Genomic DNA, 54,883 nt, shown 5'->3' with positions numbered 1-54,883 from the left:
GTCTCGCTCACCGTCGACGACGTGGCCGCTTCCCAGGCCTTCTTCACCACCCACCTCGGCTACCAGGAGCAGGCCGCCGCCGACGGCTTCGCCTCCCTCACCCGGGCCGACGCCGCGGTCGACATCGTTCTGCTGCGGCGCGGTATCGAGGTCCTGCCCGCAGAGCAGCGCGACCAGCACGCCGGCGGACTCATCCTCGCCTTCACCCTCACGGGGCTGGAGGCCGAGGAGAAGCGGCTGCGCGCCGAAGGCGTCGAGATCACCATGCCGCTGCGCGAGGAGCCGTGGGGCGAGCGGCTCTTCCAGGTCACCGACCCCAACGGGGTGATCGTCCAGTTCGTCGAATGGGTCACTCCCGCCGCCGACAGCGCAGAGGAGAACGTATGAGAACACTGAGCACCGCGGCCCTGGTGGCCTCCACCGTGGCGACCGGGCTGATGGCCGGTCTGTTCGCCGCCTTCGCCTACGCGGTCATGCCGGGTCTGGCCCGCTCCGGCGACCAGGCGTTCGTCCAGACCATGCAGCACATCAACCGCGCCATCATCAACGGCTGGTTCCTGGTGCCCTTCCTGCTGCCGCTGCCCCTGCTCGTCCTCGCGGCGGTCCGCCCGGGCGGCGGGCACGGCGTCGGGGCCCGCTGGTGGATCGTGGCCGCGCTCGTCCTGTACGTGGTGGCGTTCCTTGTGACCGGCACGCAGAACGTGCCGCTCAACGACGCGCTCGACAAGGTGTCCCTCGCGCGCGACCCCGCTCAGCTCGAGGCCGCTCGGGCGGCTTTCGAGGATACATGGGTCAGATGGAACACCGTCCGGGCCGTCCTGCACACGGCGGCCTTCGGCTGCCTCGCGTGGGCCCTGTACGTCCAGGGCGCACAGGGTCTCAGCGCAGGTCGCTGACGAAGGCCGTCCAGGCGGCCGGTGCGAGCGTCAGCACCGGGCCGCCGGCAGTCTTGGAGTCCCGGACGTGGACGGCGGCGGGGTGCGCGGCGACCTCGACGCACTGTCCGCCTTCGCTGCCGCTGTGGGTCGACTTGCGCCAGTTGTAGGCCACTTCGAGGCACTGGCCGCCCTCATCGCCGCTGTAGCTGGACTTGAACCACTTCAGTGCGGTGCTCATCTCTCTCCCAGCAGCCGGTCCAACAGGCCCGTGCTGTCCTCGGGGTTGAGGGCCTGTGCCCGCAGCATCGCATACTTCTGCGCAAGGATGCTGACCTCGTCGGGGCCGATGAGCAGCTGGCTGCCGCGCTGACCTTCGGTGTAGCCAACGAGCTGATGATCCGGGGTCTCCAGCCAACGTGAACGGGCCGTTGAGCCCCGCGTGGCTGGTGCGGCCGAACGGCATCACTTGCAGCGATACGCCCGGCAATTCGGCGCACGCGCGTAAGTGACGGACCTGCTCCTCGTACACCTCGTTCCCGCCGATGCGGTCCATGAGAATGGCCTCCCACATCACGAAGCTGATCGTCGGCGGCCGGGTCCGCGCCAGGATCTCCTGGCGTGCGACGCGGGCGGCGACCTGTGCCTCGATCTCGTCGGCATTGAACGCGGGCACCCGGCTGCGGAAGACCCCGCGCGCGTAGCGCTCGGTCTGGAGCAGGCCCGGGACGACCTGGTTGTCGTACCAGGACAGCGCGATCGCCTCGCGCTCCAGGTCCATGTACTCCTCCGCCCACGCCGGAATCAGGTCCACCTCCGGCATGTGCTCGACCGCGACCGACAGCGCGCCCTTCGTGTCGAGGCGGTCGTCGAATCTCTGCGCGAGGTCCGGCTTCAGCGGACGATGGCCCTGTTCGATCGAGGCGACCGTCTCCTCCGCGAGGTTGAATTCCGTCGCGAGTTCACGTTGCGTGAGGCCCGCGGCCTCTCGGAAGCGGGCCAGTTGGCGGCCGACCATACGCACTGCGGTGGCGTTCTTCCGTTGGCGTCTCCTTGGGTGCATGTCTGACCAACTCCCCGGACACGGTCGTACGTTACGCCTCCGCCACCCGTACAAATGAAACGTACGGGTCGACGGAGTGCTGCCGGCCAGTCACCCGCCGCGACGCTCTTGCCCGTGGACAAGACGATGCAAGACGAGGACCTGCGCGAGATGTTCTGCCGCCGCGAGCGTCGATCGGTGGCCGCTGCAAGGGAGTTCGTCCGTGAAGCACTGGGCGCGTGGGGATGGGGCTCACAGGCCGACGACATCACGCTGTGCGTGAGCGAGCTCGCGACGAACGCGCTGGTGCACGGCGTACCGCCGGGGCGTGGTTATCTGCTGCGGCTGTGGCTGTACGAGCAAGGGACCGCCCTCCGGGTCGAGGTGCACGACAGCGGCGCCGGGCGGCCCTGCGTCCGCGCCCCGGCCGGTGAGTCGGGGCGCGGACTGCTGCTGGTGGACGCGCTGGCCGACACCTGGGGTGTCGGCCGGCGCGACCCGGGCAAGGTGGTGTGGTGCGCGTTCACCCTGCCGTGACGGGGCTACGGTGCGTCGGTCACCGCGCCGGTGAGGGCCGTGCCCTGCGGCCGGCCCTCGTCGTCGACGGGCTGGAGGCCCACGTACTCCGCCGGCTCTGCCACCCGGTCGCCGACCGTGGGCACGGTCACCTCCGCGGTGGTCCTGCCGGCTGGTACGGACGCCCACAGGTAGGCGTACTCCAGCCGGGACAGCGGGACCTCACCGGCGGGGACCTCGCCGATCATGTCCAGCAGCCACTGCCGGTCGACGTCCTTGGTGGACAGCTCCGGGCGGCCCGGGACGCCCACGAACCGGAGTGTCGACGACATCTCCACGTCGGCGGGCGCGGAGAGGGCGATCTGCCACTTCAGCGGCTGCCCCTCCGTCACCTTGTCGGCGACGGGCTTCACGGTGATCTTGGGCATCGGGTCGTCGTTCTCCGCGGTGACCCCGCCGGAGTACGTGCCGACGACGGTCCCGCGGACCGCTTTGACGAGCACGTCGTTGGCCACGTCCCAGGAGTACCGCGTGTTGCCCTTCACCTTCACCTGTATGTCGATGCCGCTGCCGCCCGGCCCTACCCTCACCAGCCGGTGCTTCGCCTGACCGGTGGCGGGGTCGAGGACGTACAGCCGGACCGTGCCGCCGCCCTTGCCGGACACGCGTACCGGCACCTGGTACGTGCGGACGCCCGAGTCGCCCTCCTTGACCTTCAGCCGGCCGATGTCGATGCGGGCCAGCGGGGCCTCGCGCACGGCAGGCGTGCCGGGGCCCCATGCCCAGGCGTCCATCAGCCACGCCTGGCCGGAGCGGCTGCGCGGGATCAGCTCCAGGGAGGCGATTCGGCGCAGGTCGAGTCCGGCGCGAGCGGCGGCGGAGAGCGGTACACGGACCTCGCGCGCCCAGTAGGAGGCGGTACGGTCGCTGCCCGGCAGGCCGTCCACCCGGACGCGGCCGAGGTTCGCCCGCTTGCCGGAGTCGTCGGTGACGGACACGTCCAGTTGCGTCCCGGTGGTGTTCGGCGGCACGAAGACGCGCAGCGCGAGGCCCTTGGCGCCGCGCACGGAGAGCGGCTTCTCCGGTCGGACCTTCACCGCAGAGCCCGGCGCGGACCAGCGCAGCGCCACGGCACGGCGGCCGGTCTCACGGTCCGGCTGCCAGTGTGCGAAGTGCGGCGAGGAGCCGCCGGCCTCCGGATTCAGGCAGGCAGTGCGCGGGTCGGGGTCCACGGCGGAACACAGCCGTCCGCCGGTCACCTTCACCGAGCCGTCGGGGAGGAAACCGGAGCCCCGGTTCGCGCCGACCCCGTGGGTCAGGACACGCGCCGGGTCGGCGGAGGGGGCACGGCGGCCGGTGCCGTCGAGCAGCTCACGCACCCGGTCGTCCCCGGCGACGAACAGCCGGGCGGCAGCGGCGATGTAGGTGGCGCCCGCCCGGTGCTGCTGGTCGGCGGTCAGCCGGGTCGCGGTGCCGGGTGAGCAGACCGGGTCGGGCTGCTCCGGGTCGTGCCAGAAATCGTCGTCGGCGGGTGCCTGCGCCTGGCCCGGCGTCCACTCGCTGTTGAAGTAGTTGTGGTTCGCGCCGACCATGTAGACCGCGCTGTGCAGCGCCTTGCCCCTGCTGACACCGCGGGTGCCGTCGGCGTACACCTGGCCCTGGAGGTCGGAGACGTCGCCGTCGCATCCCGGCAGGATCGTCAGCGACGGGACGTCCGGCACCGGGTTCTGGCCGAAGATCGTCGGGCCGATGAGCACGGTCCCGCGGATGTGCCAGCGCACCTTGCCGCGGTAGCCGTCCTGACCGGCCGGGGCCGGGTACAGGCTGTCCATGGCCGCACGGTTGACGCCCTCACCGCCGCGCGAGTGTCCGACGAGCAGCACGCGGGACAGGTCGGCCTTCGGCCCCTTGCGTACTGCCTCCGGTGCCGTGGCCGGGTTCGCGGCCCAGTCGGCCCAGCGGGCAAGGTGCTGCCGCACCAGCGAGGAGCGTGCCTGGGCGCCGCCGTCCTCGGCTTCCCCGTCCTGGCCGTTGATGCCGTTGGCGGAGATCGAGACGGTCACATAGCCCTGGGAGGCCAGCAGTTGCTGGTCGCGCAGATAGCCCCGGTGGCTCGGGATCGGCTCGGCACCCTTGGCGCAGGGCCAGTCGATGGTGACCTCGTCGTCCTTGCCGGGGACGTAGCAGGTGGCGTGCCGGCCGTGCAGGAACAGCGCGACCGGGCTCTTGCCGGTGGCGCCCTTCGGCGCGACGACGACGCCGCGCATCTCCACGGGTGCGGGGAAGCCGGGCAGGCGGACCGCGTCGAGCGCGTACTCGCCGGTGGTCGTGCGGTACTTGCCGGGCCTGCCGGGGTCGACGGAGCCCGCGGGGAGCTCGGCGGGAGGCTTGGCGGCGGGCGGCGGGGAACGCCGGTCGCGAGCGCCGTCCGCCTCCTGGTCGAGCCGCCGGCCCGCCGCCAGCACCTGGAGGTCAGCCAGGTCCGCTGTGCGCGCGTCGTCCAGGGGCAGCCGGAAGGTCCGGCCGTCGTTCTCGGGTTCGGGTACGCCGACCAGCTTGCCGTCGGCGTGGAACTCCACCCGGGCGTCGCCCGCGGGCACGGGCCGCGGTGAACGCCACTCCAGTGTGTTCTGCCCGGCGGTGTTCGTGATCCTCCAGCCGGACGGCAGACCCTCGTTGTCGTCGGCCACCGCGGCGGGCGGGCTGCCGGGTGGCTGCGGCGCGGCGTGCGCCACCGCGGGCGACACCACCGCCATCGTGAGTACCGCTGCCGCGGTGACCCATGTCTTCCGGGTACGTATCAACGTTCCCCCTCCTCGACCCCGTTTCTCGGGCACCCTGGTCTGCGGGCGCCTCTCGACCTCGGAGGACGGGGAGAGGATCCTGTGGGTTGCCTGGGGCCGGCGTGACATGGTGCGGCCGCGGCCGGGGGACGAAGTCTCCCCGGTCCGCGGCCCGTTCAGTGGCGGGGCGGCCTCAGCAGTAGAGGTTCCCGCCGGTCGGCACGCCCAGGATCTGCGCGAACTGCTGGTACTTGCCGACGCGGCTCTGGACCTGCGCCGGGTTCTTGCCGTCGCACTCCAGTGAGCCGTTGATCGAGCGGATGGTGTGGCCGAAGCCGGCCTGGTTGACCATGGCGTTGTGGCCGGTCATCGTGCCGGGGCCGGTCTGGGTGTTCCAGTACCAAAGGCCCGTCTTCCAGGCGACCGCGGCCTCGTTCTGGACCCGCCACGGGTTGTTCAGCAGGTCGATGCCGAGTGCGTCGCCCGCGGCCTTGTAGTTGAAGTTCCAGCTGAGCTGGATCGGCCCGCGGCCGTAGTACGCTGCCTGGCCGGCCGGGCAGCCGTAGGGCCGGCTCCAGTCGCAGTAGTGCGGGTAGTTGGCGGTGTTCTGCTCGACGACGTGGACCAGGCCGCCGGTCTCGTGACCGACGTTCGCGAGGAAGGCCGCGGCCTCCTGCTTCTTCACCGTGTCGCTGCCGGTGTTGGCGAAGCCGGGGTAGGCGCTCAGGGCCGCCGTGAGACCGCTGTAGGTGTAGAAGGAATTCCGGTTCGGGAACATCTGGTTGAACTGCGACTCGCTGACCACGAAGCCGGACGGGGAGGGGGTTCCGCCGCCGCCGCACGTGTACGGGTCCCAGTACCAGGTGCTGATCGTCGGGCTGTAGCCGGGGTTGTCGTGCTCGGCTATGTAGTACGAGCCGTCGTACCTGACAACGTTGCCAGTCGTGTACCAGGCGCCCTGCTGCCAGTTCGGAGCGGTGTCGCAGACGGTGGCCGCGGGGGCCGCGGACGCGGAGGGCATCAGGACCGCGGCGAGGCCGGTGGTGGCGAGGATCGCGACCAGCAGGGCCATGAGACGTGTTCTCAGCACTCGATCACTCCTTTGAGCGCAACGGCCTTACCCCGAGCGGTAGTTGCACTCCGGGCTCGGCCGCCGTGGGGGGCTGTGGGCACACTCAAGCGCGATTGGCATGATCGAGTCAAGGTATAGACCAATAATGACTCGCGGGTAAGTTCGCAGTCCTGGCGTCGGCCAGGGCGTGCCCATCGCCCTGCGCGGGCAAGGCGGCTGTCGGGAGCGAGACGGCCGGGGACGGTCTGCGACGGTGTGCTGCGGGAGAGCCGACCGCGCCGGAGTACACCGGGACATGGATGTCCGGTCGATCCTCGTCCGCGAAGACGCGCGAGCAGCGGGAGAGCGCGAGGCCCGAAGGAGCATCAGGTGACGGGTCGCGATCAGTGACCGCGCGGCGCACCCTTGAAGGGGTACCGCTGGAGGTGATCAGCCATGAAGACACTCGTCGGATGGCACATCGAGATGGAGTTCAAGGAAGACGGCGACCGGACGAGGGCGGCCGCCATGGTGAGGCTCGGTGACGGCACGGAGTACCGCGGTCACGGAAATGCGAACCGCCACCGGTCCGACGAACCGCAGCTGCTGGTCGGCGAGGAGATCGCGGGCGCACGCGCCCTGATGGACCTCGCCTCCCAGTTGCTGCAGAAGGCCCACACGGAGATCGACGATGCGGCCGGGCGGCCCTCGCGCGACATCGTCCGCTGACCGGTCGGCGGCTCGCTGCCGCCCGTCGGGTCAGTACATGAGGGCGTCGTCCATCGAGCTCTGCCAATAGCTGACGCTCGTGGTGGTGTCGGTGTACGTCCCGGCCGGCAGGTCGATCACGGCCGGTGCGGCGTTCGTCGAGCCCGAGCCGCTGCGCGGCGCGAAGCTCACCGCGAGCTTCGCCGCCGTGCGGCCGTTGTTCCCGCTGCCGTCGGCCGCCGACAGCATGACGGACGCGTAGGCGGAGTCCCCGGGGGCGAGGGTGACGACGGCCTGCGGCCTGCTGTGGACGTCGATAGCGGTGGCTGCTTGCGCCTCGTCGAAGCGCAGCAGGGGCGCATGGTAGGCGTTGCACGACTTGGAGCCGGTGTTCGTCATCGTGAGCAGCGCGTGGTTGAGGGGGCGGCGCACGGCGCTGTAGGTGACCTTCACGTTCGCACCGCAGGCGGTCATGACGGGGCCGGATTCCTCGGACCCACCACCTGAGCCGGAGCCGGGGGCCGCCGTGGAGCCCTTGTTTCCGCTTCCGTCTCCACTGCCACCGCCCTTGCTGCTCCCGCCGTTGCCGGCCGGCGCGTCCACCGAGGGACTCTTCCGCCCGGCCGGGTCCGATGTCGTGAGCGGTGACGGCTTCTGTGTGCCGGTGGCGCTCACGGAGGGCGCCGCTCCCTCGTCCCGGGCGCCTTCCTCGTTCTGGCAGGCCGTGAGCGAGAGGGCCGCGATCAGGGCGGTGGCGGCGAAGCCGGTGGAGCGGATGAGCCTGGTGCGCATGGTGGTCGTTCTCCCCGTTGGAAGGTCGTGCCTCTGTCGGTGCCTTGCGGCGTGATCACAGGTTGGGCGGGGGCCGATTCCGGCCGCAACGCCCCATGAACCATTGGGGATGCTGGAACGCCTGCGCTTACTCTGACCTGGGCGGAAAGCCCATCCCTGGAACGCCGTTCCGGGACGCGGCGGTGGCGAAGAGGCGGGGGAGAGCAGCGGTGGCGACGACGCCGGAGGCCGAGGAGCTCGCAGCCGTGCTGCGGCGGTTGAAGGACCGCTCGAAACTCAGCTACGGAGTGCTGGCCGGCAAGCTGCACGTGAGCACGTCGACCCTGCACCGCTACTGCAACGGTGACGCCGTTCCGGCCGAGTTCGCTCCCCTGGAACGACTTGCGCGGCTTTGCGGTGCGCAGCGCGAGGAGTTGGTCGATCTTCATCGGCGGTGGATCCTCGCCGACGAGGCGCGCCGGCGAGGACGGGCCGGGACGGACACGGCGGCTGCGGCGGCCGGCGGGACCGGTGCCGAAACGGCCGACCCGCCCGAGCCCCGGAGCGCCTCCGCTGCCCAACAGCCCGAACTCCCGCCCGCCGACGCGGTCGGCACCCGGCCCGGCGACGCGGTCGGCACCCCGCCCGGTGACGGCTCCCAGCCCGCCGACGCGGTCGGCACCCGGCCCGGTGACGGCTCCCGGCGCAAACGCCTCCTCGTGGCGCTCGCAGCATCCGCCGTTGTCGTCCTCGCCGTGCCGGTGGCCGTCGTCGCGAGCAACGGCAGCGGCTCCGGCGGCGCGGAGGGCAAGGACAGGGCACCCGCCGAAGCCGTGGACCCCACGGGGAGCGCTGCCCCCGGTTCCGCTTCCGGCGCGGCCTCCGCCCCGGCCTCCGCCCCGGTCTCGGCGAGCGCGTTACCGAGCAGCAGCAGCAGCCGCCGCCCGGCACCGAGCGCCTCCCGGGGGAGCACGAACCCGTCCGCGAAGACCGGCCGACAGGGCGACCCCCCGGACGGCGGCGTGCCGCTGCGCGTCGGGATCAGTTCGTACAACTGGGACTCGCCGTGCGGCCAGTACTACCTGCTCGACCGGAAGCCGGACGGAGTCCCGCCGCCGCCCGCCCCGCAGGACCACCGCAGCTGGGCCCGCGCGCTCGGCGGCATCGACGCGGGCCGGATGCATCTCCAACTGACCGCGACCGGCCGGACACAGGACTCGGTCGTCATCAGCGCCGTGCACGTACGGACCGTGGCGCGAGGCGCGGCCCTCGCCCGGCCGGCGTACTCGATGGGCGAGGGATGCGGCAGCGGAGTCACCCCGCGGACCTTCGACATCGACCTCGACGCCGGCCGTCCCGTCGCGAAGCCCGTCGCGGGGACGGACGGCGATCTGACCGTGCCCGCCAAGGACTTCCCCTACAAGGTGGCGTCGAACGACCCGCAGGTCCTCAACTTCGACGTCCACACCGAGGGCCACGACGTCAGCTGGTACCTGGAGGTCGCCTGGAGCAGTGGTGACCGCAGCGGCACCGTCCGCATCGACGACGGCGGCAGCCCGTTCCGTGTCAGCGCCATCGAGGGCCGCCCCCTGTACGACTACTGGCCGGACAAGAGCGAGTGGGTGGCTCGCTGACTCGTCCGGCCGGTGTGCGCAGTCGTGTGATCAGAGTCGCTCGGGCGTACGGATGCCGAGCAGCGCCATGCCCTGGTGGAGCGTGCGGCCGGTGAGGTCGACGAGGAAGAGGCGGTTCTCCACGACCTCGGGAGCGTTGTCGTCGCTGAGCACATGGCACTGGTCGTAGAACGTGGTCAGGTGCGACGCCAGCTGGTACAGGTACGCGGCCAGCTTGTGCGGCTCGTACGACGACGCGACCTCGGCCAGCACCTCGCCGAACTGGTCCAGGTGCAGACCGAGCGCCCGCTCCGCCGGGGCGAGCGGCAAGTCGGCGTGGGCGACGGGACGCCGCTCGCCGGCCTTGCGCTTGATCGACTGGACACGGGCGTACGCGTACTGGAGGTACACCGACGTGTCGCCGTTCAGCGACACCATCTGGTCCAGGTCGAACTTGTAGTCGCGCACCGCGGACGTCGACAGGTCGGCGTACTTCACCGCGCCGATGCCCACATAACGGCCGTTCTCGACGATCTCCTGCTCGGACAGGCCCACCTTCTCGGCCTTCTCGCGCACCACGGACGTCGCCCGGTCGATCGCCTCGTCGAGCAGGTCGACCAGCCGCACCGTCTCGCCCTCACGGGTCTTGAACGGCTTGCCGTCCTTGCCGAGGACCGTGCCGAAGGCGAGCTGGTGCGCCTTGACCTTGTCGTTCAGCCAGCCGGCCCGGCGCGCGGTCTCGAAGACCATCTTGAAGTGCAGGGACTGGCGGGCGTCCACGACGTACAGCAGGGTGTTCGCGTCCAGGCTCTGCACCCGGTTGCGGATCGCGGAGAGGTCGGTGGCGGCGTAGCCGTAGCCGTTGTTGGACTTCTTCACGATCAGCGGGACCGGGTTCCCGTCCGGGCCCTTCACATCGTCGAAGAAGACGCACAGCGCGCCCTCCGAGCGCACGGCCACACCCGACTCCTCGAGGATGCGGCAGGTCTCGTCGAGCATGTCGTTGTAACCGGATTCGCCGACGACGTCGGCGTCGCGGATCTCCATGTCGAGCTTCTCGAAGACCGAATTGAAGTAGATCTTCGACTCGTCGACGAACTTCTGCCACAGCGCGAGGGTCTCCTCGTCACCGGACTGGAGCTGCACCACGCGGTCGCGCGAGCGTGCCTTGAACTCCTCGTCGGTGTCGAAGACGGCGCGCGCGGCCTTGTAGAGCCGGTTGAGGTTGGACATCGCCTCCTCGCCGGAGACCCCGTCCTTGTGGTCCAGCTCGTGCGGGTGCTCGATCAGATACTGGATGAGCATGCCGAACTGGGTGCCCCAGTCGCCGATGTGATGGCGGCGGACCACCTTCTCGCCCGCGAACTCCAGGATCTGCACCATCGCGTCACCGATCACCGCGGACCGCAGATGACCGACGTGCATCTCCTTGGCCACGTTCGGCTGGGCGTAGTCGATGACCGTGGTGCCGGCGTCCGCCGCGTACGGTACGCCGAGGCGCTCGTCCGCGGCACGGGCGGCCAGCGTCTCGGTGATCGCCCTGTCGGTGATCGTGATGTTCAGGAAGCCGGGGCCGGAGACCTCGATGTCCTTGACCACGTCGCCGTCGCCGGTGCCCGCCGTGGAGCCGCTGTTGAGCGCAGTGACCACCTGGGTCGCCAGCTCCCGCGGGTTGCCCTTGAGCTTCTTCGCGAGCGCCAGGATGCCGTTGGCCTGGAAGTCGGCCCGGTCGCTTCGTCGCAGCAGCGGGTCGGCGGTTCCGGCCTCCGGCAGGGCTGCCGAGAGGGCGTCCGCGAGGCGCTGCTGCACGGTCGAAGCGAGGGAAGGGACCGAGGCCATGAGCTTCCGTTCCTGTCAGGGGGACTGTTGCGGCTGTCAAGTATCCCATGGAGAGGCAAGGCGTTTCCCGAAAGAATGGGCTACGTACGGGCAAGCCCGGAGGGACCCCCTCCGTCTGGGAGAATGGCAGGGGGCCAACCCCGGCTTTCGAGCTGAACCGAACTTTTGAGAAAGAAGGACGTGCCGACCGTGGCTCAGAGCAGCACCGAGACCGACTGGGTCTCCCGTTTCGCTGACGAGGTCATCGCCGAGTCGGAGCGACGTGCGCCTGGCAAACCGGTCGTCGTCGCCTCCGGGCTGTCCCCGTCCGGCCCCATCCACCTCGGCAACCTCCGCGAGGTCATGACCCCGCACCTGGTCGCCGACGAGATCCGGCGGCGCGGCCACGAGGTCCGCCATCTCATCTCGTGGGACGACTACGACCGCTACCGCAAGGTGCCGGCCGGCGTCGAGGGCATCGACGAGTCCTGGGCCGACCACATCGGCAAGCCGCTCACCTCGGTCCCCGCGCCCGCCGGCTCGGCGCACCCGAACTGGGCGGAGCACTTCAAGGCCGCGATGACGTCGGCGCTCGCCGAGCTCGGCGTCGCATACGACGGAATCAGCCAGACCGAGCAGTACACGGCGGGCGCCTACCGCGAGCAGATCCTGCACGCGATGAAGCACCGCGCCGACATCGACGCGATCCTCGACCAGTACCGCACCAAGAAGGCCCCCGCCAAGAAGTCGCAGAAGCCGGTCGACGAGGCCGAGCTCGAGGCGGCGGAGGGCTCCGGCGCGGCAGCTGAGGACGACGGCAGCGGCGGTGCGGGCGGTTACTACCCGTACAAGCCGTACTGCGGGCATTGCGAGAAGGACCTGACCACCGTCACCTCCTACGACGACGACACCACCGAGCTGTCGTACATCTGCACGTCCTGCGGCTTCGGCGAGACCGTCCGGCTGAGCGAGTTCAACCGCGGCAAGCTGGTCTGGAAGGTCGACTGGCCGATGCGCTGGGCCTACGAAGGCGTGATCTTCGAGCCGAGCGGAGTCGACCATTCCTCGCCGGGCTCCTCCTTCGTCGTCGGCGGTCAGATCGTGCGCGAGGTCTTCGGCGGCGTCCAGCCGATCGGCCCGATGTACGCCTTCGTCGGCATCAGCGGCATGGCCAAGATGTCCTCCTCGCGCGGCGGTGTGCCGACGCCGGCCGACGCGCTGAGGATCATGGAAGCGCCGCTGCTGCGCTGGCTCTACGCCCGCCGCAGGCCCAACCAGTCCTTCAAGATCGCCTTCGACCAGGAGATCCAGCGGCTCTACGACGAGTGGGACAAGCTCGCCGCCAAGGTCGAGGACGGGACGGTGCTGCCCGCCGACGCGGCCGCGTACTCCCGCGCCGTCGGCACCGCCGCCGGCGAACTGCCGCGCACACCGCGCCCGCTGCCGTACCGCACGCTCGCCTCGGTCGTCGACATCACCGCCGGCCACGACGAGCAGACCATCCGCATCCTCAGCGACCTCGACCCGGCCAACCCCCTCGACTCGCTGGACGAGGTCCGGCCGCGGCTCGACCGCGCCGAGAACTGGATCACCACCCAGGTCCCGGCCGACCAGCGCACCGTGGTCCGAGGCGAGCCGGACTCCGAACTGCTCGCCTCCCTGGACGACCAGGGCCGCGAGTCGCTGCGCCTGCTGCTGGACGGCCTCGACACCCACTGGTCGCTGGACGGCCTGACCACACTCGTCTACGGCGTGCCGAAGGTGATGGCCGGCCTGGAGCCGGACGCCAAGCCGACGCCGGAGCTGAAGGTCGCCCAGCGCTCCTTCTTCGCCCTGCTCTACCGGCTGCTGGTCAGCCGTGAGACGGGCCCGCGTCTGCCGACGCTGCTGCTGGCGGTCGGGGCGGACCGGGTGCGGAAGCTGCTGGCCGCCTGACGGTCGCCTCCTTCGGAGGGCTCTCGTCCCCACGGGGGCGAGGGCCCTTCGCGGTTTGCCCGTTCCGTGCATGTTCTGACCGGTGGTCGTCAGAGGTGGGGCGCCCTGCGGGAAACGCGGGGCGACGACGGACCGACGCCCCCTCGGTCGCCACCGTCCACCGCACCCACGGGCTCCTGTGGCACAAAAATCGTGCGAGCAGCGCGTGGCAACGTGTTTCCCGACACCACTCGGGTGAGCATGTCCGGACCCGGCCCTCTTCCCGCACCGAGGCGATGCGATGACCGACCGCGCCGACCGCGCCGACCACGTCCGCCCCGAGAGCGTCGCGCCGAGGCGGATCCTGCGGCACCGGCCGGCGGAGCAGTCGCTGTTCAGCGGCATCTACGGACTGGTGCTGGCCAGCGCCCTGGTCGCGGCACTGGACGCGACGGGCGAGAAGGCGGACCCCGGTCCGGATGCGCTGTGGCTACTGATGACCGCGCTGGCGTCGGGCGCCGCCCACGGGTACGCGCACGTCATCGCCCAGCGTGCGTCCGCCGACGGATCAGCCACCACCAGCGGACTGCGGCTGGTGCTGGCCGAGTGGCCGCTGCTCGCCGTCGTGCTGCCCACGGTGGGGATACTGCTCGCCGCCGTGGCCGGGTGGTGGGCGGAGGCCACGGCTGTGGACGTCGCCCTGCTGTTCAACGCCGTCGCACTGTTCGGCTGGGGTGCCTGGGCCGCCCGCACCGCCGGGCACGGATGGCCGTCCTCGTGCCGGGCTGGAGGCCTGGACATGCTGATCGGCCTGGTGATCATCGGCGCGAACGCCCTGATCAAGTAGGCGACGGGCGCCCGCGAAATCTGCTGCCGGTCACCCTGCGCCCGGTGTTGCGAGGCAGAACTCCGGGTGCCGGAACGGGCGGGAGCGGGGTGGGCCGGCTCACGGCAGCCGCGCGCCCGGCAGGCCCTCCGTTCTCGGCTCAGGCGATGTGCTCGGCCTCCAGCTCGGCCTGGTGCCGCTTCTGGAAACCGGGCAGCAGCTGGCGCAGCAGCGCCGCACTGCGCGGGTGGCGCACCCCGTGGCGGTCGGCGAGCAGTATGTCGAGGCGGTCGGCGCTCGGATAGTCCTGGTACTCGTCCACGTACTCCGTGAACACGGGGTACGCCGCCTCAGCGAACTCGGCGTCCTCGATGGCGGAATGAGGACCCGGCTGCGGCTCGTCGGCCACCAGGGGCCGGCCCTGCTCCTGGCGGTCCTCGGCGTACTGCTCGTACCTCTGCGGCTCAGGGCCTGGTCCGAGCGGCCGGGTACGGCCGCCGGGGCCCGCCGGAACCGGCACGGGGACGGGTTCGAAGCCCTCGACGAACGTGGGGTTGTACGACCCCTGGTACGCCTCCTGGGCAGCCTGCGAGGCCGCGAACCACGGGCTCTCGAAGAGGGCGGGGTCGGCCTGCCCGAGAGCCTGGTCCTGGGCGTGCTCCCGGACCTGGTCCAGCGCCTCGTCCGGGTCCGAGAAGGCGCCGCCTGCCCGGGGCTCGTGCTCATGGGCGCGCTCCGCGCCCGCCGACAGCTCCACGGCCCGCGGCAGTTCCGGCTGCGCCGGAGCCGGCGGCAGCAGCACCGGCTCGATGCCTGCGGCCGCCAGACCCGCCGGGGCCGTCTCCGCCAGCGGCACGCCGAACTTCGCGAGCCGCAGTGGCATCAGCGCCTCGATCGGGGCCTTGCGCCGCCACGACCGCCCGAAACGGGCCTGCAGCCGGGCCTGGTAGATCAGCCGGTCCTGCTCGAGCTTGATCACCTGCTCGTAGCTGCGCAGCTCCCACAGCTTCATCCGCCGCCACAGCTTGAACGTCGGGACCGGGGAGAGCAGCCAGCGGGTGAGGCGCACGCCCTCCATGTGCTTGTCGGCCGTGATGTCGGCTATCCGGCCCACCGCGTGCCTGGCCGCCTCGACCGCGACCACGAACAGGATCGGGATCACCGCGTGCATACCGACACCGAGCGGGTCCGGCCACGCCGCGGCGCCGTTGAACGCGATCGTCGCGAACGTCAGCAGCCAGGCCGTCTGGCGCAGCAGCGGGAACGGTATTCGCATCCACGTCAGCAGCAGGTCCAGTGCGAGCAGCACACAGATGCCCGCGTCGATGCCGATGGGGAAGACGAGCGAGAAGGTGCCGAAGCCCTTCTGCTCGGCGAGCTCGCGCACGGCGGCGTACGATCCCGCGAAGCCGATCGCGGCGATGATCAACGCACCCGCGACCACCACCCCGATGAGCACTCGGTGCGTACGTGTCAGCTGCATCGCGGCCACCCGCGACCCTCCCCAATTCCTGGACCCGATTCCGGACCGGATTCCCGAACCGGCGGGCACAGCCTGGCACATGCCACCGGAGCCGGACCGTCCGGGCTCCCGGCGTTACGCACTTGTGTACTTACTTGTTGGCGGTCGTGACCGAAGCCACGGCCTCCTTCGCGGCCTTGAGGGCGTCCTTCGTGATGTCGGACGTCGAGGGGTTCTTCGCGCCGGCGTAGCCCGTGCCGTTGTAGGTGAGGGTCACCACACCGTTCTCGGTGCGGGCCACGACCGTGGCGTACGTGAAGTCCTCGTCGGTCTTCCGCAGCCGGAAGTTGACCGTCGTCGCCTCGTCCCCGATGCCCGGGGCCGGTGACGTCTTCACGTCCTTGGCGCCCTCGGTCGCCTTGGCCTTCGCGATCTCCTTCTCGTACGACTCCTCGGCGCGCTGCTCGGCGCTCACCCCGAGGGATGCGTCGGAGTCGTAGCGGAGGAACGAGACATCGAGCCAGCGGTACTGCGAGCCCTTCACACCGTTGTCGTCCAGGCCGTTCCAGGAACAGCTGCCGCGACGTGAGACGTCCGACGACTTGCCGTCCGTGCCGCCCTTGGTCTTCGTGCCCGGCACCAGGTCCTCGATCGTCTTCTCACCGATCGAGTCGCACGGGTCCGGCAGCTTGGCGAACTTGGCGGGCGCGACGGTCGGGGACTTCTTCGCCTCGGGGATGGGGGAGGCGGAGGACGCCGAGTCCTCGGACTTGCCGTCGGAGTTCGACGAGCAGCCTGCGACGACGAGCATCACCGGGACGGCGGCGCAGGCGAGTATGCGGGTGAGTCGCGGGGCTGAACGGTGCATGGTTCCTTCAGTCGGTCGTTCGGTCAGGCAGCGGTCGTTCGGTCAGGCGGGCGGCCGGCCCGGCCCGGCGGCCGGCTCGGCGGCCGCTCAGCGGTCGGTTCGGCGAGGCCACCGTACGCGGACACGGCACGTCATTGGGCCGGACCCCCGAAGGCGGACGGATACGTGAGTGGCCGCGGAGCCGCTCACTCGTCGAACTGCTCCGCCAGCTTCCTTGCCAGACTCTGGGCCTTTTCCTGCAGTTCCTTGCTGTCGGGGACCCCGGTCGACAAGGCCGGCTGCTCGCCGTACACGACGGTGACGATCACGTTCGATGTGCGGAACACCACGCTCACGGTGCGGCGCTGCGCCGTGGAACCGGCACGGCCGAGCACATCGTCGATGAACGCCGCATCGCCGAGGCCGTCCAGCACCCGCGGCTCGAGGCCCGCAGTGGGGGCACCCGAGGACGGGACGCCGGCCGTGCCCGGTGTGGCGGAACCGGCCGCAGTGCCCGTCGACACGCCGGGCTGCGCAGCGCCGTCCGCCTCGCCGCCGCCCGCAGGAGCCGCGGTGGGCGACGGCGAGCCGTCGCCCACCGCGTCCGTCGCCGACGCCTCGCCGGAAGGCTCCTGCGGGGGCGCGGTCGCGATCGGGACAGAGGCGGACGCCAGCTTTGTCGCGAAGACCTCCTGCGCGCGGTCGTCGTCGCTGACGGCCGGGTCGTAGGAGACGACCCGCTCGAAGTCGACCCGTAGCTGGTGCGAGGCGTTCGGGGAGTCGCCCTGCCAGCTGCACGCGACCCGCCGGTCCGTGTCGTAGGTGACGCCTGCGGTGCCGCGCAGCGCCTGCCGCTGCTGGTCCTCGGGCAGCGTCGCCGTGCCGGGCAGCAGGTCCTTCAGGGCGGAAGGCTCGACGGCCCCGCACGGCTCGAGGAGCGTGCGGTACTTGCCGGGGGCCGCCACGGCGGGCGTGGCCCCGTTGGCCTTGGCGTCGATGTCGGAGCTCTTGGCGCCGGTCTCGGCGGTACAGCCGGTGACCAGCGCCGCGAGCAGCGCCGCCACGCCGGGCAGGTACGCCTTTCGTTGCACGCCCGGGCTCCTCTCTGTCTGCTCCGTGCCGGTGTCGGGGCGAAAACTGGTTGCCGCCCGTCGGAGGCCGATGGACACAATGTCTATCGCACACGCTGCCGTCGCCGCCGGTCTGTCGGGTCTTTCACGGTTGTTGGTCACGGCTTTTGCGTTTGAAGCCATTTCGGGGGAATCGAGTAGTTATGTCTTATGTGGAGATGCCGGGCGCCAAGGTCCCGATCCGTATGTGGGCCGACCCGACGACGGTCGAGGACGTCGCGATGCAGCAGCTGCGGAACGTGGCCACGCTGCCGTGGATCAAGGGCCTCGCCGTCATGCCGGACGTGCACTACGGCAAGGGCGCCACGGTCGGCTCTGTCATCGCGATGCACGGGGCGGTCTGCCCGGCCGCCGTCGGTGTGGACATCGGCTGCGGCATGTCGGCGGTGAAGACGTCGCTGACCGCGAACGACCTGCCGGGCGACCTCTCCCGGCTCCGCTCCAGGATCGAGCAGGCCATCCCGGTGGGCCGTGGCATGCACGGCGAGATGGTGGACCCCGGCCGGGTGTTCGGTCTTCAGGCGGCAGGCTGGGGCGACCTCTGGGACCGCTTCGACACGGTCGCGGACGCGGTCAAGTTCCGCCGGGAGCGTGCGACGAAGCAGATGGGCTCGCTGGGCTCCGGAAACCACTTCGTAGAGGTGTGTGTCGATACGTTCGACTCCGTCTGGCTGATGCTGCACTCCGGTTCGCGGAACATCGGCAAGGAACTGGCCGAGTACCACATCGGTGAGGCGCAGAAGCTGCCCCACAACCAGGGTCTCGTCGACCGTGACCTCGCGGTGTTCGTCTCCGACACCCCGCAGATGGCCGCCTACCGCAACGATCTCTTCTGGGCGCAGGAGTACGCGAAGTACAACCGCGCGGTCATGATGGGACTGCTCAAGGAAGTGGTCCGCAAGGAGTTCAGGAAGGCCAAGGTCACCTTCGAGCAGGAGATCAGCTGCCACCACAACTATGTGGCGGAGGAGCGGTACGAGGGCATGGATCTGCTGGTCACCCGCAAGGGTGCGATCCGTGCCGGCAGTGGCGACTTCGGGATCATCCCGGGCTCGATGGGCACCGGCTCGTACATCGTGAAGGGCCTCGGGAACGAGGCGTCCTTCAACTCCGCGTCGCACGGAGCCGGCCGCAAGATGAGCCGCAACGCGGCGAAGCGGCGCTTCACCGCGCGGGATCTGGAGGAGCAGACGCGGGGCGTCGAGTGCCGCAAGGATTCGGGTGTCGTGGACGAGATCCCCGGTGCCTACAAGCCGATCGAGAAGGTCATCGACCAGCAGCGGGATCTGGTCGAGGTGGTCGCGAAGCTGAAGCAGGTCGTCTGTGTGAAGGGCTGAGGAACGCATCGCGCCTCTCCCGGCACGCCCCGGACCGGATCGGTCCGGGGCGTGCTGCATTCCCCCGTTCCTAGGCGCTCGGGGTCGGCAGGGCCTTGTGGAAGAACGTGGTCGGGCGCAGTGTGCCGTACGGGTCGGCGGCGTAGTCGGAGACGGTGCCGAGCGCGGTCCAGCCTGCTGCGCGGTAGAGGTTCTCGGCGGCGCTGCCGGTCTGGGTGTCCAGCATCAGCAGGGTGCGGCCGCCGGTGCGGGCGAACTCCTCGGCCGTGGTGAGGAGTCGGCGGGCGGTGCCGCGGCCGCGGGCGGCGCGGTGGACCAGGAGCTTGGCGATCTCGGCGCGGTGGCGGCCGTTGGTGGAGGTCTCGCATCTGAGCTGGACGGTGCCTATGAGCCGGCCGCCGTCGTGGGCGGCCCAGAGGATCACGCGTTCGTCGGTGAGGTCGGGAGCGAGGGACGTCCACCAGTCGGCGGCCTGTTCGGCGCTGAGGGACGCGGTGAAGCCCACGGAGGCTCCGTCGTCCACGGCGTCGAGGAGGAGCGCGGTGAGACCGGCGGCTGCGGTGGGCAGGTCTTCGGCCGCGATGCGCTTGATGGTGGGGGCGTCGATCATCACAGCTCCCTGTGCACCTTCGAGTTGGAGGCCTGGGCCCGGGGGCGGACGACAAGCAGGTCGATGTTGACGTGGGGCGGCCGGGTGACTGCCCAGGTGATGGTGTCGGCCACGTCGTCCGCGGTGAGCGGCTCGGCCACGCCCGCGTAGACCTTGGCGGCCTTGTCGGTGTCGCCGCGGAAGCGGGTGGTGGCGAACTCGTCGGTCTTGACCATGCCGGGAGCGACCTCGATCACGCGGACCGGGGTGCCGACGATCTCCAGGCGAAGGGTCTCGGCGAGGACGTGTTCGCCGTGTTTGGCCGCGACATAGCCGCCGCCGCCTTCGTAGGTGCCGAGGCCGGCGGTGGAGGAGAGGATCACGACGGTCCCGTCGCCGCCCGCCGTGAGGGCGGGGAGCAGCGCCTGGGTGAGGTTGAGCGTGCCGATGACGTTGACCTCGTACATGCGGCGCCAGTCGGCGGGGTCGCCGGTGGCCACCGGGTCGGCGCCCAGGGCGCCGCCGGCGTTGTTCACGAGGACGTCGCAGCGGTCGAGGGCCGCGGCGAAGGAGTCGACGGCCGGGCGGTCGGTCACGTCGAGGGCGTGGGCGATGGCGTGGTGGCCGGCGTCGGTGAGCTCGGCGGCCAGGGCTTCGATGCGGTCCTTGCGGCGGGCGGTGAGAACGACGTGGTAACCGGCGGCGGCCAGTTGACGCCCGGTGGCCGCGCCGATGCCGCTGCTTGCTCCGGTGATGACGGCGACGGGGGGCCCAGCGGTGCTCATGCCTCAGCTCCTTGCGCGTGTGATCGAAGTTGATCGACGTGACGCCAGAATAGATCGGGCAGGACGCGCCGGAACTGACTGACAATCACACCTGATTCCGGGCGAATAGGTATCTTCTGGCTATGTCTGTGATGCGCAGGGCGTTGTCGGCGGGGGCGGCAGCGGTGTTCTTGATGACGGGGTCGGGAGCGGCGAGCGCCGGTGCCGACGGCGGGGCCGTCGCACCGGAGTCCGATGTGGCGCACCACGGCCATGTCTCGCTGGGCGACGGGCGGCTCAGGATCTCGCTGACGACAAGGAACCACGGGCCGTCCGATCTGGAGGACGTGACCGTACGGCTCTCCCTGTCAGTGGCACCGGCCGGTGTGCCGCTGCTGCCGCGCGGCTGTCTGCGCGCGGGTGAGCGGGACGTGCTCTGCGCGACGGGGCCGCTGAGAGCGGACGGGCTGGGCCGCAAGGTCGGCCTGGAGCTGCTGGTGGCCGGTCTTCCACAGGAGGTCGTCGTGCGGGTCGGCACGGCCTGGAACGGCGGCGCGAGCGACCGGGACCGGCACAACGACGAGCACGAGGTCCTGGTGCCGGCCACCGGCGACCGGTACGTCTTCTGACGCCCTGACCGGGGGCGGGGCGAGCCGGTCACCGCGGCGTCCCGTGGTCGCAGGCCCAGGCGATGTAACCGTCGGGGCGGATCAGCAGCGCGGTGCGCCGGGCCGTCGTCCAGTGGGCCTCTCGCACGGGCCCGGGGGCGGCCGGGGCGTCGGGTGCCCCGCCGGAGGGGCCCACGAGCACGAACCGGCCCTCGCGCAGCAGTTCGTACAGCCGTCCCTCCGCGAGTCGCAGGTCGGGTGCGCGCCGGCCGGTGAGGCGGTGGGAGCCGCGCGGCCGGCCGTACGAAATGCCGATGCCGGAGATCATGCCCAGCGCCTTGGCGGCGGCGGGGTGGACCGAGCTCAGGAGGCGGGCCGCGAGTGAGCGGCCCGCCCGCTGGAGCGGGGTGTGTGCCATGGCGAGGCGCACGATGGCGCCGCTGCTGCGCAGGACCGCCGCGCCGACCGGATGGCGTTCGGACTCGTAGGTGTCGAGCAGTGCTTCCGGATCGGCGGTGCGGCCCTGGACGGCCGAGGCGAGCTTCCAGGAGAGGTTGGCCGCGTCCTGCAGGCCGGTGTTCATGCCCTGGCCGCCGGCCGGGGAGTGGACATGCGCGGCGTCGCCGGCGAGGAAGACGCGGCCCTTGCGGTACGAGGGGGCCTGGCGCTCGTCGCTGTGGAAGCGGGAGATCCAGCGGGCGTCGTGCATGCCGAAGTCGGTGCCGAGGGCGCGGCGGGCGATCTCGCGCACCTCGTCGAGGTCGACGGGCTCGCTGTCGGCCACCTGGCGGCTGCGGTTCCAGCCCATGACCCGGTACCAGCCGTCGCCGAAGGGGGCGACGAACGCGAAGGCGTCCCCCGCGCCGTTGACCGTGAGGAGGTCCGCGGGCTCGTCGGTGAGCTTCACATCGGCGAGCACGATGGACTTGATCACGGAGACACCCGGGAACGGCAGGCCGATCGCCTTTCGCACGGTGCTGCGTACGCCGTCGGTCCCCACCGCGTAACGCGCGCGAAGGGTGGTGCGGGTGCCGGAGGCGTCCTGGAGTCGGACGGTGACCGAGTCGCCGGACTGGTCCAGGCCCGTGAGCTCCGTTCCGTGACGGAAGGTGGCACCGGCGGTCACGGCGCGGCGCTCCAGCAGCTTCTCCACCTCGTACTGCGGGGTGATGAGGAGGAACGGGAAGCGGGAGGGCAGCCGGGACAGGTCGAGGGACAGGCGGCGGAACAGCCGCAGGCCGGTGATCTCCGTGCCCTTCTTCACCAACTCGTCGGCCAGGCCCCGGGCGTCGAGCAGCTCCAGGGTGCGGGCATGCACTCCGAAGGCGCGGGTGATGTTGCTCGTCTCGTGGGGGCGGCGCTCCAGGACCGTGACGCCGACGCCCGCGGACGCGAGGTCGCCCGCGAGAAGCAGCCCGGTGGGACCGGCGCCGACGACGATGACGTCGGTGTCGAAGCCCGGCTGGATGGTCGGCCGGTGAGCAGGCGCGGCGGTGGTGCCGCGGTGGCGGGGGTCCGTGCTTCCGGTGCTCGGCGTGCCGGTCATGGCTGCCTCCTGGATCCGGGCGCTCGAAAGGCTGCGCCGTTGGTCAACGGACGTTGGTCAACGCTTGTTGGCAAATGTAGGCCCAGGCTCTCTGGCGTGTCAACAGTTGTTGGCCTACAGTTGTTGGTATGACGACCGAAGTGCCGACGGGCCCCCGCCGCTCCGATGCCACCAGGGCCGCGATCCTTGAAGCCGCCCGCGAGCGCTTCGCGGCCGACGGGTACGAGCGCGCCACCATCCGCGCGATCGCCCGCGACGCCGGTATCGACCCCTCGATGGTCATGCGCTACTACGGGAACAAGGAGGGGCTCTTCGCCGCCGCCTCCGAGTTCGACCTGCGCCTGCCGGAGCTGGGCGCGCTCCCCTCCCGCCACGCCGGTGCCGTCCTCGTCTCCCATTTCCTGGACCGTTGGGAGCAGGACGACGTGCTGATGGCGCTGCTGCGCGCGGCCGTCACCCACGATGCGGCCGCGGAGCGTGCCCGCTCGATCTTCCGCGACCAACTGGGCCCTGTTGCGGTTGCCCTGTGCCCCGACCCCGCGGAGGCGCCGCGGCGGGCCGCGCTCATCGCCTCACAGATACTCGGCATGGCGCTGGCCCGGTATGTGCTGCGCCTGCCGCCCGCAGTGGAGATGACGCGCGAGGAGATAGTCGGCTGGCTCGCCCCGACGGTGCAGCGCTATCTGACGGAGGAGCGGCCCTGACGGCCGACGGAAGCGGCCCTGACGGCCGACGGGAGGGGCCCTGGAACCGACGACGGGCGGCCCCGAGGCCCGGATCCTGCGTCCTACACTCTCTGCATGACGCAGAAGGACGCGCCACGACACAAGGCGGAGAGTGCCGGGCGGGCCGCTCTGATGGGTGAGCTGCGCACCGCGTCACGCCGTTACATGGCTTCCTACGCCCTGTTCAACCAGGCGGTCGCCGACCACCTGCGACTGCACCCCACCGACCTGCAGTGCCTGAACCTCCTCAGCCTGGAGCCGGGGCCCGTCACCACGGGCCGCATCGCCGAGCTGACGGGCCTGACCACGGGCTCTGCCACTCGCCTCGTCGACCGCCTGGAGCGCTCCGGCCATGTCACCCGCGAGCGCGACACCCATGACCGTCGACGGGTGCTGGTGCGGCTGGTGCCCGAGCGCATGGCGGAGTTCGGTGCACTGTGGCAGCGGTTGAACGGCCCCTGGACGGCCATGTTCGACGAGTACGACGACAAGGACATCGCCCTGCTCATCGGCCATATGCACCGCACGGTAGAACTGTCGGCGGCCCAGGTGGAGCGCCTGCGCGGCGGCGGAGTGGACCTCTGAGCACCGGACCTCCGACTGGCGTGCCCTCGGCTCCGGACCTCCAGCCGTCCGGTCCCCGGGCACTGGACCTCCAGCTGTCCGGCACCGGACCTTCAGCCGGCGGGTCTCTCGGCACCTGCCCTGCGGGCGCGGTCCCGCAGTCTCACGCCCTGCCGCTGCGCAGGGCGTCGGCGACGATGGCCTCGAGGCGGGCGTGGTGTGCGCCGCGCCAGTAGACGCGGCCGCACGCGGTGCACTGGGCGAAGACGTCGTAGCTGCGCTGCGTGCCCTGTTGCAGTTGCTCCTGGACTGCGTCCTTGTCGGCCTCCTTCAGCGGGCCGTTGCAGGCGGTACAACGGGTCCAGGGGGCGAGCGCAGGGGCGAAACGCTCCAGCACGTCGCGCAGTTGGTCGTCGGGGCGGTCGCTGTAGACGTACGCGCCTGCCCAGATCTCGCGGCGCCGCAGCAGCCCGCGATCCCGGGAGAGCAGCACCCTCTGCTCCTTCGCGGAGAGGGCGGCGAGGGCGGGGTCGCCGATGTCCTCGTTCTCGTACGCCGCGTCGACGCCGAGCAGGCGGAGCCGCCGGGCGAGCGTGCCGAGGTGGACGTCGAGCAGGAAGCGGAGCGGGGCGCCGGGGACCTGCTGGGGGCGGGCCACACCGAGCACCTCGACGTGCTCCCCATGGCCCGGGACGTGCGAGACCGGCACCTGACGGCCGTCGACGAGAAGCCGTCCCGCCTCCGTCAGCGGCACGCCCAGCGACTCCACGACGTGGCCGAGGGTCGAGGAGCCGTCGGTGGCCAGGGGCCGGTGCCCGGCGCGGTAGTCCGACGGGACGAAAAGCCGCAGCTCGGGGGCGACCTCGATGGTGATCTCCGGTCTGTTCACAGCGCCAGCATGTCACCGGCCGCGCCGGACCGGCCAGCTCTTTCTAGGCCGCCATCTCGGCCCGGAAGGCGTCGGCGTGTTCCTCCGCCCACTCGGCGAAGGTGCGGGCAGGGCGGCCGATCAGTTCCTCGACGGTCCGGGTCAGGACGGCGGGCGAACCCTCCGTCGAGGCCCAGTAGTCCAGCAGCGCCTGTGCGAACTCCCCCGGCAGGTAGTCGGACACGGACTTCTGCCACTCCTCACGCGTCACTCTGCGGATGTCGACGGGCGTCCTGCGGCCCGCGGCCCGCGCCACGGTCGCGATCTGCTCGGCGAAGGTGAGCGATTGCGGACCGGTCAGATGGTGCGTACCACCGCGCAGCCCCGGCCGGGTGAGCACTGCCGACGCGACCCGCGCGATGTCGTACTCGTGGATCGGATCCCCGTGGCTGTCCGGGTACGGGAGCTCGACCACGCCGGTCGAGCGCAGCGCTCCCGCCCACTGGAGGGCGTTGCCCGCGAAGGCTCCGGGGCGGAGCAGCGTCGCCTCGAGGGGACCGGCGGCCAGGCACTGCTCGACCGCGAGATGGGACGCGGCGATCGGATTGTCAGCTGCGTCCGGGGCCATGACCGAACTGGTCGACAGCAGCACGATGTGCTCGACACCGGCCGCGTGCGCCTCGGCGACGAAGGTGTCGATGTGCGCCGGTTCGGCGTAGAGGAAAACGGATGTGACGGAGTCGAGGGCTGCCCCAAAGGTCGAGGGGTCGTCCAGCGCGCACCGCACGGTCCCGACGCCCGCGGGCGCCGAGAGATCGCCGGGGCTCGCGGACGCGGCGCGTACGGGAAGGCCCTGCTGATGGAGGAGCGTGAGGAGGGCGGAGCCGACTTTGCCGCGGCTTCCGGTGACGAGGGTGGTCATGAACAAAGGTCCTTACAGAAGCGGAAAGGGTCACTTGCTGCATTAGACTGTGCCACACAGAAGCTGCGTCACGCAGATTAATTCGACGAGGAAGCATCGTCGGTTCCCCGGCTCCCACTCGCCCCCGGTTGGTGCTCCCTTCAGCCCTGCATCGGCCCCAGGTCCAGGCACCAGTCGTTGGAGCGCAGCAGATTGCCCGGCGGGTACTCGAAGTCGCACTCGCCGACGAGGACGAATCCCGCCTTCCGGCACACCGCGTTCGACGGCCCGTTGGAGACGGAGGGGAAGGCGTGCAGGAAGCGGTGTTTGCCCTCGGCCCTCGCCGCCTCGACCACCGCCAGCGTCCCGGCCGTCGCGACCCCGCGGCCCTGGAAACCGGGCAGCACGCTCCAACCCGTCTCGTAGACCTGCTCGTCCTCCCAGGTCTGCTCCCAGAAGCCGACGGTTCCGGCGGCCTCGCCGCCCGTCCCGTCGCCGCTGTCCACGACGATGCGGAACATCCGGCCCCGGCCGGTCCGGTCGGCGCTCAGATCGACGTACCGCCGATGGCGGGTGAGGAGCTGCTCCTCCGTCTCCGGGCCGCCGAGATGGTCCATCAGCGCCGGTGCGTTCGCCGCGCGGAGCAGGCCGAGGTCGTCCTCCGACCAGGGTTCGATTCGTACCGGAGTCGCATTGCCGTCCATGTCCGAACTGTAGGGCGCGGATCCGGCAGCGGCCCGGCGCTGCCTACCGCTCGGCCCGGGCGTACGCCGACGGGGGAACGCCCACCGTGGCGGTGAAGTCCCTTACGAGATGCGCCTGGTCGCTGTACCCCAGCTCGCCGGCCAGCCCCGCCCAGTCGACGTCCTCGGCCGGTCCGCCGGCATCCTCCGCGCGCTCCAGCGCCTCGTGGATGCGGTAGCGCAGGATGACCCACTTGGGACCCACGCCGACGTACGCCGCGAACAGACGCTGCAGGGAACGGGTCGACAGGCCCTCCGCATCCGCGAGTTCGGAGACACGCCGCACGGAGCGGTCGTCACGGATCCGGTCCACTAGCTCCATGGCGCGCACCGCCTGCGGGTCCGGCCGGGGATCGAGAGCCAGCAGAAAGGCGTCCAGGGCGGCGACCCGGGCGTCCTCCTCGTCCGGGCAGACGACCGCGCGAACAGCGGTGCGCCGTGCCGCGTCGTCCGCGTCCGGCAGCAGTACGTCCCCGATCGGCAGCCGCTCACCCGTCCAGTCGGACACCGGCCGCCGCGGGGCGAACGGCCGGAAGCCGCCTGGCCGGAACTTGATTCCGCACACCCGCCCCCGTCCGGCCAGCTTCTGTGTGAACAGCTCGAGGCCGATGCCCGCGACCTCGGCCCAGGCAGGCTCGTCACCGTACTGCTGGAAGACCACGTTCACCGACGGGTGCGGCACCACATGGGAGGCGTACGGCGCGGCCAGGTCCCAGTCGATCAGCCAGTAGTGCTCGAGATACGGGCGCAGGGCGGGCGCTGGTGCGCGGCGACGGAAGCGGACGCGGGCGAAGAGCTCACGGGCATCCACGATGCCCCTGGTGTCGCGCCGCGGGCCGGTCATGTGCCGATCCTAGGACGGGGCGGTGGCGCGTTTCTTCAATACGCGGCCCCGGTGGCCGTGCCTACGGTGGTCCCATGACGAAAAGCATCAGCGGCCTGCTGGAAGCAGCGGCGGAGCGCTCCGTCCCGGTGGTGCGGGGCATCACCGACGAGCAGCTCGGCCACCCCACTCCGTGCACTGCGTACGACGTGAAGGCACTGGCCGATCACCTCTTCCAGGTGGTGGTCAACTTCCAGGCAGTGGCGGCGAAGCAGGAGTCCGACTTCTCCTCGGAACCGGACTACGTCGGGCACGGCGACTGGCGCACCGCCTTCGCGGACGAGACGGCCGCGCTCGTCAGGGCGTGGGCGGCGCCCGGTGCCGAAGAGGGCACCTCGGGCGCGATGGGGCTCCCCGCCCGGGTCATCGGCCGGATGGCCCTCGGCGATCTGACCGTGCACGCCTGGGACCTCGCCCGCGCCACCGGACAGCAGTACACGCCCGACCAGGTCGTCGTCTCCGAGGTGCTCGACGCCTTCCGGGAGCTCGCCCCCACGGGCCGGAGGATGGGCGCCTTCGGCGAGGAGTTCCGGCTGCCGGACGGCGGCGCAGGAGCATCCGACTTCGAGCGCCTGCTGGCCCTGACCGGCCGCGACCCAGGATGGCGGCGCCCGTAGAACCGTCGAAGCCCGCCGTCGCCCGACAGGGACAGGACCACCGGCCTCGACGTCGTACGCACCACCCCACAAGCTCGCCTGCGTCCACCTCCCTGACGCATCCCGTTAAGCTCACGGCTCACTGACGGTGAGGGAACGACGGATGGAGACGTGGACGTGTCACGAGCGCGTGTGGGTGTGGCCGTACTGACCATGGGCACGCGCCCAGCCGAACTGCGGGCGCTGCTCGACTCGGTGGCTGCGCAGGATCTGCCCGCGACACGTGTGGTCGTCGTCTCCAACGGCGCGCCCCTGCCCGAACTCCCGACGGGCGTCACCGGTGTCGAACTCCCGGAGAACCTCGGGGTGTCCGGAGGGCGCAACGTGGCCATGGAACGGCTGCGGGAGTTCGGGGACGTCGACGTCCTCGTCGACCTCGACGACGACGGACTGCTGATCGAGCGGGACGTGTTCAGCCGTATCGCCGCCCTGTACGACGCCGACGACGCGCTGGGCATCGTCAGCTTCCGGATCGCCGACGAGACCGGTTTCACCCAGCGGCGGCACGTGCCGCGCATCGGCAGGACCGATCCGCTGCGAGGCGGGCAGGTGACCACCTTCCTCGGCGGCGGGCACGCCCTGTCGATGCGGATGCTGGAGCGGGTGGGCGGCTGGCCGGAGGACTTCTTCTTCACGCACGAGGAGACCGACCTCGCCTGGCGCGCCCTCGACGACGGCTGGAAGATCCTCTACGCCCCCGAGCTGGTGCTCCAGCATCCCCGGACCGCGCCCACCCGCCACGGCGTCTACTACCGGATGACCGCCCGCAACCGCGTCTGGCTGGCGAAGCGGAACCTGCCGGCACTCCTGGTGCCGCTCTACCTGGGCGCCTGGACGGCTCTCACCCTGGCCCGCACCAGGTCCGCGCCGGGGCTGCGGGCGTGGTTCGGGGGGTTCGCGGAAGGGGTGCGCAAGCCCTGCGGGAAGCGGCGTCCCATGCGCTGGAGCACGGTCTGGCTGATGGCCCGACTGGGCCGGCCCCCGGTGATCTGACCGGCGCGCCGCCGTAAGGGAACCGTCATGTCTTTCGGGGCCCACAGGCGCTCGCCGTCTCCTTGAATGGAGATCGGACAGTGGTTCTCTCCCGAGGAGGCGGCGATGGGACGCGTACGCAGGGCGCTGAGCAGACCGGTGGGTGTCGTGGCACTGGTGCTGACGGTGATGCTGGTGGGCGTGGGACTGTACTGGTTCCAGCCGTGGAAGCTATGGCAGAACGAGACCGTGGACGAAGCACTGCCGGGAGCGGTCGAGGCGCCTGCGGCGCCCACCGGGCCCGCCCCGAGCACGCCGCCGTCCCCGCGGCCGACGGGGCCGACGACCCTCGCGGACGGCAAGCTGATCAGCCACGAGCACACGACGTCGGGGTCCGTGCGGCTGCTGCGCCTGCCCGACGGCTCGCACACCGTGCGGCTGGAGAACCTCGACACGAGCAACGGTCCCGACCTGCACGTCTGGTTGACCGACGCGCCCGTCAAGGAGGGCAAGGCCGGCTGGCACGTCTTCGACGACGGCGAATACGTCAACCTCGGCAAGCTCAAGGGCAACAAGGGCGACCAGAACTACACGCTGCCGGCCGATGTCGACCCGGCCCGCTTCAGCAGCGTGAGCATCTGGTGTGACCGATTCGACGTGTCCTTCGGCGCGGCGGAGCTCGGCCGCACCTGAGCGGCGGCATCGGGAGGGCAGAAGAGAAGAGGCGGCGCCGGGTCAGGGCCAGACCAGGCAGTACGGCTGATGCCCCGCCTCGTGCAGACGTACCGAGAAATCCTGCCATTCGTGCAGCAATTGGTAGACGTTGAACGCGTCCCGCGGCCCCCCGCGATCCGGGACGGTCGACCAGATGAAGGCCGCCGCGCCCACCGACTCCTCGCCGATGCCGCGCAGCGGGTCGACCACGGTCATCGGCAGTTTCACCACCGCGTAGTCGGGGTGCAGCACCACGAGCTCCAGCGGCGGCACCTTGTTGAGCGGCATGCCCTGGATGCCGGTCAGCACCATCGCGGCTATGGTCTCCGGCTTGATCTTGGTGAACATTCCGCCCATGCCGAGCTCGTCGCCGCCGAGCTCTTCGGGGCGCATCGAGATCGGCACCCGGGCGGCAGTGGCTCCGTCGGGCGCGCCGAAGTACTTGTAGGTCACCCCCACTCGGCCGCTCCTGCCTCCCACGGGCTCATCCGCCTCGCCCCGACGGTGCTTTCCGCGTCGAGCAGGCTCAGGGCCCAGGTCGTCCGTCCCCTCGCCCAGTCCGCCACCGCGATGCATATCTCCACCCGACCACTCGCAGCCCCCGCCGCGCAACCCGATCATCGTGACAGTGACCTCCCCCACGAACGTGCGGTGAAACACCTGTCCGCAGATACGTCCGAGCCTCTGAGACCATGGATTCCGTGAGCTTTCCCTATGACGCCCCAGTTTCGCAGACGCTTTTCGACCGCGCGTCCCTCGTGACGCCCGGAGGCGTGAACTCTCCCGTCCGTGCTTTCCGTGCCGTGGGCGGTACGCCCCGGTTCATGGTGTCCGGCACCGGTCCGTACCTCACCGATGCCGACGGGCGCGAATACGTCGACCTCGTCTGCTCGTGGGGGCCGATGATCCTCGGACACTCCCACCCGGCCGTGATCGAGGCGGTACAGGCCGCCGTCGCGCGCGGCACCTCGTTCGGCACACCCGGCGAGGGAGAGGTCGCCCTGGCCGAGGAGATCGTGGCCCGCGTCGAGCCCGTCGAGCAGGTCCGGCTGGTTTCCAGCGGTACGGAAGCGACGATGTCCGCGATCCGGCTGGCCCGCGGTTTCACCGGCCGGTCCAAGATCATCAAGTTCGCCGGCTGCTACCACGGACACGTGGACGCCCTGCTGGCGGCGGCCGGATCCGGTGTCGCGACGTTCGGTCTGCCGGACACGCCCGGTGTCACGGGCGCGCAGGCCGGCGACACGATCGTGCTGCCGTACAACGACCTGGAGGCGGTGCACGCCGCATTCCACGCCAACGCCGGTGAGATCGCCTGTGTGATCAGCGAGGCGTCGCCCGGCAACATGGGTGTCGTCCCGCCCCGGCCCGGCTTCAACGAGGGCCTCAGGGCCGCCTGTGCGCAGAACGGCGCGCTGTACATCTCCGACGAGGTCATGACCGGTTTCCGTACCTCGAAGGCCGGCTGGTACGGGGTCGACGGTGTCACGCCCGACCTGATGACCTTCGGCAAGGTCATGGGCGGCGGCTTCCCCGCCGCCGCGTTCGGCGGGCGCAAGGACGTCATGGCGCATCTCGCCCCGGCCGGTCCGGTCTACCAGGCGGGCACGCTCTCCGGCAACCCGGTGGCCACCGCCGCGGGCCTCGCTCAGCTCAGGCTCCTCGACGACGCCGCGTACGAGAAGGTGAACGCCCTCTCCACGGAGATCCAGGCCCTGGTGACCGACGCGCTGGCCAAGGAGGGCGTCGCGCACCGGGTGCAGACGGCGAGCAACATGTTCTCCGTCTTCTTCACCGCGACCGAGGTCAGAAACTACGAGGACGCGAAGAAGCAGGAGGCGTTCCGCTTCAACGCGTTCTTCCACTCGATGCTCTCCCAGGGCGTCTACCTGCCGCCGTCGGCGTTCGAGTCGTGGTTCGTCTCCACGGCGCACGACGAGCGGGCGATCGAGCGGATCGCCGCCGCGCTTCCCGCAGCCGCCCGTGCAGCGGCGGAGGCCACCGCATGAGCGCCGAGCACAGCGGGGGCGCCGAGCACAGCGCACTGGACGACGTCCTGGACCGCGCCGCCGAGGAGAGCACCGACATCCGGCGCGTCGCCGGCGGAGGCGAGATCACCGTGGTGCACTTGGTGCGCCACGGCGAGGTGCACAATCCCGACGGCATCCTCTACGGGCGACGCGGCGGCTATCACCTCTCCGAGCTCGGACGGCAGATGGCCGACCGGGTCGCCGAGCACTTCTCGGGACGCGACGTCACCCATGTCGTCGCCTCCCCGCTGGAGCGGGCGCAGGAGACGGCCATGCCGATCGCCAAGGTGCACGGCCTCACCCTTGACACGGACGAGCGGCTCATCGAGGCGGGCAACGTCTTCGAGGGCAAGACGTTCGGCGTCGGTGACGGTGCGCTGCGCAAGCCGGGCAACTGGAAGCACCTGACCAACCCGTTCCGCCCGTCCTGGGGCGAGCCGTACGTGGACCAGGCCCGCCGGATGCTGGCAGCGCTTGACGCGGCACGGGACGCGGCGCGAGGTCACGAGGCGGTCTGTGTCAGCCATCAGCTGCCGATCTGGACCGTGCGCAGTTTCGTCGAGCGGCGCCGGCTGTGGCACGACCCGCGTCGTCGGCAGTGCACCCTCGCCTCGCTGACGACGTTCACGTATCAGGGCGACAGGATTGTGTCGGTGGGTTATACGGAACCGGCCCGCGATCTCGTTCCGCCGCATCTGCTCGCGGGCGCAAGGCCGGTGAAGGGCAAGAGCAAGGCATTCGGCGCCTGAGGCCTGTTCGGCGGATGCGTGATCGCCGCCCGAGTGATTCGTGATCGTTCAAAGCCGGTCACAGGCGTTCAAGAAAAATAAACAGAAGTCCCCGGAACCCTCATGTTCCGACTCGCATCTCAGCTTGTGCCGGTCTGATTGCCGGTGTGAGCAACGGCTCTCCCGACCGAGAGAGCGCGGATGGGGGACGATATGCGGGACATCAGCCGAAGGGGTTTGCTCGGAGCGGGGCTTGGGGCCGCGGCGGCGATCGGGGTGGCGGGCTGCGGCTCCAACGGGTCGGACAGAAGTGGACATACCGACACGGCCAAGGGGGGTGGGCCCGGCACCGGAACCGCCAAGCCCGCTCCGTCGAAGACCACCGGCCGGCCGATCGGCGACGGTTCCACCTCCGACACGGGCAAGCAGCCGCACCAGCCGCCGCAGCCCGTCCCGCTCGAACCGGGGCAGACGCCCCCGCAATTCGTGATCTTCTCGTGGGACGGGGCGGGTGAGGTCGGCAACGGCCTCTTCCCCCGTTTCCTCGAACTCGCCAGGAACCACGGGGCGGGGATGACCTTCTTCCTCTCCGGCAACTATCTGCTGCCCGAATCGAAGAAGTCGCTCTACCGGCCACCCAACAATCCGGTCGGTGCTTCCGACATCGGCTATCTCACCGATGACCACATCAAGGACACGCTGAAGTACATACGCCAGGCATGGCTCGACGGTCATGAGATAGGCACCCACTTCAACGGCCATTTCTGCGGCGGCAGTGGATCGGTGGCCAACTGGACCTCCGCGGACTGGCGCAGCGAAATAGAGCAGGCTGTGAAGTTCGTCACCGAATGGCGCACCCACAGCGGCTGGCACGACATCGATCCGCTGCCCTTCGACTACCGCAAGGAACTTGTCGGCGCACGCACCCCCTGCCTCCTCGGCCAGGAAAACCTGCTGCCGACGGCCAAGCAGCTCGGCTGGCGCTACGACGCCAGCTCGTCCGGTGGCCGCCAGACGTGGCCGGACAAGAAGCTCGGCATCTGGGACCTGCCGCTCCAGGCCGTCCCGTTCCCCGGCCACTCCTTCGAAGTCCTCTCCATGGACTACAACATCCTCGCCAACCAGTCGAAGAATTCGACCAATGGCATGCCTTCCCGTTATCCGGGCTGGAAGAAGCAGGCGACCGACGCCTATCTCGCCGGATTCAACAGGGCCTACGAGTCAAATCGCGCCCCCTTCTTCATAGGCAACCACTTCGAGCAGTGGAACGGCGGCATCTACATGGACGCCGTGGAGGAAGCGCTCAAGGGCATGGCCGTGAAGAAGGACGTACGGCTGGTGTCCTTCCGTCAGTTCTGCGACTGGCTCGACGTGCAGGACCCGCAGGTACTCGACAAGCTGCGTACGCTCGAAGTCGGCCAGGCACCGGCAGGCGGCTGGAACGCATTCTTTAAGGCGGCTTGACAACGGTCCCAAACGGGCATGCGGGGGGGTGCGGAAGATCCGCCGGAGCGCCATGCGAAACTTTTCACATGAGCCACAGCCGTGCCCCCCGTGCCGCCCTGCTGACCGCCCTGGTCGCCGCGGGCGCGCTCACCCTGTCGGCCTGCGGCGAGGGTGGAAAGTCCGGTGGCGGCGGTGACACCAACTTCGTCACCGGCACCGGCGGCATCGCCACGGTCGCCAAGGGGGAGCGTCAGTCTCCCGACAAGCTGGCGGGCGAGACCCTCGACGGCAAGCGGCTCGACGTCGCCGACCTCAAGGGCAAGATCGTCGTGCTGAACGTCTGGGGATCCTGGTGCGGACCGTGCCGCGCCGAGGCCCGCTATTTCTCCGAGGTCGCCAAGGAGACCAAGGAGCAGGGCGTCGAGTTCGTCGGGATCAATACCCGCGACCCCAAGAAGCAGAAGGCGCTCAACTTCGAGAAGGACTACGGCATCGAGTACCCGAGCCTCTACGACCCGATCGGGAAACTGATCGTCAACGGCTTTCCCAAGGGCACTTTGAACCCGCAGGCCATTCCCACCACGATCGTCCTCGACCGCGACGGCAAGATCGCGGCACGCTCCCTCAAGGCACTCGACGACAAGGAACTCCGCAAGATGATCGACCCGCTGATCGCGGAGAAGTGATCCTGTGGAGGTTCTGGCCGCAGCGTCCGGCGTGACCGAGACGATCAACGAGGGCGCACTGCTGCTCGCGCTGCCCATCGCCGTACTCGCCGGGCTCGTCTCCTTCTTCTCGCCCTGTGTCCTGCCCCTCGTGCCTGGCTACATCTCGTACGTCACCGGGGTCGGCGGCACCGACCTGGCGGAAGCCCGACGCGGCCGCATGGTCACCGGTGCGTCCCTCTTCGTCCTCGGCTTCACGGTCGTCTTCGTGTCCGGCGGCGCGCTGTTCGGCTACTTCGGCAGCACCCTCCAGGAGCAGCGCGACGTCCTGTCCAAGGTCCTCGGCGGCCTGATGGTCCTGCTCGGCGTGTTCTTCATGGGACTCATGCCCTGGCTCACCCAGCGAGAGTTCCGCTTCCACAAGCGCCCGGCGGCCGGTCTCGCCGGAGCTCCGCTGCTCGGCGCGCTGTTCGGCATCGGCTGGACGCCCTGCCTCGGCCCTACCATCGCGTCGGTGAACACCCTCGCGTTCCAGGAGGCGACCGCGGGTCGTGGCGCCATACTGATGGTCGCCTACTGCCTGGGGCTCGGCCTGCCGTTCATTGCCGCCGCGGTCGCCTTCCGGAAAGCACTCGGTGCGTTCGGCTGGGTCAAGCGGCACTACACCTGGGTGATGCGGATCGGCGGCGGAATGATGATCGTGACCGGTCTGCTGCTGCTCACAGGTGCATGGGACACCCTGGTTCAGGAGATGCAGGGATGGTCCGACGGCTTCACGGTGGGGATCTGAGTTCATGAGCAAGACCGAAGAGCGCGACCTCGGCGAGGCCGGAGCGCAGCTGTCCACCGCCCCTACGGAGAACCCCGCCGACCAGGCGATCGGTGGACCGACGCTCTCGGCAGTCGGCTGGCTGCGGTGGTTCTGGCGGCAGCTCACCTCCATGCGGGTCGCGCTGATCCTGCTGTTCCTGCTGTCGCTGGGATCCATCCCGGGCTCACTGATCCCGCAGAACAGCGTGGACGAGCTCAAGGTGCAGGCGTTCAAGGAGCAGCACGACGTCCTGACGCCGATCTACGAGAAGCTGCAGCTCTTCGACGTCTACAGCTCGGTGTGGTTCTCCGCGGTCTACATCCTGCTGTTCGTCTCGCTCATCGGCTGCATCGTGCCGCGCAGCTGGCAGTTCGTCGGCCAGCTCCGCAGCCGGCCACCGGGAGCGCCCGAGCGGCTCACCCGGCTTCCCGCGTACACCACCTGGCGCACGGAGACCGAGCCGGAACAGGTGCGTGAGGCGGCACTCGCGATGCTGAGGAAGCGCCGCTTCCGCGCCCACGACGCCGGTGACGCGGTCGCCGCCGAGAAGGGCTATCTGCGCGAGACGGGCAACCTCCTCTTCCATGTGTCGCTGATCGTCATGCTTCTGGCGTTCGCCGCGGGCACGCTGTTCAAGTCCGAGGGTGGCAAGCTGATCGTCGAGGGTGACGGCTTCTCCAACACCCTCACCCAGTACGACGACTTCAAGTCCGGGTCGCTGTTCAGCGTGGAAGAGCTTGCGCCGTTCAGCTTCGAGCTGGACGGTTTCACCGGAACGTACGAGAAGAGCGGTCCGCAGCGCGGCACCCCCCGTACCTACGAGGCGGCCGTGACCTGGTCGAAGGGGGACGGCCCCGAACACAGGTCGGTCATCGAGGTCAACAAGCCGCTCGAGATCGACGGCACCAAGATCTACCTCCTGTCCCACGGCTACGCACCCGTCGTCACCGTCCGCGACGGCAAGGGCAACGTGGTCACCAGCGAGCCGGTGCCCCTGCTGCCCATCGACTCCAACGTCACCTCCACCGGCGCGATCAAGGTGATGGACGGCTACCGGGACAAGGACGGCAAGAAGGACCAGCTCGGCTTCCAGGCCTTCTTCGTGCCGACGTTTGCGGGCGCAGGAGAGGGCGACATGTTCTCCCAGTTCCCCGGCCTGGAGTACCCGGTGCTCGCGCTCACCGGCTACCACGGCAGCCTCGGCGTCAACGCCGGTCTGCCGCAGAACGTCTACCAGCTCGACACCAGGAAGATGGAGCAGTTCAAGGGCCCCCACGGCGAGATCCTCAAGCAGCGTCTGCGGCCCGGCGAGACCATGAAGCTCCCCGACGGTGCCGGTTCCATCACCTTCGAGAACGAGGTGAAGGAGTGGGCGAGTTTCCAGATCTCCCAGCAGCCCGGCAACGGCTGGGCGCTGGCCGGCGCGATCGCCGCCATCACCGGCCTGGTCGGCTCGCTGTTCATCCAGCGCCGCCGCGTCTGGGTGCGGGCGGTACGCGGTGCGGACGGCGTGACGGTCGTCGAGATGGCCGGCCTCGGCCGCAGCGAGTCGGCGAAGCTCCCGGAAGAGCTCGCCGAGCTGGCCGCGACCCTCAATGCGCAGGCGCCGACGGCGCCTGAACCCGTAGAAGTTCCTGTCGAAGGGGCTGAGAAGTGACTCTCGCCGCCGCAACCAACGCGAACCTGGCGGAGATCAGCAACTACCTGATCTATTCGTCGATGGCCGTCTACACGCTGGCCTTCTTCGCGCACATCGCCGAGTGGACGCTCGGCAGCCGCAGCAAGGTGGCCCGTACGGCGGCCGCACTGACCGCGCCCGCCCGGGGCGCCGCGGGCGAGGGCCCGAAGATCCAGGTGAAGAAGGTCGGCGGCGGCACGACCGTCCTGGAGAAGCCCAAGGTCGTCACCCGCGCCGCGAACGGCGCCCGTGACGTCCCGGACGGCCCCGGCGCGCACGGCGGCACCGAGAGCGGCGACCTGTACGGCCGGATCGCGGTCTCCCTCACCGTCCTCGCCTTCCTGCTGGAGGCGGCCGGTGTGATCTCCCGCGCCCTGTCGGTGCAGCGCGCGCCGTGGGGCAATATGTACGAGTTCTCCACCACCTTCTCGACCGTCGTCGTCGGTGTGTACCTGGCGCTGCTCCTCGCCGGGAAGAACGTCCGCTGGGCCGGTCTGCCGCTGGTCACCACCGTCCTGCTCGACCTCGGCATCGCCGTCACCTGGCTCTACACGGAGAGCGACCAGCTCGTCCCGGCGCTGGACTCGTACTGGCTGTGGATCCACGTCTCCACCGCGATTTTCTGCGGCGCGGTCTTCTACCTCGGCGCCGTCGGCACGGTGCTCTACCTGTTCCGCGACTCCTACGAGAACAAGCTCGCGAACGGCGGCAGGCCCGGTCGCTTCGCCACCTCGGTCCTGGAACGGCTGCCCGCCTCGGCGTCCCTCGACAAGTTCGCCTACCGGGTCAACGCCGCGGTCTTCCCGCTGTGGACGTTCACGATCATCGCGGGCGCGATCTGGGCCGGCGACGCCTGGGGCCGCTACTGGGGCTGGGACGCCAAGGAGGTCTGGTCGTTCATCACCTGGGTCGCCTACGCCGCCTATCTGCACGCCCGGGCCACCGCGGGCTGGAAGGGCCGCAAGGCCGCGTACCTGGCGCTGATCGCCTTCGCCTGCTGGCTGTTCAACTACTACGGCGTCAACATGTTCGTGAACAGCCTGCACTCGTACGCGGGCGTGGAGTGAGGTAGCGCCCACGCCGAGGAGGGGTGACGCTGGAGGCATGAGTGAGGTGATCCCCCACGGCAGCACGGAGACCCGGGACGACGGCACTCGCCTGTTGCGGTACGAACTGCGTCTGCCGCATCCGGTGATCCGGGTATGGGCCGCGGTGGCCACCCCCGAAGGGCTGCCGACCTGGCTCTGTGCCGCCGACGTACTCGAACCGAGAGTCGGCGGCGCGGTCACGCTCCGCTGGCTCAACGCGGACGCGGAGGGCCACCACACCGTCGCGGAGGGCCGGGTCACCGCGTGGGACGTGGAACGGGTCGCCGAGTACACGGTCACCGTGCACGGCCGGATCCGCTTCCACCTCGAGCAGCACGGCGACAACGGGACCGTGCTCCGCTTCACCAACGAACTGCGCTGCGACGACGACGTGCTCCTGGACTGCCTGGCCGGCTGGCACAACCACTTCGAGCTGCTCGTGGAGGCACTGGAAGGCCGTCCCACGACCGACTGGGAGACCTGGACACCGACCCGCTGGCAGCAGTTGCGCGACTCCTACGCCGCGGCCTGAGCCCACGCATCGGGCTCAGGCGCCGATGTCCTCGTGCCACAGCTCGGGCCTGGCCGTGACGAAGTCGCGCATCATCGCCCGGCAGTCGGCGTCGTCGAGCAGCACGATCTCCACGCCGTTCGCGGCCAGCCAGTCGTGGCCGCCCCGGAAGGTCTCCGCCTCACCGATCACCACCCGCGAGATGCCGAACTGCCGCACCAGACCGCTGCAGTACCAGCACGGGGAGAGCGTCGTCACCATCGTCGTGCCGCGGTACGAGCGCTGCCGGCCGGCGGCGCGGAAGGCCGCCGTCTCGGCATGCGCCGACGGATCGGCGTCCTGGACGCGGCGGTTGCGGCCGCGGCCGAGGAGCGTGCCGTCAGCGCCGTACAGGGCGGCACCGATGGGGATGCCGCCTTCGGCGCGACCTGACCGCGCCTCCGCGACGGCCGTCGCCAGCCACGCCTCGTAGCCGCCGTGTGCCATGCCCGTCCTCCCGGTCAGGACTTCTCGTCCTCGTCGCCCTGCTCGCGCTTCTTCAGCTCCTCCTCGCGGCGGCGCAGGTCCGCCTCCCAGTCCTTGAGGACCGCTTCGTCCTTCTCGTTCTCGTCCTTGAGGGACTTCAGGAAGTCGGGGTTGTCGTCCGGGGCGACCCACTCCGTGCGGTGGTTGCGATGCCACTCCGCGGGGGTGCGGCCGCCGGCCGGGGCGTGCCGCATCTTGCCGGCGGCGAACCAGACGATCGGGCCCACGATCCAGAAAAGCAGGATGATGAACACCCAGGCCACCTTGGGGAGATGCTTGGCCTCGTCCTCGGGAGTGTTCAGGCAGTCGATGAACGCGTAGATCGTCAGCGCCAGCGGCAGGATGTACATCAGTGCCCTGAGCATGTGGGACAGCCCCCTGGAGACATAAGCGGGGCGGCGTTTCCCCGGCCCCGGTGACGGGGCCAGGGTAGCGGGTGACCGATACTTGACCCCATGGCTTACGACGATCTTCGCTCCCTGCTCCGGGCGCTGGAGCGCGAGGGCGACCTCAAGCGCATCAAGGCCGAAGTCGACCCGCACCTCGAGGTCGGGGAGATCGTCGACCGGGTGAACAAGGCAGGCGGCCCGGCCCTGCTCTTCGAGAACGTGCGCGGTTCCGCGATGCCGCTCGCCATGAACGTCTTCGGCACCGACCGCCGTCTCCTCAAGGCGCTCGGCCTGAAGTCGTACGCGGAGATCAGCGACAAGATCGGCGGGCTGCTCAAGCCGGAACTGCCGCACGGCTTCATCGGGGTGCGCGAGGCGTTCGGCAAGCTCGGCTCGATGATGCACGTGCCGCCGAGGAAGGTGAAGGACGCGCCGGTGCAGGAAGTGGTGCTGCGCGGCGACGACGTCGACCTCGACGTGCTGCCCGCCCTGTTCACCTGGCCCGAGGACGGCGGCTCCTTCTTCAACCTGGGGCTCACGCACACCAAGGACCCAAAGACCGGGGTACGGAACCTCGGCCTGTACCGGCTGCAGCGGCACGACCGGCGCACCATCGGCATGCACTGGCAGATCCACAAGGACAGCCGCAACCACTACGCGGTCGCCGCGCAGCGGGGCGAGCGGCTGCCGGTCGCCATCGCCTTCGGGTGCCCGCCGGCCGTGACGTACGCCTCGACCGCGCCCCTGCCCGGCGACATCGACGAGTACCTGTTCGCCGGCTTCGTCGCGGGCAAGCGGATCGAGATGGTCGACTGCAAGACCGTGCCGCTGCAGGTCCCGGCGAACGCGGAGGTCGTGCTGGAGGGCTGGCTGGAGCCGGGGGAGATGCTGCCGGAGGGCCCCTTCGGTGACCACACCGGTTTCTACACGCCCCAGGAGCCGTTCCCTGCGCTGACGATCGACTGCGTGACGATGCGCAAGCGGCCGTTGCTGCAGTCGATCGTCGTGGGCCGGCCGCCGACGGAGGACGGGCCGCTGGGCCGGGCGACGGAACGCTTCTTCCTCCCCCTCCTCAAGATCATCGTGCCGGACATCGTGGACTACCACCTGCCGGAGTCCGGCGGCTTCCACAACTGCGCGATCGTCTCGATCGACAAGAAGTACCCGAAGCACGCGCAGAAGGTCATGCACGCCATCTGGGGCGCACACATGATGTCGCTGACCAAGCTGATCGTGGTGGTCGACGCCGACTGCGACGTCCACGACCTGCACGAGGTCTCCTGGCGTGCGCTCGGCAACACCGACTACGCCCGTGACCTCACCGTGGTCGAGGGCCCCGTCGACCATCTCGACCACGCGTCCTACCAGCAGTTCTGGGGCGGCAAGGCGGGCATCGACGCGACGAAGAAGCTCCCGGAGGAGGGCTACACCAGGGACGGCGGCTGGCCGGACATGGTCGCGTCCGACCCCGCGACGGCGGCGCTCGTGGACCGCCGCTGGAAGGAGTACGGACTGTGAGCCCCATTGCCCCGGGCGGCCCGGCCCTCTTCATCGGCACCGACACCGACTACGTGGCCCTCGTGCGTCCCGAGCTCGACCCGGCCGACCCGGGCGTCCGGCTGGCCGCCGAAGGGGCGGGCGTCGCGCCCGAGGAGTTCGCGGGCGCCGGCGACACCTGGACGGTCCTCTTCGAGAACGACGGTGAGGGCGACGGCTTCGAGCTGCCCGGTGTGCGCGACGCGGAGCCCGCCGACTTCGCGGAGCGGCTGCGCGCCGAGCTCGCCGCGGCGTCCGGGCCGTTCACGGTCGACGGCGGCGCCGTGCTGCGTCTGGACGCCCGCCCGGCCGGCCCGGACGCGTACGCCTTCACGGCGCACCTCACCCCGCCCGGCGACGCCGGGACGCCGCCGACCGTGGAGACGGGCCCGCTGCCCGTCGCCGGACTGCTGGCCGACCTCGACGCGTTCCTCGGGAGCCTCGCATGATGACGACCGCCGACGGGGTCGTGGGCTCGGGCCCGGCGCCGCAGCCGACCGGGAAGGTGAAGGCCTTCCTGCGTCTCGTGATGATCGAGCACTCGGTCTTCGCCCTGCCCTTCGCCTACATCGCCGCGCTCACCGCGATGTTCCAGGTGGACAGGAGCGTCCACTGGACCGAGCTGCTGCTCGTCACCGTCGCGATGGTGGGGCTGCGGACGTTCGCCATGGCCTGCAACCGGATCATCGACCGCGAGATCGACGCACGCAATCCGCGTACGGCGGGACGTGAGCTGGTCACCGGCGCCGTGTCCGTCCGCTCGGCGTGGTCGGGGGCGCTGGTCGCCCTTGTCGCCTTCCTCGGTGCAGCGGCGCTGCTGAACCCGCTGTGTCTGGCGCTGGCGCCGGTCGCGGTGGTGCCGATGGTGGTCTACCCGTACGGCAAGCGGTTCACCGACTTCCCGCACGCGATCCTCGCTCTGGCGCAGGCGATGGGGCCGGTCGGAGCGTGGATCGCGGTCACCGGGGCGTGGTCGTGGGACGCGGTGATCCTGGGCCTGGCGGTCGGCGTGTGGATCGGCGGCTTCGACCTGATCTTCGCCTGCCAGGACGTCCGGGCCGACCGTGCCCATGGCGTGAAGTCGGTCCCGGCCCGCTTCGGCATCCCGGCGGCCCTCCACGGCGCCCGCGCCGCCCACGTCGTGACGACGGCCCTGCTCGTCCGGTACGCCCTGGCGACGGACGCGGGAGTGTTCTTCTGGGCGGGCCTGGTGATCGTCACGGCGGCGTTCCTCTACGAGCACACGATCGTCCGCCCGCACGATCTGTCGCGTCTGAACAGGGCGTTCTTCACGGTCAACGGCTTCATCGGCATCGCGCTTTTCGTGTGCGCTCTGCTTGATCTCCTGGTGCGTGGCCTGAACGTCTGACCGGCGTTCGGCCCACGATCAACGCCGCTGCGCCCCCGTGGACCTGTGCGCCCAAGCGGGAGCGGTGCGGCGGCGGAAGAGGAACGCCGCGGCGATGCCGGCCAGCAGGCCGAAGAGGTGGCCCTGCCAGCTCACGCCGGTGTCGGTCGGGATTATGCCGAGCCCGATCGAGCTGCCCCAGACCGCGCCGACCGCCAGGCCCACGGCAACCTGCCACACGTTGCGCTCCACGAACCCGCGCACCACCAGGTAGCCGAAGAGGCCGAAGACGAGGCCGGAGGCGCCCGCCGTGTTGGCCCCGGACGGCGAGAACAGCCAGACGCCCAGGCCGGAAACCAGAATGATCAACAGGGACAGGGCGAGGAAGCGCCGGATGCCGCCGAGCGCGGCGAGGAAGCCGAAGATGAGCAGCGGAACGCTGTTGGCCGCGATGTGGTCGAAGCCGAAGTGCATGAACGCGGCGGGTACCACGTCGGCCAGCTCACCGGGCTCCCGGGCCACCACGCCGTAGGCGTCCAGCGAGTGGCCCGAGGCCACGTCGATCGCTTCGAGCGTCCACAGCAGCGTCACCCAGGCCAGCATGAGCAGGGCCGCGGCCTTGGCCCGGCCCGATCCGGTCCACCCGGTGGATTCGGTGTGCGTCATCGCTGCCCCCTGCGCTGTGCGTACGCCTTGCTCCGGGAACGTGCCGCCCACCTTGCTCAGTTCCGCGTCGGTGCCGCCGGATAGGCTCAACGGTGTGGAGCAGCAAGAAGTGAAAAGTCGTCGGCCGTGGGTCGTGGGGGTGTCCGGTGCTTCCGGTACGCCGTACGCGGCCGCCGTGCTGCGTGGTCTGCTGGCCGCCGGCGAGAGTGTGGACCTGGTGGTCAGCCGGGCCTCGCGGCTGACGTTGCTCGACGAGACCGGTATCGCCTTCCGGGACGCGCACTGGCAGGACGACCTTCGGCAGTGGCTGGCGCGGGGGGCCGACGGGAAGCCGGACAGCTTCGACGTCGATGTGACGGATGTGCGGTACTGGGCGGCCGGGGACCTCGCCGCCGGGCCGTCGTCGGGGTCGTACCAGGTCAAGGGAATGCTGATCGTGCCGGCGTCGACGGCCTGTGTGGCAGGGGTGGCGCTCGGGCTCTCGAAGGACCTGTTGCAGCGCGCCGCGAGCGTGACGCTCAAGGAACGGCGTCGGCTGGTGGTCGCTGTGCGGGAGACCCCGCTGAACGGGCAGACGCTGAAGCATCTGGTGACGCTGGACGAGGCGGGCGCAGTGGTGCTGCCCGCCTCTCCGGCGTTCTACGCGGGGGCGACGCACATCCAGGATCTGGTGGACTTCGTCGCGGGGCGGGTGCTCGACGCGGCAGGTGTGCCGCACCGGCTGTACCGCCGCTGGGAGGGGGAGCTGGGTGGTGGCTCCGGAGGCGATTAGCGCTTTTTGCCGGTGCGCGGTGCGCGGGTCCGGTCGACCTTGTGCGCGGCAGCGGGCTGGTGGGCACGCGAGCGGTTGGCCAGCTCCTGCAGCTGTCGCATGTGGGCGTAGGCCATCTCGATCGTGTACACGGTGAGTGTCATCTCCTGTATGGATCGTGATCCTGTGGGACCGGTTGTGATCGTTTGAGTAAATCGCAGGGTGTCGACCCTGTGTACCTTAGATTCTAAACGTATACTCGCGGTATCGCTGAATAATGGAAGGCTCAGGCATATGGACGCCGTGGATAGGCAGCTCATCCAGGCCCTGCGCGAGAACGGCAGGGCTTCGTACGCCGAGCTCGGCCGACTCGTGGGGCTCTCCGGCCCCTCCGTGACCGACCGCATCAACCGCCTCGAGGCGGCGGGCGTCATCACCGGTTACCGTGCCACCGTCGACGCCGCCTCGCTCGGCCTCGGCGTCACCGCCCTGATCGGGATCTCGCTCTCCGACGCCGCCGACCACGAGGACGTGGCCCGCCGGCTGAAGGACCTCGCCGAGATCGAGGACTGCTGGTTCATCGCGGGCGACGACTCGTTCATGCTCAAGGTCAGGGCCGACAACGTGGACGGTCTGGAGAAGACGATCCGCCGGCTCTCGGGGACGCGAGGGGTCTCCCGTACTCGTACCACCATCGTGCTGTCCACCAAGTGGGAGAACCGGGTCGGCGACCTGCCCGAGGAGCGCTAGGGATACCGTTGGTGGAGCTCGATCGGTAGATGTATGGGAGGCGGCCCGAAGTGGACGCAGGACTCAAGCGCGAGCTCGAGGAGAAGGTCCGGGCCGGTGAGCGGCTGACGCGTGAGGACGGCATCGCCCTCTACGAGTCGGACGACCTGGCATGGCTCGGCGGGCTCGCGCACGAGGTGCGCACCCGCAAGAACGGCGACGTCGTCCACTTCAACGTCAATCGCCACCTCAACATGACCAACGTGTGCACCGCGTCGTGCGCGTACTGCTCGTTCCAGCGCAAGCCGGGCGAGAAGGACGCGTACACCATGCGCATCGAGGAGGCCGTCCGCCTCGCCAAGGCGATGGAGGGCGAGAACCTCACCGAACTGCACATCGTCAACGGGCTCCACCCCAACCTGCCCTGGCGCTACTACCCGCGCTCCCTCTCCGAGCTCAAGAAGGCCCTTCCGGGCGTGTCGTTGAAGGCCTTCACCGCCACGGAGATCCACCACTTCGAGACGATCTCAGGGATGTCGGCGTCCGACATCCTCGACGAACTGATCGAGGCCGGTCTTGAGTCGCTGACCGGCGGCGGCGCCGAGATCTTCGATTGGGAGGTCCGGCAGCACATCGTCGACCACCGCACCCACTGGGAGGACTGGTCGCGCATCCACCGCCTCGCGCACGAGAAGGGCCTCAAGACCCCGTGCACGATGTTGTACGGGCACATCGAGGAGCCCCGCCACCGGGTCGACCACGTGCTGCGGCTGCGTGAGCTGCAGGACGAGACCGGCGGTTTCCAGGTCTTCATCCCGCTGCGCTACCAGCACGACTTCGTGGACATGCAGGACGGCAAGGTCCGCAACAAACTCCAGGCGCGCACCACCATGGCGACCGGCGCGGAGGCGCTGAAGACCTTCGCCGTCTCGCGTCTCCTCTTCGACAACGTCAGGCACGTCAAGGTCTTCTGGGTGATGCACGGTGTGCAGACCGCCCAGCTCGCGCTCCAGCACGGCGCCGACGACATGGACGGCTCGGTCGTCGAGTACAAGATCACGCACGACGCGGACAACTACGGCACCCCGAACAAGCTCACCCGTGACGATCTGCTCGACCTGATCCGCGACGCCGGCTTCCGTCCCGTGGAGCGCAACACCCGCTACGAGATCATCCGCGAGTACCCGGGCCCGGACGCCGACCGCCGCGAGTCGCCGCAGCCCATGCGCGTCTGAGTGCCGTCTCGCCCTGTGGAAGCCCTGGCTGCGGCCGGGGCTTCCTTCTTACGCTGGCCCGATGGCCCTCACGTTCGAACTCGACCCGCCGGCCGGGAACGACCTGCGCGACGGCGTCATCGCGCTCTGGAAGGACGTCAGCAACGCGGGCGGCGCCGTCGGCTTCGTGCCGCCCGTGACGGCGCAGGAGATCCGGCCGGAATGGCTGAGGCACCTCACGGCCGTCGCGCAGGGCCGCACGCGGCTCCTCGTCGGCCGCGACGAGGAGGGTGAGATCGCGGCCACCGCCTTCCTCACCTTCAACAGCCACCGGCTGATGACCCACTGGATCTGGCTCTACACGGTGATGGTCCATCCCAGGCACCAGGGCAAGGGCTACGGACGCGGCCTGATGGCCGCCGCCGCGCAGGCCGCCCGCGGCTTCGAGGGCATCGAGGCGATACGGCTGACCTGTCGCGGCGGCACCGGCGCCGACCGCTTCTACGCCGCCTGCGGATACAAGGAGGTCGGACGGGTGCCCGGTGCGATCCGGGTCGCCGACGGCGACGACCGCGACGACGTGATCATGCTGCTGCCGCTCTAGGAGCCGGTCCCCGCGCCCCTCCCGGGAGGACCCATTTCCGCGGCGTGCTTCACTGGAGCAGCACCCAGTCGTACGCAAGGAAGAAGGCACGCCGTGTCCGCTGCAAGGACGAGCGCCGCGATCCGGTACACCGCACTGCGTCTGGCGATCTTCGTCGGATGCTTCGTCGTCGTGGCCGGACTGGTCCAGATCGGGGCCCTGCCCAAGGGGCTCGGCGACTCGAACTTCGTCTGGGTCGTGCTGCTCGCGCTCGTGCTCTCCGCGCCGCTCAGCTTCGTCCTGCTGCGCAAGCAGCGCGACGCGATGTCCGAGCAGATCGTCACCAAGGTGGACAGTGCCAAGGCCCGTCTGGAGGCCAACCGCACGCAGGAGGACGGCGCCACCCGGTAGGGCAGCCGGAGGAGGAGCCGCAGGGGGCTCCCAAAGGGCAGCTTTGAGGTTCTCAAAGTTGAAGTGTTAACGTGACGCCCATGAAGACAGCAGTGCGCCACCACGACGCCGCGAGCCTCCTGCTCGTGGCGCGCCTGCATGTCGACCTGTGCCGCTGCATGTCCGCGGTCTGTTGCCGGTAGCCGTTCACGCAACCCGGTACCACGCCTGCGGCACCGCGCCTTCGCGCGCCCGGGCGCTGGACCCCTCCCCCGTACCTCCCCGAACGCCATCAATGGAGTGCGTCCGTGTCCGCGAACACCGCGTCCACCCCTGCCGGAAATCAGTCCGGTTCCGGTTTCCGTATACCCAGGGTTCCCTTCTGGGCCCAGATCGTCGCCGGTCTGGCGCTCGGTGTCCTGCTCGGCTGGCTCGCCCGCAGCCAGGACATCGGCTGGCTGAAGGACACCCTGGACCAGGTCGGTTCGATCTTCGTCCAACTACTGAAGCTGGCCGTCGCGCCGCTCGTCTTCTTCGCGATCCTGGTGTCCATCACCAACCTGCGGAAAGTCGACAACGCCGCCCGGCTGGCCACCCGCACCCTGCTCTGGTTCATGATCACGTCGCTGATCGCCGTGGTCCTCGGCCTGGTCATCGGTCTGCTCACCGACCCGGGCGCAGGCACCGGCCTCACGCCCAAGGACGGCCAGAAGCCCGAGAACGCCGGATCCTGGATCGACTTCCTCACCGGCATCGTCCCGACGGACGTCATCACGCCGTTCACCGAGCTCGAAGTGCTCCAGATCGTCTTCATGGCCGCCGTCGCCGGTATCGCCGCGCTCAAGCTCGGTGACCGCGCCAAGCCGATCCTCGCGCTGAGCGAGTCGGTCCTCGAGCTGCTGCAGAAGGCCCTGTGGTGGGTCATCCGCCTCGCCCCCGTCGGCACCGTCGGCCTGATCGGCTTCGCCATCGCCGACTACGGCTGGGACCTGCTCGGCAAGTACGCGACCTTCACCGCCGACGTCTACATCGGCTGCGCCCTGGTCCTGTTCGGCGTCTACCCGCTGCTGCTGGCGACCGTCGCCAAGGTCAACCCCGTGCAGTTCTTCAAGGGTGCCTGGCCGGCCATCCAGCTGGCCTTCGTCTCCCGTTCCTCGGTCGGCACCATGCCGGTCACCCAGAAGGTCACCGAGCGTCTCGGCGTCCCGAAGGACTACACGAGCTTCGCGGTCCCGTTCGGCGCGACCACCAAGATGGACGGCTGCGCCGCCATCTACCCGGCGCTCGCCGCGATCTTCATCGCGCAGATCTTCGACGTGCAGCTCGGCATCCAGGACTACCTGCTGATCGCCTTCGTCTCCGTCGTCGGCTCCGCCGCCACGGCAGGTCTGACCGGTGCCACCGTCATGCTGACGCTGACCCTGTCCACCCTGGGCCTTCCGCTGGAGGGCGTCGGCCTGCTGATGGCCATCGATCCGATCCTGGACATGATGCGCACCGCCACGAACGTCGCCGGCCAGGCGCTCGTTCCGGTCATCGTCGCGGCACGCGAGGAGATCCTCGACCGGGACGCGTACAACACCGCGACGTCCTCGCCGATCGACGACCTCGACACCGACGGCGATGCCGTGGAGTCCGGGCAGAAGGCAGCCGTGCCGGTCCCGGCGTAGCGCCCCACGAGGAACCGATCAGCCAGGGCCGTGGCCCCCTCCCGCAACCGGGAGGGGGCCACGGCCCTTTCGGGCCTCGCACGGCCGAGACACGTCGCGTGCGGTTGACCCCGTCGCGCGCAGTGGACCTTAATGCGGGCCATGAACGCCGCCATGACGCAGTCATCTGCCAGGGTCGTAGGCTTACCGCCGAGTAAGGGCAGGGGGCGGGAGGAACACTGACATGAGTGCTGTGAAGGGCGTGAGGGCCAAGCGCATGCCGCGCGCCGTGCGCGAGCAGCAGATGATGGACGCCGCCGTGCAGACCTTCGGGCAGCGCGGCTACCGGGCCGCGTCGATGGACGAGATCGCGGAGCTGGCGGGTGTCTCCAAGCCTCTGGTGTACCTGTATCTGAACTCCAAGGAGGAGCTGTTCACCGCCTGCATCAGGCGGGAGGCGCAGCGGCTCACCGAGGCCGTGCAGGCGGCGATCCAGCCGGGGCTCGCGGCGGACCAGCAGATGTGGGCCGGGCTCGAGGCGTTCTTCCGGCACACCCAGGAGAACCCGGACGGCTGGTCCGTGCTGCACCGCCAGGCGCGCACGCACGGTGAGCCGTTCGCGGCGGAGGTCTCGAGGATGCGGGAGGAGATCGCCGCCTTCGTGACCGTACTGATCGGTGCCGCAGCCCGTCAGGGCGCGGCTCCGGCACCCGGCGCGGCCTGTTCGAACCGGAGCGCCGAGCTGGCCGACCGGGACATCGAGGGGCTCGCACAGGCCCTGGTGGGGGCCGCAGAGTCGCTCGCGGGGTGGGCGAACGACGCGGGCGGCATCTCGGCGAAGGAGGCCGCGGGCCTGCTGATGAACTTCGCGTGGACCGGCCTCGGCGGCCTCATGGAGGGGGAGTGCTGGCCGTCCCGCTGACGGCCTCTCCGGTGAGGTGCACCGGGTCGTCGCCGCCGCTCGGCTCGAAGAGGGGCCGGACGCGGCGCGTGCCGCGCAAGTGATCTCGGCGGGCAGCAGGACGGGCGCCTTGAACTCGGCCCGCGCCGCGTGCGCCGGTCCGCTCGGCCTCGGCCATGCACCGCGCGATCGCCCACATGCCCTGGGCGATCGCGGGAGGGAAGCCGAAGAGCCGTGCCGTGAACGGACGCAGAGGGACGGGGTTGCGGTCGCCGAAGGCCCCACCGTACCGGCGCCGGCCGAACGCGGCCCGAAGGCAGGAGCCTCGCCCCGTACGGATGTACGGGGCGAGGCTCCTTGGGTACTGCTCAGTCGTGCGCGATCGCCGACCCGTGGCTGACTAGGCCGGGGTGACGTTCTCCGCCTGCGGGCCCTTCGGGCCCTGGGTGACGTCGAAGTTCACGACCTGGTTCTCCTCGAGGGAGCGGAACCCGGACGCGTTGATCGCGGAGTAGTGGACGAAGACATCCGGGCCGCCGCCGTCCTGGGCGATGAAGCCGAAGCCCTTTTCAGCGTTGAACCACTTGACGGTTCCGGTAGCCATAAGCCCTCCTATGGGCCAAAGGGTTGCCCTGCTCCAGAACCTGCAAGAAGTCTGAAAACTACAAAAGCCTGCGGGTTACATGCTCCGCAGGCTCTGTACTGCAAGGGAAACCAAACTGCAACTTGCGTCGAGCCTAGCACGCAGCGTGTGCGCAGCGGTAGAGGGAAAGATCACGTCACCCGGACGTTTGATTGACCCCCGCTGAGCTGACGAAGCCCAGCTCGGACGGGGCGCGCCGGTGCGTCACGGCGACCCGGCGCCGGAGGACTGCGGGCACGGGTCTAGCCTCACGATGTGGACAGTCCTGGAGAAAGCACAGCAACCGAGCTCCGTCGCAGCCGGCCGCGTGTCGGTCACATCCAGTTCCTGAACTGCCTCCCCCTTTACTGGGGGCTCGCCAGGACCGGAACTCTCCTCGATCTCGAACTGACGAAGGACACGCCCGAGAAGCTCAGCGAGCGGCTTGTGCGGGGCGAACTCGACATCGCCCCTGTCACGCTGGTGGAATTTCTGCGAAATGCAGATGAACTCGTCGCCTTTCCGGACCTCGCGGTCGGCTGCGACGGGCCCGTGATGTCCTGCGTGATCGTGTCGCAGCTGCCGCTGGACAAGCTCGACGGCGCCCGAGTCGCGCTCGGCTCGACCTCCCGTACCTCCGTACGGCTCGCCCAGTTGCTGCTGTCCGAGCAGTACAAGGTCGCCCCCGACTACTACACATGCCCGCCCGATCTCGGTGTGATGATGCAGGAGGCCGACGCGGCCGTCCTGATCGGCGACGCCGCGCTGCGGGCGTCCCTCCACGACGCACCCCGGCTCGGTCTGCAGGTCCATGACCTCGGCCGGATGTGGAAGGAGTGGACGGGGCTGCCGTTCGTCTTCGCCGTGTGGGCGGCGCGCAAGGACTACCTGGCCCGCGAACCGGTCGTGGTGCGCAAGGTGCACGAGGCGTTCCTCGCCTCTCGGGACCTGTCCCTCGAAGAGGTCGGCAAGGTCGCGGAACAGGCCGCGCGCTGGGAGGCCTTCGACGCGGAACTGCTGGAGCGGTACTTCACGACGCTGGACTTCCGGTTCGGCGCTGACCAGCTCGAGGGCGTGCGGGAGTTCGCCCGCAGGACCGGCCCGACGACCGGCTTCCCCGCCGATGTGAAGGTCGAACTCCTCGGCGGCTGACGCGAGTCCTAGTCTGGGGGCCGAAGTCTGAGGGCCGACTTGCACAGGAGGCCGAACGGGGGAGTTCAGATGCAGCCGCTGGATCCGGGCGAGCCGCGCGAGATCGGCGCGTACCGGCTGCTGGGCCGACTCGGCGCGGGCGGGATGGGCCGCGTCTATCTGGGGCGCAGCACCGGCGGACGCACCGTCGCGGTCAAGGTCGTCCATCCGCACTTCGCCCTCGACGACGAGTTCAGGGCGCGGTTCCGGCGCGAGGTGGAGGCCGCGCGGCGGGTCGGCGGGGAGTGGACCGCTCCGGTCCTGGACGCCGATCCGGACGCGTCCGTGCCGTGGGTGGCCACCGGTTACGTCGCGGGGCCCGCCCTCTCCCAGGCGGTCGCCGAGCAGGGGCCGCTGCCCGCGGACTCGGTCCGGGTGCTCGGCTCCGGCCTCGCGAGGGCGCTCACCGCCGTGCACGCGCTGGGGCTGGTGCACCGGGACGTCAAACCGTCCAACGTGCTGCTGACGTTGGAAGGGCCGCGGCTGATCGACTTCGGGATCGCCCGCGCCACGGACGGCACGGCGTCCCTCACCTCCACGGGTGTGTCCGTCGGGTCGCCGGGCTACATGTCTCCGGAGCAGATCCTCGGACGGGGCGTCACGGGCGCCGCCGACATCTTCTCGCTCGGCGCGGTCCTCGCGTACGCGGCGACCGGTACCGCTCCCTTCCGCGGCGACTCCTCCGTCGCGCTGCTCTACAAGGTGGTGCACGAGGAGCCCGAACTCGGTTCGCTGGAGGGCGAGCTGGGGGAGCTGGTCGCCGGATGTCTGGTCAAGGACCCGGCGGCGCGGCCGGGCCCCGGCGAGGTCGCGGACCGGCTCGCCACCGGTGGGGGGCAGCCGGCCGGCTGGCTGCCGGGCCCGCTGGTCGAGCAGATCAGCCGCGCGGCCGTCGAACTGCTGCACCTGGAGCCGTTGCCGGAGCGCGCGTCCTCGTCGGCGCCGGTGCCGGTGGCGGCCTTTGACCCGGGCGCGTCGGGACCCGTCGCGTTCAGCAGCCCCGCCGTCGGTGCCTTCGGCCCGCCGGTGGAACCGGGCACCCCGGGGGAGGCTCCGGCCGCAGGGGCGCCGCCCTCGCCCGACGCCTCGACCGGCACCCCCTCCGCCCCGGGGAACGGGCTGACGGTTTCCGCGTCAGGCGGCCGTCGCGGCCGCAGGGTCAGCTGCACCCTCGCACTCACGGTCGCGGGCGCCCTCGCCGCCGTCACGGTCGGCGGCGGGGTCCTGTTGGACATGTGGCGCAACAGCGGCTCGGACGCGGACGCGGGAGACTTCGGGGCGCGGCCCTCCGCGACGGCCGCCAAGCCACCGCCGAGCGCCGGCGGGTCCGAGCAGGTCGACGAGGTGCCCTCGGCGTTCGTCGGTACCTGGACCGGTTCGGCGACCGAGGGGAGCGGGCTGCCGCACGGCAAACTCACGGTCACGGTGACGGAGGGGAAGACGGGCGAGGACGTGGTCCGTACGACCACCTCGCTCACGGTGCGGACTGTGACCGTCGAGTGCCACGGCGTCGGCAGGCTCGCGTCCGGCAGCACCACCCGCAAGCTGCGGATCGAGGAGCGCACGGACCCCGAACGGCCGTCGCAGGGCCAGTGCACCGGCGGTGAGGCCCTGTTGGAGGTGACGCTCGCCGCCGACGGCACGCTGCGCTACCGGTCCCACGAGGATGCCGCGGGCCGCCCGACCGCGACGCTCACGAAGAAGACCGGCTGACGGCCCGGCCGGGACGGTGGCGTAGCCTGGATCAGTCCGTAGATCCACCGAAAGACCGCCGAAGGGTGACGCCCGGTGACCGAGAAGGCCGATCTTCAGCCCGTCCTGGACCGTGCCGCCGGAGGTGGGCGGATCACGCCGGAGGAAGCGCTCGAGCTCTACCGCTCCGCTCCGCTGCACGCCCTGGGCGTGGCGGCCGACGCGGTGCGCCGGCGCCGCTACGCGGGCAGCGAGCACATCGCGACGTACATCATCGAGCGCAACATCAACTACACCAATGTGTGCGTCACGGCCTGCAAGTTCTGCGCCTTCTACGCCGCGCCCAAGGACACCTCCAAGGGCTGGAGCCGCGACCTCGACGACATCCTGCGCCGCTGCGCGGAGACCGTCGAACTCGGCGGCACCCAGATCATGTTCCAGGGCGGCCACCACCCCGACTACGGCGTGGAGTACTACGAGAAGCACTTCGCGGCCATCAAGAAGGAGTTCCCGCAGCTGGTGATCCACTCGCTCGGCGCGTCCGAGGTGGAGCACATGGCCAGGATCTCCGGGGTTCGTGTCGAGGAGGCGATCTCCCGCATCCACGCCGCCGGTCTCGACTCCTTCGCCGGTGCCGGCGCCGAGCTGCTGCCCGAGCGGCCGCGCAAGGCGATCGCCCCGCTCAAGGAGTCGGGCGAGCGGTGGCTGGAGATCATGGAGATCGCGCACGGCCTGGGGGTCGAGTCCACCTCCACCATGCTGATGGGCACGGGCGAGACGAACGCCGAGCGCATCGAGCACCTGCGGATGATCCGGGACGTGCAGGATCGCACGGGCGGGTTCCGCGCCTTCATCCCCTACACGTACCAGCCGGAGAACAACCACCTCAAGGGCCGTACGCAAACCACGCTCTTCGAGTACCTGCGCATGATCGCGATCGCGCGGATCTTCCTCGACAACGTCGCGCACATCCAGGGCTCCTGGCTGACCACCGGCAAGGAGGTCGGCCAGCTGTCGCTGCACTACGGCGCGGACGACCTCGGCTCGATCATGCTCGAGGAGAACGTCGTCTCCTCGGCCGGCGCCAAGCACCGCTCCAACCGCCTGGAGATCATCGACCTGATCCGAAAGGCCGGCCGCGTCCCCGCGCAGCGGACCACGACCTACGAGCACATCGTGGTGCACGACGACCCGGCGAACGACCCGGTCGACGAGCGCGTCGTCTCGCACTTCTCGTCCACCGCGATCGAGGGCGGCACGGCCCACCCGGAGCTGAAGCTGCTCCCCGCGAACTGAGGCGACCGTGCTGACGATCCACGTCGCCGAGGCCTCGCCCGAGCTCGCCGTCCTGGTGGACGGCGCGCACATCGCCGCCGTCGGCCCGTACGAGGAGCTGGCCGCCGCCCGTCCGCAGGCACGGGTGCGGCGGTGGCCCGGCATCCTCACCCCCGGGCTGCTCAACCCCTACGGGCCCGAGCTGCTGGAAGGCACCTACCACCCGGACCCGCGCGAGGCCGATGAGTTCGGCACCGAGCCGATCACCGGGGAGCGGGCGCAGGCGATCTTCCGCGCCGACGAATCACGACGGGGCGCCAGCGCGCGCCGCGGGGTCCAGCGGCTGCTGGCGCACGGAACCGTCGCCGTCGCCGGTGAACTGCGCGGCCGGCCCGCTCTGGACGCCGTGCGGCGGGCCGGGCTCGCCATGGGCGGACGCCCGGCGAACCTGACGGGACCCCCGTCCTTCTCGCCGGTTCCGCTCGTCCTGCTGCCCGCGCCGGCTCCGGGCGGCCCCGCCCGGTTCGCCGTGTTCGACGTGCCGGACCGCGCCGAACTGGTCCGGCGCGGGGCCTCGACCTGCGTGGCCACCGTCCTCGGCGGCCGCCTGGTCCACCGCAGCAGATAGGCCGGCCGGGCCGCCGGTCAGCCGGCCGGGACCGACGACTGCCTCTCCACCATCGGCTGTTCGTCCGCGATCCGGACCAGGTCGAGGAAGGCAGGGGCGGCGGCAACGGCCAGCAACTGGTCGTCGGTGACCGGAGCGGAGGTGTTCGACGTCTCGTCGGGGTTCAGCGACAGGGACACATCGCTGCCGCCGTACCTGAAGGCCACCCACGTGCCGGTCACCTCGCCGGAGTCCATGGGCATCGTGATCGCCTCGGCCTCGACGCCGTCCGGCAGCGTGGCTGTCCTGCACACCACACCCTTGACGTCGGCGCAGGGCTTCGACGGGCGGCTCGGATCGTGGGGGCGGACCGAGAAGATCAGAACGAACTTCTTCCCGCCTTTCGTCACCTGGTACTGCCTGACGTTGATGTCCGTGCGCTGCATGGTGCCGATTCCCTCGGGCAGCAGCTCCTGCAGGACGGCGACGGCCTGCTGCTGGAAGTTCTCCTGACGTGTCCGCTCGGCGTCCGGCAGGTCGGCCATCGACTCCTCGCCGGGGGTCGGTTCGATGTGGACCGGTTCCGGTAGCGGGGACGCCGTGGGCGTGGGCGTGACCGTGGCGGCGGCCGG

General features: G+C 70.2%; 58 protein-coding genes and 2 pseudogenes (2 of these 60 cut by a window edge). 36 read left to right on the top strand and 24 right to left on the bottom strand.

Annotation, left to right across the window (positions count from 1 at the left end; translation table 11 throughout):
- Positions 1–387 carry the 3' portion of a VOC family protein gene (locus IE198_RS28260; RefSeq protein WP_189891617.1) on the top strand. Its footprint begins 21 nt before the window's first position, so the window shows 387 of its 408 coding nt (coding positions 22–408); the start codon falls outside the window, past its left edge; the stop codon is at positions 385–387.
- Positions 384–896 carry an anthrone oxygenase family protein gene (locus tag IE198_RS28255; protein WP_189891615.1) on the top strand — a complete coding sequence of 171 codons (513 nt, stop codon included), beginning with the start codon at positions 384–386 and terminating at the stop codon, positions 894–896. Before IE198_RS28260 ends, IE198_RS28255 begins: the two co-directional genes overlap by 4 nt.
- Here the strand turns inward: IE198_RS28255 and IE198_RS28250 are convergent.
- The 3 genes and pseudogenes from IE198_RS28250 to IE198_RS28245 all read right to left on the bottom strand — a co-directional run bounded on the left by IE198_RS28250 (position 880) and on the right by IE198_RS28245 (position 1,938).
- Complete coding sequence (locus tag IE198_RS28250; protein WP_373300009.1) at positions 880–1,050, bottom strand: DUF397 domain-containing protein; 171 nt, start codon at positions 1,048–1,050, stop codon at positions 880–882. The genes IE198_RS28255 and IE198_RS28250 overlap by 17 nt on opposite strands.
- A pseudogene (locus IE198_RS36725) lies at positions 1,048–1,101 on the bottom strand (DUF397 domain-containing protein); the annotation flags it as partial. The gene IE198_RS28250 and the pseudogene IE198_RS36725, both read right to left, overlap by 3 nt.
- An 11-nt stretch (positions 1,102–1,112) precedes the next feature.
- Positions 1,113–1,938: pseudogene (locus tag IE198_RS28245) on the bottom strand (helix-turn-helix domain-containing protein).
- Between the two features lie 114 nt (positions 1,939–2,052).
- On the opposite strand from IE198_RS28245, the gene IE198_RS28240 reads away from it, so the two are divergent.
- Positions 2,053–2,454, top strand: a complete 402-nt coding sequence (locus IE198_RS28240) for an ATP-binding protein (protein ID WP_189891599.1) — start codon at positions 2,053–2,055, stop codon at positions 2,452–2,454.
- Positions 2,455–2,459: 5 nt separating this feature from the next.
- Here the strand turns inward: IE198_RS28240 and IE198_RS28235 are convergent, their stop codons facing one another.
- Both IE198_RS28235 and IE198_RS28230 read right to left on the bottom strand, forming a co-directional pair.
- Positions 2,460–5,237, bottom strand: coding sequence for an alpha/beta hydrolase family protein (locus IE198_RS28235; RefSeq protein WP_189891597.1), 2,778 nt, complete (start codon positions 5,235–5,237; stop codon positions 2,460–2,462).
- A gap of 172 nt (positions 5,238–5,409) precedes the next feature.
- The gene (locus IE198_RS28230) at positions 5,410–6,288 is read right to left on the bottom strand and encodes a chitinase (RefSeq protein WP_189891655.1); all 879 of its coding nucleotides are present in this window, start codon (positions 6,286–6,288) and stop codon (positions 5,410–5,412) included.
- 435 nt (positions 6,289–6,723) lie between these two features.
- Between IE198_RS28230 and IE198_RS28225 the strand changes: the two genes are divergently transcribed.
- Entirely contained in the window at positions 6,724–6,996 is a 273-nt protein-coding gene (locus tag IE198_RS28225; RefSeq protein ID WP_100108473.1) for a DUF1876 domain-containing protein, read from the top strand.
- A 30-nt stretch (positions 6,997–7,026) separates the two neighbouring features.
- Here IE198_RS28225 and IE198_RS28220 read toward each other — a convergent pair whose 3' ends face one another.
- Positions 7,027–7,767 (bottom strand): DUF4232 domain-containing protein, encoded by a 741-nt coding sequence (locus IE198_RS28220; protein WP_189891595.1) that lies wholly within the window; start codon positions 7,765–7,767, stop codon positions 7,027–7,029.
- A gap of 209 nt (positions 7,768–7,976) precedes the next feature.
- Here IE198_RS28220 and IE198_RS28215 point away from each other — a divergent pair, with 209 nt between their 5' ends.
- Positions 7,977–9,380: a helix-turn-helix domain-containing protein gene (locus IE198_RS28215; RefSeq protein WP_229834404.1), complete on the top strand. Its 1,404-nt coding sequence runs from the start codon at positions 7,977–7,979 to the stop codon at positions 9,378–9,380.
- A gap of 30 nt (positions 9,381–9,410) precedes the next feature.
- On the opposite strand, the gene argS is transcribed toward IE198_RS28215, so the two are convergent.
- Positions 9,411–11,198, bottom strand: a complete 1,788-nt coding sequence (gene argS, locus IE198_RS28210) for an arginine--tRNA ligase (protein ID WP_189891590.1) — start codon at positions 11,196–11,198, stop codon at positions 9,411–9,413.
- 180 nt (positions 11,199–11,378) lie between these two features.
- On the opposite strand from argS, the gene lysS reads away from it, so the two are divergent.
- Both lysS and IE198_RS28200 read left to right on the top strand, forming a co-directional pair.
- Positions 11,379–13,112, top strand: a complete 1,734-nt coding sequence (gene lysS, locus IE198_RS28205) for a lysine--tRNA ligase (RefSeq protein ID WP_189891588.1) — start codon at positions 11,379–11,381, stop codon at positions 13,110–13,112.
- 280 nt (positions 13,113–13,392) lie between these two features.
- A complete protein-coding gene (locus tag IE198_RS28200; RefSeq protein ID WP_189891587.1) occupies positions 13,393–13,938 on the top strand; it encodes a hypothetical protein in 546 nt (181 codons plus the stop codon).
- Positions 13,939–14,077: 139 nt separating this feature from the next.
- Here the strand turns inward: IE198_RS28200 and IE198_RS28195 are convergent, their stop codons facing one another.
- The 3 genes from IE198_RS28195 to IE198_RS28185 form a co-directional block, all read right to left on the bottom strand.
- The gene (locus IE198_RS28195; protein ID WP_189891585.1) at positions 14,078–15,409 is read right to left on the bottom strand and encodes a DUF2637 domain-containing protein; all 1,332 of its coding nucleotides are present in this window, start codon (positions 15,407–15,409) and stop codon (positions 14,078–14,080) included.
- A 121-nt stretch (positions 15,410–15,530) separates the two neighbouring features.
- Entirely contained in the window at positions 15,531–16,247 is a 717-nt protein-coding gene (locus IE198_RS28190; protein ID WP_189891582.1) for a DUF3558 family protein, read from the bottom strand.
- Between the two features lie 185 nt (positions 16,248–16,432).
- Positions 16,433–17,317, bottom strand: coding sequence for a DUF3558 domain-containing protein (locus IE198_RS28185; RefSeq protein WP_189891580.1), 885 nt, complete (start codon positions 17,315–17,317; stop codon positions 16,433–16,435).
- Between the two features lie 182 nt (positions 17,318–17,499).
- Between IE198_RS28185 and IE198_RS28180 the strand changes: the two genes are divergently transcribed.
- Positions 17,500–18,693, top strand: a complete 1,194-nt coding sequence (locus IE198_RS28180; RefSeq protein WP_189891578.1) for an RtcB family protein — start codon at positions 17,500–17,502, stop codon at positions 18,691–18,693.
- A gap of 70 nt (positions 18,694–18,763) precedes the next feature.
- Here IE198_RS28180 and IE198_RS28175 read toward each other — a convergent pair whose 3' ends face one another.
- Both IE198_RS28175 and IE198_RS28170 read right to left on the bottom strand, forming a co-directional pair.
- Positions 18,764–19,303 carry a GNAT family N-acetyltransferase gene (locus IE198_RS28175; RefSeq protein WP_189891576.1) on the bottom strand — a complete coding sequence of 180 codons (540 nt, stop codon included), beginning with the start codon at positions 19,301–19,303 and terminating at the stop codon, positions 18,764–18,766.
- Positions 19,303–20,067, bottom strand: a complete 765-nt coding sequence (locus IE198_RS28170) for an SDR family NAD(P)-dependent oxidoreductase (RefSeq protein ID WP_189891574.1) — start codon at positions 20,065–20,067, stop codon at positions 19,303–19,305. Before IE198_RS28170 ends, IE198_RS28175 begins: the two co-directional genes overlap by 1 nt.
- A 122-nt stretch (positions 20,068–20,189) precedes the next feature.
- Here IE198_RS28170 and IE198_RS28165 point away from each other — a divergent pair, with 122 nt between their 5' ends.
- Positions 20,190–20,675 (top strand): HU family DNA-binding protein, encoded by a 486-nt coding sequence (locus IE198_RS28165; RefSeq protein ID WP_189891572.1) that lies wholly within the window; start codon positions 20,190–20,192, stop codon positions 20,673–20,675.
- Positions 20,676–20,703: 28 nt separating this feature from the next.
- Here the strand turns inward: IE198_RS28165 and IE198_RS28160 are convergent, their stop codons facing one another.
- Entirely contained in the window at positions 20,704–22,200 is a 1,497-nt protein-coding gene (locus tag IE198_RS28160) for an FAD-dependent monooxygenase (RefSeq protein WP_189891570.1), read from the bottom strand.
- A gap of 128 nt (positions 22,201–22,328) precedes the next feature.
- On the opposite strand from IE198_RS28160, the gene IE198_RS28155 reads away from it, so the two are divergent.
- Both IE198_RS28155 and IE198_RS28150 read left to right on the top strand, forming a co-directional pair.
- Positions 22,329–22,904 carry a TetR/AcrR family transcriptional regulator gene (locus IE198_RS28155; RefSeq protein WP_189891568.1) on the top strand — a complete coding sequence of 192 codons (576 nt, stop codon included), beginning with the start codon at positions 22,329–22,331 and terminating at the stop codon, positions 22,902–22,904.
- A gap of 96 nt (positions 22,905–23,000) precedes the next feature.
- Positions 23,001–23,510, top strand: a complete 510-nt coding sequence (locus IE198_RS28150; RefSeq protein ID WP_189891566.1) for a MarR family winged helix-turn-helix transcriptional regulator — start codon at positions 23,001–23,003, stop codon at positions 23,508–23,510.
- Positions 23,511–23,652: 142 nt separating this feature from the next.
- On the opposite strand, the gene IE198_RS28145 is transcribed toward IE198_RS28150, so the two are convergent.
- The 4 genes from IE198_RS28145 to IE198_RS28130 all read right to left on the bottom strand — a co-directional run bounded on the left by IE198_RS28145 (position 23,653) and on the right by IE198_RS28130 (position 26,845).
- Positions 23,653–24,378: a Mut7-C RNAse domain-containing protein gene (locus IE198_RS28145; RefSeq protein WP_189891564.1), complete on the bottom strand. Its 726-nt coding sequence runs from the start codon at positions 24,376–24,378 to the stop codon at positions 23,653–23,655.
- A gap of 43 nt (positions 24,379–24,421) precedes the next feature.
- Complete coding sequence (locus tag IE198_RS28140; protein ID WP_189891561.1) at positions 24,422–25,279, bottom strand: NAD(P)H-binding protein; 858 nt, start codon at positions 25,277–25,279, stop codon at positions 24,422–24,424.
- Positions 25,280–25,419: 140 nt separating this feature from the next.
- Entirely contained in the window at positions 25,420–25,962 is a 543-nt protein-coding gene (locus tag IE198_RS28135; RefSeq protein WP_189891559.1) for a GNAT family N-acetyltransferase, read from the bottom strand.
- Positions 25,963–26,005: 43 nt separating this feature from the next.
- Positions 26,006–26,845 (bottom strand): helix-turn-helix domain-containing protein, encoded by an 840-nt coding sequence (locus tag IE198_RS28130; RefSeq protein ID WP_189891557.1) that lies wholly within the window; start codon positions 26,843–26,845, stop codon positions 26,006–26,008.
- A gap of 74 nt (positions 26,846–26,919) precedes the next feature.
- Here IE198_RS28130 and IE198_RS28125 point away from each other — a divergent pair, with 74 nt between their 5' ends.
- The 3 genes from IE198_RS28125 to IE198_RS28115 all read left to right on the top strand — a co-directional run bounded on the left by IE198_RS28125 (position 26,920) and on the right by IE198_RS28115 (position 29,205).
- On the top strand, positions 26,920–27,501 hold the full coding sequence (locus IE198_RS28125) for a TIGR03086 family metal-binding protein (protein WP_189891555.1): 582 nt from the start codon (positions 26,920–26,922) through the stop codon (positions 27,499–27,501).
- Between the two features lie 156 nt (positions 27,502–27,657).
- Positions 27,658–28,533, top strand: a complete 876-nt coding sequence (locus IE198_RS28120; RefSeq protein WP_189891553.1) for a glycosyltransferase family 2 protein — start codon at positions 27,658–27,660, stop codon at positions 28,531–28,533.
- A 105-nt stretch (positions 28,534–28,638) separates the two neighbouring features.
- The gene (locus IE198_RS28115) at positions 28,639–29,205 is read left to right on the top strand and encodes a DM13 domain-containing protein (RefSeq protein WP_189891653.1); all 567 of its coding nucleotides are present in this window, start codon (positions 28,639–28,641) and stop codon (positions 29,203–29,205) included.
- Between the two features lie 42 nt (positions 29,206–29,247).
- Here IE198_RS28115 and IE198_RS28110 read toward each other — a convergent pair whose 3' ends face one another.
- Positions 29,248–29,802 (bottom strand): hypothetical protein, encoded by a 555-nt coding sequence (locus IE198_RS28110; RefSeq protein WP_189891551.1) that lies wholly within the window; start codon positions 29,800–29,802, stop codon positions 29,248–29,250.
- Between the two features lie 116 nt (positions 29,803–29,918).
- Between IE198_RS28110 and hemL the strand changes: the two genes are divergently transcribed.
- The 8 genes from hemL to IE198_RS28070 all read left to right on the top strand — a co-directional run bounded on the left by hemL (position 29,919) and on the right by IE198_RS28070 (position 38,204).
- The gene (hemL, locus tag IE198_RS28105; protein ID WP_189891549.1) at positions 29,919–31,235 is read left to right on the top strand and encodes a glutamate-1-semialdehyde 2,1-aminomutase; all 1,317 of its coding nucleotides are present in this window, start codon (positions 29,919–29,921) and stop codon (positions 31,233–31,235) included.
- Complete coding sequence (locus IE198_RS28100) at positions 31,232–32,005, top strand: histidine phosphatase family protein (protein WP_229834402.1); 774 nt, start codon at positions 31,232–31,234, stop codon at positions 32,003–32,005. The genes hemL and IE198_RS28100 overlap by 4 nt, the downstream gene beginning before the upstream one ends.
- Positions 32,006–32,197: 192 nt before the next feature.
- Complete coding sequence (locus tag IE198_RS28095; protein WP_189891547.1) at positions 32,198–33,448, top strand: polysaccharide deacetylase family protein; 1,251 nt, start codon at positions 32,198–32,200, stop codon at positions 33,446–33,448.
- 68 nt (positions 33,449–33,516) lie between these two features.
- Complete coding sequence (locus IE198_RS28090; protein ID WP_189891545.1) at positions 33,517–34,116, top strand: TlpA family protein disulfide reductase; 600 nt, start codon at positions 33,517–33,519, stop codon at positions 34,114–34,116.
- 4 nt (positions 34,117–34,120) lie between these two features.
- Complete coding sequence (locus IE198_RS28085; protein WP_189891543.1) at positions 34,121–34,885, top strand: cytochrome c biogenesis CcdA family protein; 765 nt, start codon at positions 34,121–34,123, stop codon at positions 34,883–34,885.
- Between the two features lie 4 nt (positions 34,886–34,889).
- Positions 34,890–36,563, top strand: a complete 1,674-nt coding sequence (gene resB, locus IE198_RS28080) for a cytochrome c biogenesis protein ResB (protein ID WP_189891541.1) — start codon at positions 34,890–34,892, stop codon at positions 36,561–36,563.
- Positions 36,560–37,651 carry a c-type cytochrome biogenesis protein CcsB gene (gene ccsB, locus IE198_RS28075; RefSeq protein ID WP_189891539.1) on the top strand — a complete coding sequence of 364 codons (1,092 nt, stop codon included), beginning with the start codon at positions 36,560–36,562 and terminating at the stop codon, positions 37,649–37,651. Before resB ends, ccsB begins: the two co-directional genes overlap by 4 nt.
- Positions 37,652–37,688: 37 nt before the next feature.
- Positions 37,689–38,204 (top strand): SRPBCC domain-containing protein, encoded by a 516-nt coding sequence (locus tag IE198_RS28070; protein WP_189891537.1) that lies wholly within the window; start codon positions 37,689–37,691, stop codon positions 38,202–38,204.
- 15 nt (positions 38,205–38,219) lie between these two features.
- Here IE198_RS28070 and IE198_RS28065 read toward each other — a convergent pair whose 3' ends face one another.
- Together IE198_RS28065 and IE198_RS28060 are read right to left on the bottom strand one after the other, a co-directional pair.
- Positions 38,220–38,669 carry a nucleoside deaminase gene (locus IE198_RS28065; protein ID WP_189891535.1) on the bottom strand — a complete coding sequence of 150 codons (450 nt, stop codon included), beginning with the start codon at positions 38,667–38,669 and terminating at the stop codon, positions 38,220–38,222.
- Positions 38,670–38,683: 14 nt separating this feature from the next.
- Positions 38,684–39,073 carry a PLD nuclease N-terminal domain-containing protein gene (locus IE198_RS28060; RefSeq protein ID WP_189891533.1) on the bottom strand — a complete coding sequence of 130 codons (390 nt, stop codon included), beginning with the start codon at positions 39,071–39,073 and terminating at the stop codon, positions 38,684–38,686.
- A 90-nt stretch (positions 39,074–39,163) separates the two neighbouring features.
- Between IE198_RS28060 and IE198_RS28055 the strand changes: the two genes are divergently transcribed.
- The 3 genes from IE198_RS28055 to mqnP are packed head-to-tail and all read left to right on the top strand — an operon-like array spanning position 39,164 to position 42,002.
- The gene (locus IE198_RS28055) at positions 39,164–40,615 is read left to right on the top strand and encodes a menaquinone biosynthesis decarboxylase (protein WP_189891531.1); all 1,452 of its coding nucleotides are present in this window, start codon (positions 39,164–39,166) and stop codon (positions 40,613–40,615) included.
- Entirely contained in the window at positions 40,612–41,082 is a 471-nt protein-coding gene (locus IE198_RS28050) for a hypothetical protein (protein ID WP_189891529.1), read from the top strand. Before IE198_RS28055 ends, IE198_RS28050 begins: the two co-directional genes overlap by 4 nt.
- On the top strand, positions 41,079–42,002 hold the full coding sequence (gene mqnP, locus IE198_RS28045) for a menaquinone biosynthesis prenyltransferase MqnP (protein WP_189891527.1): 924 nt from the start codon (positions 41,079–41,081) through the stop codon (positions 42,000–42,002). Before IE198_RS28050 ends, mqnP begins: the two co-directional genes overlap by 4 nt.
- 18 nt (positions 42,003–42,020) lie before the next feature.
- Here the strand turns inward: mqnP and IE198_RS28040 are convergent, their stop codons facing one another.
- The gene (locus tag IE198_RS28040; protein ID WP_189891525.1) at positions 42,021–42,647 is read right to left on the bottom strand and encodes a rhomboid family intramembrane serine protease; all 627 of its coding nucleotides are present in this window, start codon (positions 42,645–42,647) and stop codon (positions 42,021–42,023) included.
- Between the two features lie 94 nt (positions 42,648–42,741).
- Between IE198_RS28040 and IE198_RS28035 the strand changes: the two genes are divergently transcribed.
- On the top strand, positions 42,742–43,419 hold the full coding sequence (locus IE198_RS28035) for a UbiX family flavin prenyltransferase (protein ID WP_189891523.1): 678 nt from the start codon (positions 42,742–42,744) through the stop codon (positions 43,417–43,419).
- On the opposite strand, the gene IE198_RS28030 is transcribed toward IE198_RS28035, so the two are convergent.
- Positions 43,416–43,562: a hypothetical protein gene (locus IE198_RS28030; protein ID WP_189891521.1), complete on the bottom strand. Its 147-nt coding sequence runs from the start codon at positions 43,560–43,562 to the stop codon at positions 43,416–43,418. The genes IE198_RS28035 and IE198_RS28030 overlap by 4 nt on opposite strands.
- A gap of 130 nt (positions 43,563–43,692) precedes the next feature.
- Here IE198_RS28030 and IE198_RS28025 point away from each other — a divergent pair, with 130 nt between their 5' ends.
- The 6 genes from IE198_RS28025 to IE198_RS28000 all read left to right on the top strand — a co-directional run bounded on the left by IE198_RS28025 (position 43,693) and on the right by IE198_RS28000 (position 48,885).
- Positions 43,693–44,148, top strand: coding sequence for an Lrp/AsnC family transcriptional regulator (locus IE198_RS28025; RefSeq protein ID WP_189891519.1), 456 nt, complete (start codon positions 43,693–43,695; stop codon positions 44,146–44,148).
- A gap of 50 nt (positions 44,149–44,198) precedes the next feature.
- Entirely contained in the window at positions 44,199–45,362 is a 1,164-nt protein-coding gene (gene mqnE, locus IE198_RS28020) for an aminofutalosine synthase MqnE (RefSeq protein ID WP_189891517.1), read from the top strand.
- Between the two features lie 61 nt (positions 45,363–45,423).
- Positions 45,424–45,945, top strand: a complete 522-nt coding sequence (locus tag IE198_RS28015) for a GNAT family N-acetyltransferase (RefSeq protein WP_189891515.1) — start codon at positions 45,424–45,426, stop codon at positions 45,943–45,945.
- A 93-nt stretch (positions 45,946–46,038) separates the two neighbouring features.
- Positions 46,039–46,335: a DUF4229 domain-containing protein gene (locus tag IE198_RS28010; protein WP_189891513.1), complete on the top strand. Its 297-nt coding sequence runs from the start codon at positions 46,039–46,041 to the stop codon at positions 46,333–46,335.
- A 287-nt stretch (positions 46,336–46,622) separates the two neighbouring features.
- The gene (locus IE198_RS28005; protein ID WP_189891510.1) at positions 46,623–47,984 is read left to right on the top strand and encodes a dicarboxylate/amino acid:cation symporter; all 1,362 of its coding nucleotides are present in this window, start codon (positions 46,623–46,625) and stop codon (positions 47,982–47,984) included.
- A gap of 223 nt (positions 47,985–48,207) precedes the next feature.
- Positions 48,208–48,885: a TetR/AcrR family transcriptional regulator gene (locus IE198_RS28000; protein WP_189891508.1), complete on the top strand. Its 678-nt coding sequence runs from the start codon at positions 48,208–48,210 to the stop codon at positions 48,883–48,885.
- Positions 48,886–49,264: 379 nt separating this feature from the next.
- Here IE198_RS28000 and IE198_RS27995 read toward each other — a convergent pair whose 3' ends face one another.
- Positions 49,265–49,468 carry a cold-shock protein gene (locus IE198_RS27995; protein ID WP_003967102.1) on the bottom strand — a complete coding sequence of 68 codons (204 nt, stop codon included), beginning with the start codon at positions 49,466–49,468 and terminating at the stop codon, positions 49,265–49,267.
- A gap of 294 nt (positions 49,469–49,762) precedes the next feature.
- On the opposite strand from IE198_RS27995, the gene IE198_RS27990 reads away from it, so the two are divergent.
- The 4 genes from IE198_RS27990 (at position 49,763) to IE198_RS27975 (ending at position 54,272) form a co-directional block, all read left to right on the top strand.
- On the top strand, positions 49,763–50,638 hold the full coding sequence (locus tag IE198_RS27990) for a menaquinone biosynthetic enzyme MqnA/MqnD family protein (RefSeq protein WP_189891506.1): 876 nt from the start codon (positions 49,763–49,765) through the stop codon (positions 50,636–50,638).
- A 69-nt stretch (positions 50,639–50,707) separates the two neighbouring features.
- Complete coding sequence (locus IE198_RS27985; protein WP_189891504.1) at positions 50,708–52,390, top strand: serine/threonine-protein kinase; 1,683 nt, start codon at positions 50,708–50,710, stop codon at positions 52,388–52,390.
- A gap of 75 nt (positions 52,391–52,465) precedes the next feature.
- Positions 52,466–53,665, top strand: coding sequence for a cyclic dehypoxanthinyl futalosine synthase (gene mqnC, locus IE198_RS27980; RefSeq protein ID WP_189891502.1), 1,200 nt, complete (start codon positions 52,466–52,468; stop codon positions 53,663–53,665).
- Between the two features lie 7 nt (positions 53,666–53,672).
- On the top strand, positions 53,673–54,272 hold the full coding sequence (locus tag IE198_RS27975; RefSeq protein WP_189891500.1) for an imidazolonepropionase-like domain-containing protein: 600 nt from the start codon (positions 53,673–53,675) through the stop codon (positions 54,270–54,272).
- Between the two features lie 17 nt (positions 54,273–54,289).
- Here IE198_RS27975 and IE198_RS27970 read toward each other — a convergent pair whose 3' ends face one another.
- Positions 54,290–54,883, bottom strand: partial view of a hypothetical protein gene (locus IE198_RS27970; RefSeq protein ID WP_189891498.1) — the 3' portion only. It continues 237 nt past the right edge of the window; only the last 594 of its 831 coding nucleotides appear in the window; its start codon lies off the right edge, out of view; it ends in the stop codon at positions 54,290–54,292.

This window comes from Streptomyces xantholiticus, assembly GCF_014651015.1.
GTDB lineage: Bacteria > Actinomycetota > Actinomycetes > Streptomycetales > Streptomycetaceae > Streptomyces > Streptomyces xantholiticus.
The sequence above is the reverse complement of the archived record's forward strand: the minus strand, read 5'-3'. Positions and strand labels throughout refer to the sequence as shown.

Bases quoted from the DNA above. Each gene is read 5' to 3' on its own strand.
- IE198_RS28255 (WP_189891615.1), top strand. From the start codon at position 384: ATGAGAACACTGAGCACCGCGGCCCTGGTGGCCTCCACCGTGGCGACC.
- IE198_RS28230 (WP_189891655.1), bottom strand. From the start codon at position 6,288: ATGGCCCTGCTGGTCGCGATCCTCGCCACCACCGGCCTCGCCGCGGTC.
- IE198_RS28225 (WP_100108473.1), top strand. From the start codon at position 6,724: ATGAAGACACTCGTCGGATGGCACATCGAGATGGAGTTCAAGGAAGAC.
- IE198_RS28220 (WP_189891595.1), bottom strand. From the start codon at position 7,767: ATGCGCACCAGGCTCATCCGCTCCACCGGCTTCGCCGCCACCGCCCTG.
- argS (WP_189891590.1), bottom strand. From the start codon at position 11,198: ATGGCCTCGGTCCCTTCCCTCGCTTCGACCGTGCAGCAGCGCCTCGCG.
- IE198_RS28200 (WP_189891587.1), top strand. From the start codon at position 13,393: ATGACCGACCGCGCCGACCGCGCCGACCACGTCCGCCCCGAGAGCGTC.
- IE198_RS28190 (WP_189891582.1), bottom strand. From the start codon at position 16,247: ATGCACCGTTCAGCCCCGCGACTCACCCGCATACTCGCCTGCGCCGCC.
- IE198_RS28180 (WP_189891578.1), top strand. From the start codon at position 17,500: ATGTCTTATGTGGAGATGCCGGGCGCCAAGGTCCCGATCCGTATGTGG.
- IE198_RS28175 (WP_189891576.1), bottom strand. From the start codon at position 19,303: ATGATCGACGCCCCCACCATCAAGCGCATCGCGGCCGAAGACCTGCCC.
- IE198_RS28170 (WP_189891574.1), bottom strand. From the start codon at position 20,067: ATGAGCACCGCTGGGCCCCCCGTCGCCGTCATCACCGGAGCAAGCAGC.
- IE198_RS28165 (WP_189891572.1), top strand. From the start codon at position 20,190: ATGTCTGTGATGCGCAGGGCGTTGTCGGCGGGGGCGGCAGCGGTGTTC.
- IE198_RS28160 (WP_189891570.1), bottom strand. From the start codon at position 22,200: ATGACCGGCACGCCGAGCACCGGAAGCACGGACCCCCGCCACCGCGGC.
- IE198_RS28155 (WP_189891568.1), top strand. From the start codon at position 22,329: ATGACGACCGAAGTGCCGACGGGCCCCCGCCGCTCCGATGCCACCAGG.
- IE198_RS28150 (WP_189891566.1), top strand. From the start codon at position 23,001: ATGACGCAGAAGGACGCGCCACGACACAAGGCGGAGAGTGCCGGGCGG.
- IE198_RS28140 (WP_189891561.1), bottom strand. From the start codon at position 25,279: ATGACCACCCTCGTCACCGGAAGCCGCGGCAAAGTCGGCTCCGCCCTC.
- IE198_RS28135 (WP_189891559.1), bottom strand. From the start codon at position 25,962: ATGGACGGCAATGCGACTCCGGTACGAATCGAACCCTGGTCGGAGGAC.
- IE198_RS28130 (WP_189891557.1), bottom strand. From the start codon at position 26,845: ATGACCGGCCCGCGGCGCGACACCAGGGGCATCGTGGATGCCCGTGAG.
- IE198_RS28125 (WP_189891555.1), top strand. From the start codon at position 26,920: ATGACGAAAAGCATCAGCGGCCTGCTGGAAGCAGCGGCGGAGCGCTCC.
- IE198_RS28115 (WP_189891653.1), top strand. From the start codon at position 28,639: ATGGGACGCGTACGCAGGGCGCTGAGCAGACCGGTGGGTGTCGTGGCA.
- IE198_RS28110 (WP_189891551.1), bottom strand. From the start codon at position 29,802: ATGCATCGCGGTGGCGGACTGGGCGAGGGGACGGACGACCTGGGCCCT.
- hemL (WP_189891549.1), top strand. From the start codon at position 29,919: ATGGATTCCGTGAGCTTTCCCTATGACGCCCCAGTTTCGCAGACGCTT.
- IE198_RS28100 (WP_229834402.1), top strand. From the start codon at position 31,232: ATGAGCGCCGAGCACAGCGGGGGCGCCGAGCACAGCGCACTGGACGAC.
- IE198_RS28095 (WP_189891547.1), top strand. From the start codon at position 32,198: ATGCGGGACATCAGCCGAAGGGGTTTGCTCGGAGCGGGGCTTGGGGCC.
- IE198_RS28090 (WP_189891545.1), top strand. From the start codon at position 33,517: ATGAGCCACAGCCGTGCCCCCCGTGCCGCCCTGCTGACCGCCCTGGTC.
- resB (WP_189891541.1), top strand. From the start codon at position 34,890: ATGAGCAAGACCGAAGAGCGCGACCTCGGCGAGGCCGGAGCGCAGCTG.
- IE198_RS28070 (WP_189891537.1), top strand. From the start codon at position 37,689: ATGAGTGAGGTGATCCCCCACGGCAGCACGGAGACCCGGGACGACGGC.
- IE198_RS28065 (WP_189891535.1), bottom strand. From the start codon at position 38,669: ATGGCACACGGCGGCTACGAGGCGTGGCTGGCGACGGCCGTCGCGGAG.
- IE198_RS28060 (WP_189891533.1), bottom strand. From the start codon at position 39,073: ATGCTCAGGGCACTGATGTACATCCTGCCGCTGGCGCTGACGATCTAC.
- IE198_RS28055 (WP_189891531.1), top strand. From the start codon at position 39,164: ATGGCTTACGACGATCTTCGCTCCCTGCTCCGGGCGCTGGAGCGCGAG.
- mqnP (WP_189891527.1), top strand. From the start codon at position 41,079: ATGATGACGACCGCCGACGGGGTCGTGGGCTCGGGCCCGGCGCCGCAG.
- IE198_RS28040 (WP_189891525.1), bottom strand. From the start codon at position 42,647: ATGACGCACACCGAATCCACCGGGTGGACCGGATCGGGCCGGGCCAAG.
- IE198_RS28030 (WP_189891521.1), bottom strand. From the start codon at position 43,562: ATGACACTCACCGTGTACACGATCGAGATGGCCTACGCCCACATGCGA.
- IE198_RS28025 (WP_189891519.1), top strand. From the start codon at position 43,693: ATGGACGCCGTGGATAGGCAGCTCATCCAGGCCCTGCGCGAGAACGGC.
- IE198_RS28015 (WP_189891515.1), top strand. From the start codon at position 45,424: ATGGCCCTCACGTTCGAACTCGACCCGCCGGCCGGGAACGACCTGCGC.
- IE198_RS28000 (WP_189891508.1), top strand. From the start codon at position 48,208: ATGAGTGCTGTGAAGGGCGTGAGGGCCAAGCGCATGCCGCGCGCCGTG.
- IE198_RS27995 (WP_003967102.1), bottom strand. From the start codon at position 49,468: ATGGCTACCGGAACCGTCAAGTGGTTCAACGCTGAAAAGGGCTTCGGC.
- IE198_RS27985 (WP_189891504.1), top strand. From the start codon at position 50,708: ATGCAGCCGCTGGATCCGGGCGAGCCGCGCGAGATCGGCGCGTACCGG.